Genomic DNA, 57,088 nt, shown 5'->3' with positions numbered 1-57,088 from the left:
CGGTGTTGCCGATCTGGGGCGCGGTCTGCACCACGATCTGGCGGTGGTAGGACGGATCGGTGAGGGTCTCCTGGTAGCCCGTCATGGCGGTGGTGAAGACGGCCTCGCCGAGGGCCTGCCCGGTGGCGCCGTACGCCTCGCCCCGGAAGATCCGTCCGTCCTCGAGGACCAGGAACGCGGGCTGGTTCATGACTGCTGGACCTTCCCGTCGCGCGCGGTGATCCGGCCGCGCAGCACCGTCGCCCGCACCGTCGCGGGCAGGCGCATGCCGTCGTAGGGCGTGTTCGCCGCGATGCTCTCCAGGGCCGCGCCACGCACGGTCCACTGGTCGTCCGGGTCGATGAGGGTCAGGTTCGCCGGCTCGCCGACCGCGATCGGGCGGCCCTGGTCGGACAGCCCGGCGATCTGGGCGGGCCGCTGCGACAGCACCCGGGCGACGCCGTGCCAGTCGAGCAGGCCGGGCTCGACCATCGTGTGCACCAGCACCGACAGCGCCGTCTGCAGCCCGAGCATCCCGGGGCGGGCCGCGGCCCATTCGGTGTCCTTGTACTGCGCGGCATGCGGGGCGTGGTCGGTGGCCACGACATCGATGACGCCCTCGGCCAACGCCTCGCGCATCGCCTTGGTGTCGGCGGCGGTACGCAGCGGCGGGTTGACCTTGTGGACGGGGTCGTAGCCGGTGAGCGCCGCATCGGTGAGCAGAAGATGATGCGGGGTGACCTCCGCGGAGACCCGCACCCCCGCCGTCTTGGCCGCGCGCAGCACGTCGATGGTGTACGCCGAGGACACGTGGCAGACGTGCAGCGCCGCGTTCGCGTCGCGGGCCAGCGCACAGTCGCGGGCGACGATCGTCTCCTCGGCGGCGGCCGGCCAGCCGGAAAGACCCAGCCGGGAGGCCACCACCCCTTCGTGCGCCTGTGCCCCGGCCGTCAGCCGATGATCCTCGGCATGCTGGGCGATCACCACCCCCAGCGCCGAGGCGTACTCCAGCGCCCTGCGCATGATCAGCGGGTCGTTCACGCACCGGCCGTCGTCGGAGAACATCCTGACCTGCGCCCGCGAGCGCGCCATGCTGCCGAGCTCGGCGAGCTTGGTGCCTTCCAGCCCGACGGTGACCGCGCCGACGGGGTGCACGTCGACCAACCCGACCTCGGCGCCCCGCCGGTGCACGTGTTCGACGACGACCTCGGTGTCGGCCACCGGGTTGGTGTTGGGCATCGCGAACACGGCGGTGAACCCACCGAGGGCGGCGGCCCGCGAGCCCGACTCGATGGTCTCGGACTCCTCGCCACCGGGTTCGCGCAGGTGCACGTGCAGGTCGACGAAGCCGGGCAGCAACACCAGCCCGTCGGCGTCGAGAACCTCGGCGCCGCCGGACGCGTCGAGGCCGACGCCGATCTCGGCGATGACGCCGTTCTCGACCCGCACGTCGACGGCGTCCTCGCCGTACGGACGGGCGTTGCGGATCAGCAGGTCGGGCACGTTCGCTCCGTTCCGGTTCGCGGCGGGGTGGGTTCGCGTCATTCGGGTGCCCCCGCAAGCAGGTGGTAGAGGACGGCCATCCGCACGTGCACCCCGTTGCGGACCTGGGCCAGGATCGCCGAGCGCACGGAGTCCGCCACCGAGGGCGCGATCTCCATGCCGCGCACCATCGGGCCGGGATGCATCACGACGGCGTGTTCGGGGAGTTTGGCCGCCCGTTCGTCGGACAGCCCGTAGCCGATCGCGTACTCGCGCGCGGAGGGGAAGAACGCGCCGTGCATCCGCTCGGCCTGCACGCGCAGCGTCATCACCGCGTCGAGCGTGGGCAGCTCGGCGTCGATCTCGTGCGAGATCCGGCAGGGCCACTGTTCGACCCCGATCGGCAGCAGCGTCGGCGGCGCGACGAGGACGACCTCCGCGCCCAGGATGGCCAGCAGGAACACGTTCGAGCGGGCGACCCGGCTGTGCAGCACGTCGCCGACGATGCCGATCCGCCGCCCGGCGACGGAGCCGAGCCGGTCGCGCAGCGTGGCCGCGTCGAGCAGCGCCTGCGTGGGGTGCTCGTGGGTGCCGTCCCCCGCGTTGACGATGGCGGTGTGGCCTGCGGCGTCGCTGTGGCCGCCCGTCGCCTCCCGATCCATCCAGCTCGCCAGGCGGTGGGCCGCACCCGAGGCCGGATGACGAACGATCACACAGTCCGCACCCATCGCCGAGAGCGTCAGGGAGGTGTCCCGCAACGACTCCCCCTTGCCCACCGAGGAGCCGCGCGCGCTGACGTTGACGGTGTCGGCGCTCATCCATTTGCCCGCGACCTCGAAGGACACCCGGGTCCGGGTGGAGTCCTCGTAGAACATCGTGATGACGGTGCGTCCACGCAGCGTGGGCAGCTTGCGGACCTCCCGGCCGAGCAGTGCCTGCTTGAGCCGGTCGGCGGTGTCCAGCAGCGCTGTCGCGGCCGCGGCGTCGAGGTCGGTGACGCTCAGCAGATGCCTCACGCGTCCACGTCCCGCCGCAGGGCGACGCCGTCGACGCCGTCGATCTCGTCGAGGAACACCAGGATCTGCTCACTGCGCGCGGTCGGCACATTCTTGCCGACGTAGTCGGCGCGGATCGGAAGCTCGCGGTGGCCGCGGTCGACCAGGACGGCGAGCTGAACCGCGCGCGGCCTGCCGTGGTCGGCGAGCGCGTCGAGGGCCGCGCGGACGGTACGCCCGGACATCAGCACGTCGTCGACGAGCACGACGAGCCGGTCGTCGAGCCCACCCTCGGGGAGGTCGGTGTCCTCGAGGGCGCGGGTGGGTTTGCGGCGCAGGTCGTCGCGGTAGAGCGTGGGGTCCAGCCAGCCGACCGCCGGCGCGGCGCCGCCGAACTCGGCGATCGCGGCGGCCAGTCTGCGGGCCAGCACGGTGCCGCGGGTCGGGATGCCGATGAGGACGACCTCCTCGCCACCCGCGGTCTTCTCGATGATCTGATGCGCGATACGCGCAATGGTGCGGGTGACATCGGCGGCGCCCAGCAGCTCGCGGTCACTACCGCCGCTGCTCGCGCCACCTCCGTCCCCGCGGCGGTCGGTCGCCACGAGGCTCGCTCCTTTCCCGCCTCACCGGACGGGGTTAAAGGATGGTGTCGCGGTCACGCTAGCAGCGTCGGCCCGGGAGCACCCGGTCGAATCCGCCCGGAATCGCCAGCATCACAGGCGGCGGATCGCCGGTCCGGTGGCCGACTCGCGAACACCGCTGAACCGGGACGTCGATCAGCCGTTCAGGTGGAGAAGCCGCGCTCGCCGCACCGAGGCCATGGGTGAACTTGACCCACTGACGCAGACAGGCGCATGATTACTCTCCGTATTGATCAGCTGGCTCACGGATGGTCACGGCGGCGGGGGGACCAGCCGGAGCAGGCAGTCGGTAGGCCCAGGGTGTCGGCTCCACCACAGAGCAGAGCACACACGGATGTCGGGGCCCCGCGGCCGTACGTCCAGATCGAATGAGGGGATCGCCAGATGGGCGACTACGCCAAGGCGCTCGGAAGCAAGCTCCGGGCCATCCGGCAGCAGCAGGGGCTGTCATTACACGGCGTCGAGCAGAAGTCGGGAGGACGGTGGAAAGCCGTCGTCGTCGGCTCGTACGAGCGCGGGGACCGGGCGGTGACCGTCCAGAAGCTGGCCGAGCTCGCCGACTTCTACGGGGTACCCGTCGCCGAGCTGCTGCCCGAGGGCCGCGTGCCGTCGGGCTCGGAGCCCGCGACGAAGATCGTCATAAACCTCGAGCGGCTGCAACAGCTGCCCGCCGACAACGTGGGGCCACTGGCCCGCTACGCCGCCGCGATCCAGAGCCAGCGCGGCGACTACAACGGCAAGGTGCTCTCGATCCGGGCCGAGGACCTGCGCTCGCTGGCGATCATCTACGACACCAGCCCCGGCGAGCTGACCGATCGGCTGATCGACTGGGGTGTGCTGCCGCCCGAGGCCCGGCCCACCCACCGGGCGGACTGACGGTTCGGGCCGGCACCGCGCCCGGACGCCGCCGGGCCTACCCGTCCGGCGTGCCGCGCCGGCCCGGATCCGCCTCCGGGCGGCCGGGCGGCACCGGACCGGCCGCGTGCCCTCGCGCGTTCGACCCGGCCGGGTCCGGGCTCAGCGCGCTGCGCGCAGATGCTCGCCGATGTCGGCGATGCGCCCCAGCACGCCGTTGAGGAACCGCGGCGAGTCGTCCGTGGACAGCATCCGGGCCAGCTCCACCGCCTCGCTGATGGCGACCGCGTCGTCGATCTCGTCGACCCAGAGCAGCTCGAACACCCCGATCCGCAGCAGCGTGCGGTCGACGGCCGGCATCCGGGCCACCGTCCAGCCCTCGGCATGTTCGGCGAGCAGCTGGTCGATCCGTTCCTGGTTCGCGACGACACCCTCGACGAGCATCACGGCGTAGTCCGAGACCGGCGGGGCGTCGGCCGTCTCCCGACGGTGGGCCAGGACGTCGAGCGGCGCGTCCCCGCGCGCCTCGGACTCGAACAGGATGTCCAGCGCGCGTTTGCGGGCCTTCGTGCGCGCCCTCACGTCAACCGCTGACGCGGCCGAGGTAGCGACCGTCGCGGGTGTCCACCTTGACCTTCTCGCCGGTCGAGACGAACAGCGGCACCTGGATCTCCGCGCCCGTCTCGAGGGTGGCGGGCTTCGTGCCGCCGGTGGACCGGTCGCCCTGCAGGCCGGGGTCGGTGTTGGCGATGACGAGCTCGACGGACGTCGGCAGCTCGATGTACAGCGGCACCCCCTCGTGCATCGCGATCATCACGGCCTGGTTCTCCAGGAGGTAGTTCGCGGCGTCGCCGACCGTCGCCTCGGGCACCGGGATCTGGTCGTAGGTGTCACCGTCCATGAACACGAACTCGCTGCCATCGCGGTACAGGTAGGTCATGTCGCGCCGGTCGACGGTCGCGGTGTCGACCTTGGTGCCTGCGTTGAACGTCTTGTCGACCGTCTTGCCCGTGATCACGTTCTTGAGGGTCGTGCGCACGAATGCGCCACCCTTGCCCGGCTTGACGTGCTGGAACGCCTGGACGGTCCAGAGCTGGCCGTCCAGGTTGAGCACCAAGCCGTTCTTGAGGTCGTTCGTGGTGGCCACGTTTGCGGGTCTCTCCCTGAGTCGATGCGGGCGCAGGGGGCGAGCGGTCCTCGTGTCCGGGGGCTCGGCACCGCCCGCGCCCCGGGGTGTGCTCGGTACGGACGCCTCCGGAGCGGTGGCGCCACCATGCCGTCGACCAGGATACCGCCGCGCGGTGAGCGACCCGCACGCCCCGGCCCGGAAGCGGACGGGTCACACCTCGAGGAGCTCCCGGGGGCTACCGGTGAGCGGGTCGGGACCGTCGGAACGGACCACGAGGGTGTCCTCGATGCGCACGCCGCCGCGCCCCGGGAGGTAGACGCCCGGTTCGACCGTCAGGACCATCCCGGTGGCCAGTTCGTCGGTCCCGGTCGCCGAGAGTGCGGGCGCCTCGTGGATCTGCAACCCGACCCCGTGCCCGAGGCCGTGCGGGAAACGCTCCCCGTGTCCGGCCGCGACGATCACGTCCCGTGCCGCCGCGTCCACCTCGCGGACGTGCGCCCCGGCGGCGAGCGCCGCCCGCCCGGCCGCCTGCGCCGCCGCGACCAGCTCGTACAGCTCACGCTGCCAGTCGGCAGCGGGGCCGAGCACGAACATGCGGGTCATGTCCGAGTGGTAGCCATCGACGAGCGCGCCGAAGTCGATCGTGATGAGGTCGCCCCGGTCCAACGCGACGCCGGTCGGACGATGATGCGGGTACGCGGAGTTCGCCCCCGCGGCGACGATCGTCTCGAAGGCCGGGCCCGCGGCACCGTGCCCGCGCATCCGGTCGTCGAGGTCGAGCGCGACCTCACGCTCGGTCCGCCCGGCCCGCAGCCCGTGCGCGGCGAGCAGATCGGCCAGCGCGGCGTCGGCGACGGCGCACGCGGCGCGCACCGTCGTGATCTCGTCGGTGTCCTTCACCCGTCGCAGCCGCTGCACGAGGCCGGGAGCCCGCTCCAGTCGCACCCCGGGGACGGCCTCGCCCAGCGCGACGTGGGCGTCGACGGTCACGTGGTCGGACTCGAAGCCGAGCCGCCGGACGCCGCGCCCGGCCGCGTCCGCCGCCAGGGCGAAGCTCGTGGCTCGTTCGATGAGCGGCTCGAGGTCAGGGACCTGGACACCGGCCTGGGTCCGGTACCGGCCGTCGGTGCCGAACCGGGTCGCCCCGTCGCCGTCCACATGCACCAGCAGCGCGGCGTTCGACCCGGTGAACCCGGTCAGGTAGCGGACATTGACCAGGTCGGTGACGAGCAGCGCGTCCAGGTCGGCCGCGCGCAGCAGGTCGCGCAGCGCCTCGCGGCGGGTCGGGAACGGCATGCGTTGCTCCTTGGTCACCCTGCGGCGGTACCGTGGCCGGAATCGACGTCGCTCACGCGTGGTCGGCGATCCAGCGCAGCGCCAGCGCGTAGCCCGTGACACCGAGGCCGACGATCACCCCGGTCGCCACCGCGCTGACGTAGGAGTGGTGGCGGAACTCCTCGCGCCGGTGCACGTTGCTGATGTGGACCTCGATCAGCGGCGCCGTGAGCTGGGCGCAGGCGTCGCGCAGCGCCACCGAGGTGTGGGTCCAGCCGGCCGCGTTGAGCACCACGGGCGTCCCGGCGTCCGCGGCCGCGTGCAGCCAGCCGAGCAGCTCACCCTCGTGGTCGGTCTGCCGGACGTCGGCCACCAGTCCGACCTCGGCAGCGGCCCGCTGGCACAGGTCGACCAGGTCGGGGTAGCTCGTCGAGCCGTAGATCGCGGGCTCCCGGGTGCCCAACCGGCCCAGGTTCGGCCCGTTCAGCACCAGGACCGGGCGGGCGGGCTCACCGGCGGTCATGCCGGCGCGCCGCTGATCGCCGCGTAGGCGCGCTCGAGCAACGCGGTGTCGGGCCCCTCCAGCCTCCCGGGCTTGGCGAGTCCGTCGAGGACGACGAACCGCAGCAGCCCGGACCTGGCCTTCTTGTCCCCGGCCATGGTCGCGACGAGCTCGGGCAGCACTCCCGACGGGTAGGACACCGGCAGCCCGATCGCCGTGAGCACCGTGCGGTGCCGGTCGGCGGTGGCATCGTCGAGGCGTCCCGCGGCGCGCGCGAGCTCGGCGGCGAACACCAGGCCGACGCTCACCGCGGCGCCGTGCCGCCACCGGTAGCCCTCCCGGTGCTCGATGGCGTGCCCGAGGGTATGGCCGTAGTTGAGGACCTCCCGCAGATGCGACTCCCGCAGGTCGGCGCCGACCACATCGGCCTTGACCTGGATCGAGCGGCGGACCAGCTCGGGCAGCACCTCACCGGCCGGATCGAGCGCGGCGGCGGGATCACGCTCGACGAGATCGAGGATCGGCGGGTCGGCGATGAACCCGGCCTTGACGATCTCGGCCATCCCCGAAGCGATCTCCGCGGGCGGCAACGTGTCGAGGACGGCCAGGTCGACGAGCACCGCGGTGGGCTCGTGGAAGGCCCCGACCAGGTTCTTCCCGGCCGCGGTGTTGATCCCGGTCTTCCCGCCGACCGCGGCGTCGACCATCGCCAGCAGAGTGGTCGGGATGTGCACGACCCTCACCCCGCGCATCCAGGTAGCGGCGACGAAACCCCCCAGGTCGGTCACCGCGCCACCGCCCAGGGTGATCACGACGTCGTGCCGGGTCAGCCCGACCCGCCCACAGGCCTCCCAGCACCGGCCCGCGACCGCGAGGGACTTGCCCTCCTCGGCGTCGGGAACGTCGATCAGGTGGGCCTCGATGCCCGTGCCCGCGAGCTCCGCCCGAAGGGTCTCGGCGAGGGCGGTCAGCCCGGGCTGATGGATGACGACGGACTTCGTGGCCGCGAGGTCGCCGATCACCCCGACCACCTCGCTGCGCGCGTGGCGACCGACGAGCACCTGGTAAGGCCGCTCGGCGGCCACCTCGATCCGCACGGGTCCGTCCATGGCGCATGACCCTAACCGCGCCCGCGACCGTCCCGGTCGGGTACCCCGGCCACTCGGGCGTGCCGGGCGTCAGCCGGGTCCGACCGCCCGCGAACCCGCCTCGGGGACCTGGTCGCGGGAGACCGGATCGGGCAGCAGGACCTCGTCCCGGGGCGTGGGTTCGTCCAACGGGTCACCCGGCTTTGACTCGGCCGGACTCGACGGGGCCTGCAGCGCCCGCTCGCCGAGCGCCGGGTCCGCCAGGGCCGCGAGGACCGCGGTCGCGACCTGGTTGGCGCTGCGCCGCGCCGTGCCGACCTCGACGGTCGCCACCTCGCGGTACAGCGGCACCCGTGCCTCCAGCAGAGCCCGGAACGTCGCACGCGGGTTGACCCCGGCCAGCAGCGGCCGGGCGGTGGACATACCGGTGCGGCGCAACCCGTCGGCGAGCTCGACCCGCAGGTACACCACGCGGTGGTCACGCAGCGCGGTGCGGGTCTGCTCCGCCAGCACCGCGCCGCCACCGAGCGCCAGCACTCCCCGGGCCTGGCCGAGCGCCTCCGCGATGATCTCGCGTTCGATCACGCGGAACGCCTTCTCGCCGTCCTGCGCGAAGATGTCGGCGATCGACTTTCCGGCGCGCTCCTCGATCAGCTCGTCGGTGTCGGTGAACGCGACACCGAGCCGGCGGGCGACGACCCTGCCGACGGTGCTCTTACCCGACCCGGGCGGGCCGACGAAGACCATCACCGGACGCAGCGAGCCGGTCGCGGTGTTCATCGCCGTGGCTCGCTCATCTCGCGACACCGCCGCCGGCCGCCACGTAGGCCCGCAGGTTGCGGACCGTCTCGGGCAGCGAGTCGCCGCCGAACTTCTCCAGCGCAGCGTCGGCCAGCACCAGGGCCACCATCGCCTCCGCCACGACGCCGGCCGCCGGCACGGCGCACACGTCGGAGCGCTGGTGGATCGCCCGGGCGGCCTCGCCGGTGGCGACGTCGACCGTCCGCAGCGCGCGCGGCACCGTGGAGATCGGCTTCATCGCCACCCGCACCCGCACCGGCTCGCCGTTGGTCATCCCACCCTCGATACCACCCGCGCGGTTGGACAGCCGCCGGACCGGATCACCGGGGACCATCTCGTCGTGCGCGGCGCTGCCGCGGCGGCGGGCCGTGCGGAAGCCGTCGCCGATCTCGACACCCTTCATCGCCTGGATGCCCATCAGCGCGCCGGCCAGCCGGGCGTCGAGGCGCCGATCGGCCTGCACGTAGGAGCCGATCCCGACCGGGAGCCCGTAGGCGATCACCTCGACGACCCCGCCGAGGGTGTCGCCGTCGCGCTGCGCCGCGTCGACCTGCGCGATCATCGCCTCGGCCGCGGCGGCGTCGAACGCGCGCACCGGGTTGGCGTCGATCCGCTCCAGGTCACCCGGCCCGGGCAGCACGCCCTCGGGCGCCTCGGCCGCGCCCAACGCAACGACGTGGGAGAGGATATCGACCCCGAAACCCTGTGTGAGGAAGGCCTTGGCCACGGTGCCGAGCACCACCCGGGCCGCGGTCTCGCGCGCGCTGGCCCGCTCCAGGACCGGACGGGCGTCGTCGAAGCCGTACTTCGTCATGCCCGAGAGGTCGGCGTGGCCGGGCCGTGGCCGAGTCAGCGGCGCGTTGCGGGCGCGGCCGGCGATGAGCTCGGGATCGACGGGATCGGCTGCCATCACCGTCTCCCACTTGGGCCACTCGGTGTTGCCGATGCGGACCGCCACCGGGCCGCCCTGCGTCACCCCGTGCCGGACCCCGCCGATCACCTCGAGCTCGTCGGCCTCGAACGTCATCCGGGCGCCCCGGCCGTACCCCAGCCTGCGCCGCGCCAGCTCGGCGGCCAGCTCCTTGGTGGTGATCTCGACGCCGGCGACCATGCCCTCGAGCACGGCGACCAGCGCGGGACCGTGCGATTCCCCGGCGGTGATCCAACGCAACACGCCGGCCATCCTCTCACCCCAGTCCCGGGGCGAGCCCCGAGCCCGCCATCACGAGCCAACCCGCGGCGAGCATCGCCGGACCGTGCGGCACCGCCGCCCCGCGGCCGATCCGCCCGCAGCCCAGACCCACCGCCGCGACCAGCCCGGTGAGCACCGTAGCGCCCAGCGCGCCGAGCAGCAGCGCGGGCCACGACACCGCCGCCAGCACGGCCCCCAGCGTGGCCGCGAGCTTGACGTCACCCGCCCCGAGGGCTTCCGGGACCGTCAGGTGGACGACGGCGTAGGCGGCCAGCAGGACGGCCGCGCCGGCCACCGCCCGCAGCAGCGCCGCGGTGCCCAGTGGGATGAGCAGCAGCACCGCCGCCGGCAGAGCGGGCCCGGTGAGCGCATCGGGCAGACGATGGACCAGGACGTCCACCGCGGTCCCCGCCACAGCCAGCCAGCCCAGCCCGAGCAGCACCGGCAGCCACCGACCCGCCAGCGCACCCACTCCCCAGGACAGGCCGGTGAGACCCCACAGCAGTCCCACCGCCGTCTCGCACCACAGCGGCGGGACCCGTGCCCCGCGGCGCATCCGGGCCAGCAGCAACCGGGCGGCGGCCCCCGCCGGCACACCACAGGCGACACAGGCGGCGACGATGGCGGTCGTCGTCAGCGGATCCACGGTTCCGATGCTCGCGAGGATGTCGTCGCGGCGACAGTCCGCACCGGCCACCTGTGGATGACCGGGCCCCGATGTGGATGCCCGGGCCCGCTCGCGGCGCAGCGCCCCGAATCCGTCGGAGCCCACTGCTCAGGGCGCGCGGCGGTCCGGCCTGCCGAAGAATCCGGGTGGTGGAACCGGTGAGGGGCGGGCCGTCCGGTCGGTCACGACCGGCGCCCCGGCGGCGAACCGATGCACCGCGCGGCCGTGTTCGACCCGCGCGGGGAACGGGTCACCGGCGGCCGCCCTGATCAGCGCGGCCAACGGCAGCGGCTCGCGGCCCGCCACGAGCACGAGGTTGCCGAACCGGCGTCCGTCCAGCACGGCAGGCGCGGCGATCACGGCCAGCTCCGGCAGCACCGCTCGGGCGGTCGCGACCTGCGCCCTGGCGAACTCCAGCCGCGCGCCGTCGGCCAGGTTCGCGGCGTACAGCCCACCGGGGGCGAGCACGCGGGCCGCGGCCCGGACGAACGCCACACAGGTCAGGTGCGCCGGGATCCGCGCACCCGCGTACACGTCCACGACCAGCACATCCACCGAGGCGTCCGGTAACCGCTCGAGCTCGGCGCGAGCGTCCCCGATCGACACCTGGAGACCCACCCCGTCCGCGGGCAGCCGGGCGGCGACGAGCTCGGCCAGCGCGCCGTCGAGCTCGACGATCCGCTGGCCGGACCCGGGCCGCGTCGCCGCGACGTACCGCGGCAGCGTCCACGCCCCACCCCCCAGGTGCAGCACGCGCAGGGGGGCGGTGGGCGGGCCCGCGGCGTCGATGACGTGGCCGAGGCGGCGGACGTACTCGAACTCGAGGTGCGTCGGGTCGGTCAGATCGACATGCGACTGGGCGGTGCCGTCGACCAACAGCGTCCAGGACAGGGGACGGGCGGGATCCTCGACCAGCTCGGCGATGCCGTGGTCGACCTCGGCACGGATGAATCGAGCGATCAGAACGCTCCGTTGGCGATCGCCTGCCGCACGTTCTCCTGATGCTCGGCCAGCGAGGTGCTGAAGCAGGACGCTCCGGACTGCTCGCAGCGCACGAAGAACGTCCACGGGCCCGGTGCCGGGTCGAGTGCGGCGGCCACCGCTGTGGTGCCTGCGGCGGCGATGGGCGTCGGCGGCAGCCCGGCGACCGCGTAGGTGTTGTAGGGGCCCACCTGCGCCCGCGCGGCCGCGGTGGTCCGCAGCGCCTGCACGTCGAGCGGGTAGTTCACCGTGGAGTCGAGCTCGAGCCGCTGGCCGGTGTCGAGGCGGTTGTAGACCACCCTGGCCACCTTGGACATGTCCGGTGTGATCGCTTCCTTCTCCACCAGCGACGCGATCACGAGGACCCGATAGGGATCGAGCCCCATGGCGCGGGCCCCGCCGACGATGCCGGTGGCGTCCAACCGGGCCACCGACACCACGAGCACGCTGCGCAGCACATCGACCGCGGGGGTGCCCGGCGCGACGGTGTAGACGCCCGGCATGAACAGGCCCTCCAGGCGGCGGCCCGGGTCGGCCCGGCGGACGTCGGCCAGTGCCCAGGTCGGCACCCCCAGCTCGGCGGGGTCGGTCTGGGCCATCGCCTGCCGCAGCTCCTCGACGCTCACACAGTCCCGCCTGCCGTCGAAGACCGCGCAGCTGGCCTGCGAGATCTGGGTGAGGACGCCGGGGGTGACGGCGCCACCCGGGGCGCGGGTGTCGTCGAGCTGGACGCCGCCACGGATGTCGAGCTGCCCCACCCGCGACGCGGGGTCGAGCAGCGTACTGACCGCGGCCGCACCCGACATCTTCCGGCGCATCTGGTAGTAGCCGGGCTGCACGGAACGGATCCGGTCGTTCTTCGCCGCGGCATTCGTGAACGCCTTGACGTTGGCCACCACCCCGCGCTCGGCGAGCATCTGCCCGATCCGGGTGGTGGTGTCGCCGTCGGCCACCCGGACGACGACATCACCCTCACCGGAACCGTGGTAGTCCTCGTTGAACCAGCCGAGCATCAGGGCGCCACCACCGGCCCCGATGCCGAGCAGGACGAGCAGGGCCAGGACCACCAGGCCGGCCCGGCGCCGACGGCGACGGGCCCGCGCGCGCATCTCCGCTCGCCGGACGGCGAGCTGTGCCAGACGGGTCGGAACGGTATCCACCCGCTCACTCACGGATCGGCCACGGGGCGGGACTGCACGCGGTTCACGATCTGTGAGCGTATCGGCAAGGCGCCCACCGGACTCGGCGGAGGGCTCGGCGCACTCCGCTGCCGTGGTTCACCGGCGTCGGGCGTCGAGCCAGCCCTGCAGGATGCCCACCGCCGCAACCTGGTCGACGACCGCCCGTTGCTTGCGCGCCGTGACCCCGCGATCGCGCAGCTGCCGGGTGGCGATGACCGAGGTGAGCCGCTCGTCGGCCAGCGCGATCGGTACGTCGAGCACGCCGGCCAGCGCGGCCGCGAACGCCTGCGCCGCCTCCGCGGCGGGTCCCTCACGACCGGCCAGGGTGCGCGGCAGCCCCACGATGACCTGAACGACCTCATGCTCGGCGACCAGATCGGCGATCGCCCTCAGGTCGGCCCCGCCGCCCGCCTCGATCGGCACCGGGTCGCGCGCGATGGTCGCGAGCGGGGTCGCCAGCACACCGTCGGGGTCACTCAGCGCAACGCCGATCCGCACCATCCCGACGTCGATCCCGAGCCGCCGCCCCCGACCGGGCCCGCTCACCGCGGCCCGTCCCGCCGGGTGCCCGCCACGCGCCTCATGCGGCGGCCACGGCGCCGCGGAGCGCGTCGATCGCCGCCGCAACACCGGATGGGTCGCTGCCCCCGCCCTGGGCCAGGTCCGGTTTGCCGCCACCGCGCCCCCCGACCGCCGGGGCGAACGCCGGGACCAGCCTGCCCGCGGCCAGCCCCCGGTCCCGCGCGGCCGCCGTGGTGGCCACCACGAACGAGACCTTGTCGCCGTCGGCGGAGAACAGCGCGACCACCCCCGGACGGGCCCCCAGCCGCCCGCGGATGTCGCTGGCCAACGCGCGCAAGTCGTTGCTGCTCAGGCCCTCCGGCGCGGCGACCGCCACCAGCGCGATCCCGTTCACGTCCTCCGCCCGGTCGGCGAGCGAAGCCGCCGAGGCGAGTACGGCCTCGGCCCGCACCTTCTCCAGCTCCCGTTCGGCGACCCGGAGCCGCTCGACGATCCCCCCGATACGCTCGGGCAGCTCCTCGGGCCGCGCCTTGAACTGCTCGGCGAGCTGGGAGACCAGCACGTGCTCGCGAGCCAGGAAGCGGAACGCGTCCAGTCCGACGAGGGCCTCGACGCGGCGCACACCGGACCCGATCGAGGCCTCCGACAGGAGCTTGACCAGCCCCAGCTGCCCGGAGCGGCGAACGTGCGTTCCACCGCAGAGCTCGCGGGAGTAGTCACCGATCTCGACGACCCGCACCGCGTCGCCGTACTTCTCGCCGAACAGCGCGAGGGCGCCGAGCCTGCGCGCCTCGTCCTGGCTGGTGACGAACGCACGCACCTCGTAGTCATTGGTGAGAACGGCGTTCACCTCGTCCTCGACCTCGGACAGCACCGATGCGGGCACCGCTCCGCCGGGAGAGGTGAAGTCGAACCGCAGCCTGCCGGGCGCGTTGAGCGAACCGGCCTGGGCGGCGGCGTCCCCGAGGTGCCTGCGCATCCCGGCGTGCACGAGGTGGGTGGCCGAATGCGAGCGGGAGATCGCGGCGCGCCGGGACGGGTCGACCTCCGCCTGGACCACCGAACCGACCGTGGCCTCGCCCTCGCGCACCGTGCCGCGGTGCACGATCAGCCCGGTGACCGGCGACTGCACGTCGGAGACGGCGATGGCGAACCCGTCGCCCCGGATGACACCGGTATCGGCCTGCTGGCCGCCGCCCTCGGCGTAGAACGGGGTGCGGTCGAGGACGACCTCCACCGCGCTGCCCGCGTCAGCCGCGGGCACCCCCGCCCCGTCGGCGATCAGCCCGACGATGCGCGCCTCGGCGGCGAGGTCGCGGTAGCCGAGGAACTCGGTGCCCCCACCGGCATCCAGCACCGCGCGGTAGGCCTGCGCGTCGGCGTGACCGGTCTTGCGGGCGGCGGCGTCGGCCTTGGCCCGCGCCCGCTGCTCGGCCATCAACGCGCAGAAGCCCTGCTCGTCGACGGTCAGGCCGGCCTCGGCGGCCATCTCGAGGGTGAGGTCGATCGGGAAGCCGTAGGTGTCATGCAGCTGGAACGCCTTGTCCCCGGCCAGTTGGGTGGCCCCACCCGTCTTCGTCTCGGCCACCGCCAGATCGAAGATCCGCGACCCCGCGGTGAGCGTGGCCAGGAAGGCCTCCTCCTCGGCGCGGACCACCGCGGAGATCCGTTCGAAATCGGTGACGAGCTGCGGGTAGGACGGGGCCATCGCGTCCCGGACGACCTCGGCGTAGGAGTTCAGGACGGGCTCCTGGACGCCGAGCAGTCGCGAGGCGCGCACGATCCGGCGCAGCAGGCGGCGCAGAACGTAGCCGCGCCCCTCGTTGGACGGCGTCACACCGTCACCAATGATCATGACCCCGGACCGCGCGTGGTCGGCGATGACCCGGAACCGCACGTCGTCGCCGTGGTCGGCGCCGTAGCGGCGGCCGGAGAACTCCTCGGCGCGGGCGATCACCGGGCGCACGAGGTCGGTCTCGTAGACGTTCTCGACGCCCTGGAGCAGGTACGCGACCCGCTCGACCCCCATCCCGGTGTCAATGTTCTTGTTCGGCAGCTCCCCGATCGGCGGGTGCCCGTCCTTGGGCGAGCGCTCGCCGCGCACGTCCTGCATGAAGACGAGGTTCCAGATCTCCAGGTAGCGGTCCTCGTCGACGACCGGACCGCCCTCGGCGCCGTGCTCGGGGCCCCGGTCGAAGTAGATCTCCGAGCAGGGTCCGCCGGGCCCGGGAACGCCCATGTCCCAGTAGTTGTCCTTGCCACTGCGGCGCTGGATCCGCTCGGCCGGAATACCCGCGATGGAGCGCCACAGCTCGGCGGCCTCGTTGTCGTCCAGGTAGACGGTGACCCAGATCCGGTCCGGGTCGAACCCGTAGCCTCCCTCGGACTGCGGGCCCGTGACCAGCTTCCAGGCGTGCTCGATCGCGCCGGCCTTGAAGTAGTCGCCGAAGGAGAAGTTGCCGGCCATCTGGAAGAACGTGTTGTGCCGGGTGGTCTTGCCGACCTCGTCGATGTCGCCGGTGCGAACGCACTTCTGGATCGAGGTGGCCCGGGGGTAGGGCGGCGGTGCCTCGCCGAGGAAGTACGGCTTGAACTGCACCATCCCGGCGTTGACGAACAGCAGGGTCGGGTCGTCGAGGATCAACGAGGCGCTGGGCACGCGGGTGTGCCCGGCGTCGGTGAAGTACTGGGTGAACCGGCGGGCGATCTCATGGGTCTGCACGGGCGAACGACTCTCTGCGGGATATGGACGTCGGATGCGGCGGCGGCAGGGCGGCCACCGGCCCGGAGACCGTTCTACCGCCCCGCCCGACGCGCTCGCACGGTGGGCCGGTCCGGTTCCTCGGCCAGCGCGTCGGACAGCGTCGGGACGACGGTGCCGGTCTGCCGCTCGACGAGGTCGGCGAGCTCCCGTTCCCGGGCCATCATCCCCGCACGTACCTCGGCACCGAAGGCGCCCAGCCCCGCTCCGAGCTCGCGCAGTCCATCGGCGATGTTGGCCCCGACCCCGGCGGGGGTGAGGTTCTGCGCTGCCTGGGTAGCACGGCGGGCGGCGTAGGCCCCGGCGGCGACCCCGAGCCCGAGCCAGAACAGCCGCTTCATCTGTTCCTCCGCCGCCTGCCCCGGCCACCCGCGCGCAGCGCATGCGCACCGGCGTCCTTGCCCGCCCTGCGGGCCTTGATGGCCTTGTTGAGACCGTACGAGAAGGCGGCGGCGCGCACCAGCGGGCCGCCGAGGGTCGCGGTGAACAACGACGTCAGCACCGAGACGTTGCTCGAGACCGTGCGAGCGTTGGACGTGATGCCATCGACCCGTTCCAGCTGGGTGTTGACCTGTTGCAGGGTCGTCTGCGCATCGGTCAGCAGCGGAGCGCTGCCCTCGTGCGCCTTGCGGATCGCAAGGGTCGCCTCGTCGAGGGTACGGCCGAGCTTGAGCAACGAAACCGCCAGAAACACCACGAGGACCACGAAGGCTCCTGCGGCGATCAGCGCGGCGATCTGACCAGCCGACACGTGCCCTCCCTGTGCCCGACCGACGAGGTGAGTTGATCGTCGAACAGGGTACCCCCGGCCCCCGAGGTGGGCTCAGCAGACCCAGGAATCGATGGGTTCGAGATGTTCGGGGCCGTCGTCGGCGGCCGGCGGCGCCACCTTCTGGCAGCGCAGGTACTCACGCAGCCGGCCGAGCGCACGGTGCTGGGTCACCCGCACCGCTCCCGGGGTCGACCGCACCGCCTGCGCCGTCTCCTCCGCGTTGAGGCCCACGGCCAGCCGCAGCACGATCACCTCCCGCTGCCGGGGAGTCAGGACGTGCAGCAGTTCCCCGACCCGTTCGCCGAGCTCCCGCGACAGCACCCGACTCTCCGGCCCGCGGTCGCTGACGACGACGTCGGGAACCTGGGCGACGGGTTCGGACTGGTTGCGCCCGATCGCCCGGTACGCGTCGGTCACCTTGTGGGCGGCGATGCCGTACACGAAGGCACGGAACGACAGGCCTTTGACCTGGTAGGTCGGCAGCGCGCTGACGACCGCCAGACAGACTTCCTGGGCGACGTCGTCGGCGGAGCCGATCGGCGTCTCCTGGCGACCGAGCCGGGCTCGGCAGTACCGCAGCGCCAGCGGGTGGACCTCGGTCAGCAGCGCGGCGCGGGCGGCGGGGTCACCGCCGACCGCGGCACCGATGAGCGACTCGAGCCGGGCCGCCACCCGAGCGCCCGCGGTGGCCTCCTCGGCCTCGGCGCCACCGCCTGGGCGTGCGGATGGATCGGCCCCGGTCGGCAGATCGGGCCCCTCCTCGGCACCGAGGCCCGCGGGCCCAGCCGATGGGCCCGCGCCGTCACCCTGGTGGTCGGCGCTCCCCGCGTTCGTGATCATCGTCGGCCCCCCTCCCCACGACCCGGCCGGCACGGCCGTGCCGTGACCCCCCGTCCCGGCGTCGTCCACCGAAGCCGGTGGTCCGTGTTCGACAGACGCACCGTGGCCGCGCTGACGCATTCGGGTCCACGGGCGTCCCCATGGCGCCTGATGTCCGCTGTGCCCCGCGTACGTCAGGCGTATGCCGTTCATGTGACTTTAATCAGTTTGGGTGAAGCCCACACGGGAGTCAAGGCAGGATGATCCCAATCTCATCACTCTTCGCTCAACAAACCCCCTCAGATTCACGCGTTCGAGTGACATCGTGACACGACTCGCACACGAAGCGTAGTTGTCTCGGCATGCTCTGCTTCGCCCCGCGGCGGCGGTGTCGAGCACCTCGAGCCGCTCTCGACGGCCTCCGAAACGGCCTCCGAAACGGGTCCTCGCCAGCACCCGGTTCGTGCCGACGCGGCGTGGCGAACTCGGCGCGGAACGAACCGAGAGCCGTTCCCACCGCGGGCGGCCGACTTCGGCCACCATGAACGGCATGTACCGGGTGGACTCCGAGGTCGGCACGCTGCGCCAGGTCATCCTGCACCGGCCCGGTCTCGAGCTGAAGCGGCTGACCCCGGGCAACAAGGACCGGCTGCTGTTCGACGACGTGCTGTGGGTCCAGCGGGCCCAGGCCGAGCACGACACCTTCGTCGCGGTGCTGCGCGAGCACGGCGTCACCGTGCACCTGTTCGGTGATCTGCTGCGCCGCACCCTGGAGATCACCGAGGCGAGGAAGTTCATCCTCGACCGGATCTTCGACGAGCGGCTGTTCGGGCCGCTCGCGATCGACGCGCTGCGCAACTGCTTCGACGCGATGGACGCCCACACGCTCACCGACCACCTCATCGGTGGCATCACCAAGCGGGAGGTGCTCGACCGGATCGCCGAACCGCGGTCGATCGCCTTCCACGTCCTGGACCCGGACGATTTCGTGCTCGAGCCGCTGCCCAACCACCTCTACCCCCGCGACCCCTCGGCGTGGATCCACGGCGGGGTCGCGATCGGCAGCATGCGCAAGATCGCGCGGACACGCGAGACGATCCACTACGAGGCGATCTACCGGTGGCATCCGCGGTGGGAGGGCCAGCCGTTCACCGTGTGGTCCGACGGCCTGGCGGATGGCCCGGCGACCACCGAGGGCGGCGACATCCTGGTCCTGGGCAACGGCGCGGTGTTGGTCGGGCTGAGCGAACGCACGACCCCGCAAGGGGTCGAGCGGCTGGCCCGGCGGTTGTTCGCGGGCGGCGAGATCGACCGGATCGTGGCGGTCCGGGTTCCCCAGACGCGGGCCCTGATGCATCTCGACACCGTGCTGACCATGGTCGCCCCGGGGACGTTCGTGAAGTTCGCCGGGCTCGGCATGCTGCCGGCCTACACCGTGCGGCCGGGCGAGAGCGACAAGGAGATGGTGGTGACCGACCATCCCCCCGAGGGCATGCACGCCGCGATCGCCGACGCGCTCGGGCTGGACTCGATCCGGGTGCTCACCGCCGAGCAGGATGTGCACTCCGCCGAGCGCGAGCAGTGGGACGACGGTTGCAATGTGCTCGCCGTCGCGCCCGGTGTCGTGGTCGCCTACGAACGGAACGTCACGACGAACACCCACCTGTGCCGGCACGGGATCGAGGTGCTCGTGATCCCCGGCGGTGAGCTCGGACGCGGCCGCGGCGGGCCGCGATGCATGAGCTGCCCGGTACAGCGGGACCCGGTGTGACGCCTGTTGATCATCATGACCGATTGCCGGAAGGAGAACCACGTGGCCCCGACGGATGTGCAGGTACGCCGGATCTACCAGCAGCGCACGGCCCACGACGGCTACCGCGTGCTGGTGGACCGCCTCTGGCCGCGCGGGGTCGCGAAATCCGCCGCCGAGCTCGACGAGTGGTGCACGGTCGTCGCCCCGTCGACGCAGCTGCGCACGTGGTACGGCCACGACCCCGACCGCTTCGCCGAGTTCGGCCGGCGCTACCGCGCCGAGCTCCGGACGGCCGAGCCGTCCCGCGCGGTCGAGCAGCTACGGGCCCGCGCCCGGCAGGGAACACTGACTCTGCTGACCGCGACGAAGGACCCCGCCATCAGCGCGGCCGCGGTGCTCGCTGACGTGCTGCGCGAACGCTGACCCGCCGCAGGCCGCGCCGCTCACCCCGGCCGACCGCGGACGACCCGGCGCAGCTTCGGCAGCCGATCGGCCAGTGCCCGCTCGGCGCCGTGCCCGGTCGGCCGGTAGTAGTCGCGCCCCACCAGCGCGTCCGGCGGATACTGCTGGGGCAGGACGCCGCCGGGACCCTCGTGCGGGTACCGGTAGCCGACGGCGTTGCCGAGCTGCTGCGCCCCCGTGTAGTGCCCGTCCCGCAGGTGCGCGGGAACGGACCCCACGGCGCCGCCGCGGACATCGGCCATCGCGGCGTCGATGGCCGTGATCACCGCGTTGGACTTCGGCGCCGTGGCCAGGTGCAGCGTGGCCTGGGCCAGCGCGAGCCGCGCCTCGGGCATCCCGACGAGCTGCACCACCTGCGCGGCCGCCGTCGCCGCCTGCAGCGCGGTGGGATCGGCCAGACCGATGTCCTCGCTGGCGTGCACCATGAGCCTGCGGGCGATGAACCGCGGGTCCTCCCCCGCGACGAGCATGCGAGCCAGGTAGTGCAGCGCGGCGTCGGGGTCGGAGCCGCGGATGGACTTGATGAACGCGCTGATCACGTCGTAGTGCTGGTCGCCCGCGCGGTCGTAACGCACCGCCACCTCGGTGACGGCCCGTTCCACCGCGGGCACGTCGATCACGGTGGCGCCGTCGGCCAGCACCCCGTCGGCGGCGGCCTCCAACGCCGTGAGCACGCGCCGCGCGTCACCCCCGGCGAGCCGGACCAGGGCATCCTCGCCCTCCTCGCTCACCGTCACCGCGCCGCCCAGCCCTCGTGGGTCGGCGACCGCGCGGCGCAGCACCTCGCGCACCTCATCGACGTCGAGTGAACGCAGTTGCAGCACCAGCGAACGCGACAGCAGCGGCGCGGTCACCGAGAACGAGGGGTTCTCCGTCGTCGCCGCGACGAGCAGCACCACCCGGTCCTCGACCGCGCCGAGCAACGCGTCCTGCTGGGTCCGGGAGAAACGGTGCACCTCGTCGATGAACAGCACGGTCTGCTGGTCGAGCCGGTCGCGGCGGCGGCGGGCGTCGTCGATGACCGCGCGCAGTTCCTTGACCCCGGACGACAACGCCGAGAGGGCGACGAAGTGTCCGCTGCCGGCGCCTGCGAGCAGCCGGGCGATCGTGGTCTTCCCGGTCCCGGGCGGGCCGTAGAGCAGCACGGACGCCGCGGCCCCGCCCTCGGCGAGGCGGCGTAGTGGGGCCCCCGGCCGCAGCAGGTGGCGCTGGCCGACGACCTCGCCCAGCGAGCGTGGACGCATCCGGACGGCCAGCGGCGCCGTGGCCCGCGGCCGCGCGTCGGCGCCTCCGTCGGCCACCGCGGCTACCGGCTCGTCCAGCTCGAACAGCCCGTCCGCCTCTGTGGTCATCACCGTCCAGACTGCCATCCCGGTACGACGGGTCCGGCATCCGCCCGGGTCCCCGCCGGGCAGGGCCCGGCCCCCGGCGTTCCCCCGACCGGCCGCCCGACACCGTGCGGCGGTGGGCCGTCGCGGCGACGTAAGGTCGCAGGGTGCGGGAAATCCTCGAGTTGTTGGAGTCCGACGCCCGGCTGCCTCACGAGACGATCGCGACGATGACCGGGCTGCCGGTCGCCGAGGTCGAGGCCAGGATCGCCGAGTACGAGAAGACCGGCATCATCCGTCGCTACAAGGCGGTCGTGAACTGGGATGCGGTGCAGGGACAGCACGCCGAGTCGGTGACCGCGTTCATCGACGTCTCGGTGGCGCCCGCCCGCGGCGTCGGCTTCGACGACGTGGCGTTGCGGATCTCCCGGTTCGACGAGGTCCGCAGCGTCTATCTCGTCTCGGGCAGCCATGACCTGCGCTGCACCGTGGTGGGCAGCGACATCCGGGCGGTGAGCGACTTCGTCAGCCAGAAGCTCTCCACCATCGACCGGGTGCGGTCCACCGCGACGCATTTCGTGCTCAAGACGCACAAACGTGATGGCGACGTGTTCGCCGAGCCCGAGCCCGACCATCGGTTGCCGGTGACCCCGTGAAGCCGCTCAACGAGGTCATCGCGGCCTGCCCGCCCTCGGGCATCCGGCGGTTCTTCGACATCGCCGCCGAGCTGGACGACGTGATCTCCCTCGGCGTGGGCGAGCCCGACTTCGTCACGCCGTGGCGCATCCGTGAGGCCGGTATCTACGCCCTCGAACACGGTTACACCACCTACACGTCCAACTCGGGGCTGCCGCGGCTCCGCGAGCTCATCTGCGCGGATCTGGCGCACCGCTACGACGCGCACTATGCGTGGGACTCCGAGTGCCTCATCACCACCGGTGTGTCCGAAGGCCTCGACCTCACGCTGCGGGTGCTGCTCAACCCGGGCGACGAGGTGATCGTCCCGGAGCCCTGCTACGTGGCGTACGAGCCGTGCGTGGCGTTCGCGGGCGGCGCCGCGGTGCGGGTGCCGACCCGGTGGGAGGACGGTTTCGCCGTCGACACCGATCGCGTGGCCGCCGCGATCACCCCGGCCACCAAGGCGATCCTCATCGGCTCCCCGGCCAACCCGACGGGGGCGGTGCAGCCGCGAGCGGCGCTTCAGGCGTTGGTCCGCCTCGCCGAGCAGCACGACCTGTACCTGATCTCCGACGAGATCTACGACCGGCTCACCTACACCGGTACGCATACCTGCCTGGGCGCCCTGCCCGGGGCCCGGGAGCGGACGGTCGTGTTGGGCGGTTTCTCCAAGGCGCATGCGATGACCGGCTGGCGCGTCGGGTGGATCTGCGCGCCGCGGCCCATCGCCGAGCTGTGTGTGCGGGTGCACCAGTACACGATGCTGTGCGCGCCGCATGTCTCCCAGCTCGCCGCGGTCGAGGCGATGACGTCCGCCGAGGACGACGTCGTCGACATGGTCGCCGACTACGACCGGCGCCGCCGGGTGTTCGTCAAGGGCCTGCGCGAGATCGGGCTGGACTGCCCCGAGCCCGGCGGGGCGTTCTACGCCTTCCCGAGCATCCGGGGCTCGGGCCTGGACTCGGAGACCTTCGCGGAGCGGCTGCTCAGGCAGGAAGGGGTCGCGGTCGTGCCGGGCAGCGTGTTCGGTCCGTCCGGCGAGGGCCATATCCGCTGTTCCTACGCCACGGCACTACCGCTGCTCGAGGAGGCGCTCGGCCGGATCGACCGGTTTCTGCGCAGCCTGTGACGGGCTGCGTGGCATCCGGCCGCGTCACCGCGGCCTCGATCGGCCCCCACGGTGGGCCGGGACGCGGCGGGGCTCGGCGAGGACCGCGTGCAGGATGGCGGGGCCGAGATCTCGTCCGCGGCGCACCAACCACGGAACCCCGCGGACGGCCAGCCACGCCACCCGGTGCGCCGCGGTGACCCGGCGCCCGCCCTCGCTCCCTCCCGGGCCGAGTTGATCAGCACGGTCTCCTCGCCCAGCGCGTCCCGCAGCAGCGGGCCGACGCCGCGCCAGCCGCCCGGCACCGGATCGCCGAGGCCGACGGCGGTCGAGTCGCCGAGTATCGCGGGCACCCGGACGGATCGTCGCGGACAGGTGCGGCCCGGTGCGTCGGCCGGGGCGAGCAGCGGCTCGGCGGTCATGCGGAGAGGATCATGTCCGCGGATGTGCGGCCGGTGACGTCCCGGGGAGCGGCGGCGACACTCTCACCCCGGCTCCGATGACCCGCCCCTCGGGCCCCGGCTCTCAGGCCACGGTGCGCAGCGCGGGATAGACGGGCAGCGCGTCGGTCGCGGCGGCGAACCGCCCGCGCAGCGCGGCGACCACGGCCTCGGCCAGCTCCACGGTCGCGACGAGGCCCCCCGCGGCGGCCTGTTCGCCGGCCTGCCTCCAGTAGTGCGCGAGCGCGGTGCTGATCCGCGGCGAGCCGCCGGCATCGGGACCGATATGGCAGTCCCCGACCCGGATCCGCGGCAACAGCCACCAGGTGCACAGCCACACCCACAGCAGCTGAGCCTCCAGCAGCCTGCGGTCCAGCCGGGCCGGCTCGTCGAGGTCGGGCCACACGGCGACGATCTCGTCGCGCCACGCCTCCAGCATCGCCTCGCCCACGCCCTCCGGCAGGGCGAAGCTGGCCTCGCAACCGGGAAAGGGCACGCGGAAGTACACGGCGTCGAGGGCGACGTCGCGGAAGCAGCCGCCCTCGAAGTCGACGAACCGCACCCCCCGGCTGGTCACGAGATTGTTGTCCGGGCAGGTGTCCGACGGGCTGAACGCGCGGTAGCGGGTCCCGCCCAGCAGTCGCGCCGTGGCATGTGCCTGTTTGACGGCAGCGGCCGAGGCCGTCACGCCCAGCACCGACTCCAAGAGCTCGGGCAGTCCCGCGATCGCCGCGCGGGCGTCCTCGGCGACGGGGTCACGCCAGGCCCGCTCGCCGAGCCTGCGCAGCAGCGCGCCGAAGTCGTTCTCGCGCCCCGCGGTCGCGGCCTGCATCCGCCCCAGGCCCCGCGCCCAGCTGAGCAGGCAGCGCTGCGCGCTCGCGGCGTCCGAGGAGAACAGCTTGTCGGCGAGAGTGGAGCTGCGCCCGAGGTCCTCGAGCACCAGCAACCGGGCCTGCGGATCGTAGGCGATGATCTCGGGGCTGGGCCGGATCTCCGCGGGCAGCGCCGTGAACAGCTGACAGCTGGCCACCTCGTAGTGGAACGGGTCGGGCTGGTCGCGGTCGGGCCGGGCGATGTAGTGCTTCACGACCACCGTGCGCGGCATCGAGAACGGGTTGCGCACCACCCGCGCCCTGGCCACCACCGACCGGTCGCTTCCGCCGAGGTCCTCGGGTTCGGCCAGTACCACCGAGGAGCCGGATCGCCGGGTGAGCAGGCGTTCCGCAGCAGTCAGCGCGGCGAGTACGGGCCTGGGAAAGTCGGCCAGGTCACGAACCATCGTCCTTGACCCTACCCGGTGACGAACCACTTGCCGCTCCCCCGCCACGCTCGCGCGCGCGGAGACACCATCAGCACCACCACCGCAGCCACGACGATGCCGAGGATGTTGACGACGAGCTGGAGCGCCGCCTGCCAGGCGTCATCGAACCGCTGTTCGACCAGCGCGACCGAGGTGAACGCCGCGGCAGGCACCGTCGTCACCGAGATGAACACGCCGACCAGGATGGCGGACCTCGCCGAGGTGAGGGCGAGCATCCCGGCGGCGCCGGCGAGCAGGGCGATGATGAAGGAGAACGGGCCGACGCTGTAGATGAACCTGACCTGGTCCATCTGGTCGAGCGCCGCGGCGGGCAGCAGCCCGGTCGCGTCGAATGCGACGGTGGCCAGGGCCGTGATGATCATCGCCGTCGGGAAGCCGACCGCGAGCGCGACGCCCCCGCGGCGGATCAGGTCACCGCGGCGCAGCACCAGTCCCACCGCGACGGCGGCGAGCGCGCCGAACTCGGGACCGAGCACCATCGCCCCGACGACGGTGACGGGGGAGTCGGTGATCGCACCGATGGCCGCGAGCACGCACGCGATGGCCAGGAACACCTGGAAGGTCACGGTCAGCCGGGCCTCCTCCCCCGTGCGGGTGATCAACTCCTCCCAGATCACGGCGTCCGCCGGATCCCCGGGAACGGCCTGCTCCGCGGCGTCCGCGGCATCCGACAGCGTGGTGTCGATCGTCTCGAGCGTGATGCCCCCGCACCGCGGGACATCGAGGTGGCGCAGCGCCGCGAGCAGCTGGTCGGCCGCTTCCCGGGTGACATCGGCCTCGATGAGGTCACCCGGGGGCTGGACCGCGGTCCCGGGCTGGACCGTGATGTGCGTGACGCCCGGCTCGGTGAGCAGCACGTCCCGCACGGCGCCGGTTCGCTCCGGCGGACAGATCACCCGCAGATGCAGCATCCCGACGGGTTACCCCAGCGTCGGGACCGCCGGCGAGTCCGCGGGCTGCGCCGGCCGGGCGTCGACCCCCGCTTCCCGGCGCTGCTCGGCGGTGATCGGCGCGGGCGCGCTCGTCAGCGGGTCGAATCCGCCGCCGGTCTTCGGGAACGCGATGACGTCCCGCAGCGAGTCGGCCCCGGTCAGCAGCATGCAGATCCGGTCCCAGCCGAAGGCGATGCCGCCGTGCGGTGGCGGGCCGTACTGGAACGCCTCGAGCAGGAAGCCGAACTTCTCCCGCTGCTCCGTCTCGTCCATGCCCAGCAGCTCGAACACCCGCTGCTGCACGTCGCGGCGGTGGATACGGATCGAGCCCCCGCCGATCTCGTGGCCGTTGGCGACGATGTCGTAGGCGTGCGCGAGGGCCTGGTCCGGTGCCTGTTCGAACCGGTCGATCCACTCCTCGTTCGGCGCCGTGAACGGATGGTGCACGGCGGTCCAGCCGAGGTCGTCGCCCTTCTCGTCGCGCACCCGCTCGAACATGGGGGCGTCGATGACCCAGACGAACGCCCAGGCGTCCTCATCGATCAGGCCGACCCGGCGGGCGATCTCGACCCGGGCCGCGCCGAGCAGCGCGCGGGCGTCCGCCGGGTGCCCGGCGGCGAAGAAGATCGCGTCACCGGGGCTGGCGCCGACCGCCTTGGCCAGGCCGTCCCGCTCGGCCTCGGTGAGGTTCTTGGCGACCGGGCCGCCGAGCTCACCACCGGCGCTGATCGTCACGTACGCCAGCCCACGCGCGCCCCGCTGCCGCGCCCACTCCTGCCAGGCGTCGAACTGGCGCCGCGGCTGGTCGGCTCCCCCGGGCATGACCACGGCCCCGACGTAGGGGGCCTGGAACACCCGGAACCCGGTGTCCGCGAAGTAGTCGGTGAGCTCGGTGAGCTCGAGGCCGAACCGCAGGTCCGGCTTGTCGGTGCCATAACGCGCCATCGCCTCGGCGTAGGTCATCCGCGGGATCGGCAGCGGGATCTCGAATCCGGCGAGCTGCGACCACAGCGCCGCGATCACGGCCTCGCCGAGCTCGATGACGTCGTCCTGGTCCACGAAGCTCATCTCGATGTCGAGCTGCGTGAACTCCGGCTGACGATCGGCGCGGAAGTCCTCGTCGCGATAGCAGCGCGCGATCTGGTAGTACCGTTCGGCCCCGGCGACCATGAGCAGCTGTTTGAACAGCTGCGGGCTCTGCGGCAGGGCGTACCAGGAACCGGGACGCAGCCGGGCGGGCACCAGGAAGTCGCGGGCGCCCTCCGGGGTCGACCGGGTCAGCGTCGGCGTCTCGACCTCGACGAAGTCGCGCTCGTGCAGCACGGCGCGGGCGATCCGGTTGGCCTCGCTGCGCAGCCGCAGCGCGGCGGCCGCGGCGGGCCTGCGCAGGTCGAGGTAGCGGTACCGGAGCCGGACCTCCTCGCCGGCCTCGGTGTGCTCGTCGATCGGGAACGGCAACGGGGCCGACTCCGACAGAACGGTCAGCTCGGTGGCCAGCACCTCGATCTCGCCGGTGGCCAGCTCGGCGTTCTCGTTGCCGGCGGGACGACGCGCCACCTGCCCGGTGACCTGGACGACGAACTCGGACCGCAGGCGGTGCGCGCGCTGCGCCATCTCGCCCTCGCGGAAGACCACCTGGGCCGCGCCTGACCCGTCACGCAGATCGATGAAGATCACGCCTCCATGATCACGGCGGCGGGCCACCCACCCGGCGAGGGTCACGGACTGTCCGGTGTGCTCGGCACGCAGGGTGCCGGCGGGGTGGGTGCGCATCACAGACGGAAGGCTATCCGGGCGGCCCCGGCGCCCGGATAGCAGCCTTCGGTGCGCGACAGTGGGTGGATGGATGTCGAGCGGCAGACGGTCGCGGTGGTGATGGGGGTGTCCGGAGTCGGCAAGACGACAGTGGCCGCCGAACTGGCCCGGCGCACCGGTTGGGTGTCGCTGGAGGGCGACGACCTGCACACCGAGGCCAGCCGGCGAAGGATGGCAGCCGGTCGGCCGCTGACCGACGACGACCGCTGGCCGTGGTTGCGGCGGATCGCGGACTGGATCGGCGAACAGGAGTCCGCTGGACGCAGCGGTGTCGTCACCTGCTCCGCGCTTCGACGCAGCTACCGCGATCTGCTGCGCGCCGGCCATCCGTGCGTCTGGTTCGTCCATCTGGTCGCCGGACGCCCGGTGCTGGCGGACCGCCTGCGGCGGCGGCGCGGCCACTACATGCCCGCCGCGCTCCTCACCAGCCAGCTCGACACTCTCGAGGAGCTCCAGCCGGACGAGCCGGGGATCGCCGTGCCGGCGGACCGCGACACCGCGGTCGTGGTCGACCAGGTGCTGGGGGCGCTGCGGTCGCGCCCGGCCCTGCCAGGATGGCCCGGGTGAGTCTCGCTGAGCCTCCGGAGCCGCCCCGCGGCGGGACCGAGGGCCGCCACCGGCACCGCAGGCGCCGGGCCCGGGGGATGCCCGCGCCCCCCGGGCCCGTCGGCCTGCCCAGCCACGGGCACGGGCACGGGCACGGGCACGGACCCGCGGCCCCGGCCGGACGCCGGGTCCGCACGCTGATCGCGGCGCTGCTCATCCCGTGCGCTCTCGCGACCCTGGTCGGGCTGGTGCTGCTGCGTCCGACGACGGCACCGCCCACCGCGAAGGCCGGTGTCGAACAGCCGATCAACGCTCAGGTCGTCGCGGCTCAGCGGGCCGACTGCGTCCCCGGCTCCGGCGACGGCGGCTGCACCGGGCTGGTCGTGCGCATGGCGGGTGGCCCGCTGCCCGGACGGGACCTCGTGCAGCTCGTCCCGGTCGAGCCGACCACGCCGCGGTTCGCCGTCGGCGATGAGATCGTGCTGGCCTGGTCGGGCGCCGATCCGCTCGATCCAGGCTCCTACCGGGTCGCCGACTTCCAGCGCGGCGGTGCGCTGATCTGGCTGGCGGCGCTGTTCGCGGGGGCCGTGCTGCTGCTGGGCCGCTGGCGCGGGCTCGCGGCGCTGACCGGGCTGGGGCTGAGCTTCGTCGTCCTGCTGTGGTTCGTGATGCCCGCGATCCTGGCCGGCCGGGACCCGCTCGCCGTCGCCGTCGTCGGCTCCTGCCTGATCATGTTTCTGGTGCTGTACCTGGCGCACGGCCTGTCGGCCCGCACGTCGACGGCGGTGCTCGGAACGCTGCTGTCGCTCGGGCTGATCGGGCTGCTCGGCACCGTGTTCTCCGCCGTCGCCCGGCTCACCGGGCTCGACGACCAGAGCGCCAACCTCATCGCCACCCTCGACGCCCCGGTCGACGCACGCGGGCTGCTGCTGGCGGGCATCGTCATCGGCGCGCTGGGGGTGCTCGACGACGTCACGATCACCCAGACCAGCGCGGTGTGGGAGCTGCGCGCCGCCAACCCCGGCCTGGGCACCCGGGAGTTGTTCGCCGCCGGGATGCGGATCGGCCGCGACCACGTCTCCTCCGCGGTGAACACGCTGGTCCTGGCCTACGCGGGCGCCGCGCTGCCGTTACTGCTGCTGTTCAGCGTCTCCGGGCGATCCATCGGCCAGGTGCTGACCACCCAGGATGTGGCCACCGAGATCGTCCGGACACTGGTCGGCAGCATCGGCCTCGTCGCGTCGGTGCCGATCACCACGGCGCTGGCGGCGGCCGTCGCGGTGCAGGAGCAGCCCGGCGCGCGCACCGCACCGGAGCCCGGCGGCGCCCCCGCGAGGTGATCGGCGTTTCGGACCCGAGGGCCGCGGATCTCGCGGCTGGGGGCGCCGAAACACCGATCACCGGCCGGGTGGCGGCGCAGGCCGGGTCCGGGGTCGGCGCGCGACCAGATGCGCCTCGCCCGCGCCCTGCGCGTCGACCAGCACCTCGAGCTCGGCGAAGGCCGTGGCCAACTCGCCCGGCGCGGCGCGGAACGGCCCGGTACCGTCGCCGACCTGCGACAGCACCGTGACCATCAGCAGCCCGCCCGGGGCGAGCAGCGCGGCCATCGCCGGGTACAGCCGAGGATCGCGGAACCGCTGGCACACCACGAGGTCGTACGGACCCCGGCAGTCGTCCGGAACGCCGGCGTCCAGGTCGGCCTCGATCCAGGTCACGCTGACCCCGTGGCGCTGCGCCAGCCGCTCGCCCGCGGCGAGCCCGGTCCCGGACACGTCGACGGCCTCCACCGCGAACCCCTGCTGCGCCAGCCACACGGCGACCGCGCCCCGGCCGCACGCCAACTCCAGGGCCCGGCCGCCGGACGGCAGCAGGTCGAGCCGCCCACCCGGCGCGGCGGGGGGCCCGGGCGGACCGGCGTCGAGCCCGGCGTGCCTGGCGTCCCACCGCTCGCGGTCGCGCTCACTCACCGCCGGCCCACCCGTTCGGCCCCGCGCACCTGCGCTGCGGCGCGCGGGTCGGCAGGCGACGCCGGGGGCGGCTCATTGCCGGGCGAGGGCGGTGACGATCACGTCGACCGCCTCGTCGAGGGGCACCGCCCGCTGCTCCCCCGAGCCGAGGTCCTTGAGCGCGACGGTGCCGGCCACGAGATCACGATCGCCGAGGACCAGCGCGTAGCGGGCGCCGGACCGGTCGGCGGCCTTCATCGCACCCTTGAGCCCGCGCCCACCGTAGGCGAGGTCGACGCGCACCCCGGCGCCGCGCAGCCGCGCGGCGAGCACGACGAGGGCGCGCCGCGCGTCGTCCCCCAGCGGCACCCCGAACACCTCGACGCGCGGGGCGTCGTCGACGGGGAGTCCCTCGGCCCGGCAGGCCAGCAGCGTCCGGTCGACGCCGATGCCGAACCCGATGCCCGACAGCGGCTGCCCGCCGAGGACGGCCATCAGCCCGTCGTAGCGCCCGCCGCCGCCGATCCCGGACTGGGCGCCGAGGCCGTCGTGCACGAACTCGAAGGTCGTCTTCGTGTAGTAGTCGAGTCCGCGCACCATCCGCGGGTTCTCCACGTAGCCGACCCCGAGGTCGTCGAGATGCTGCTTGACGGCGGCGTGGTGGGCGGCCGAGGCGTCCGAGAGGTGGTCGATCAGCAGCGGCGCCTCGGCCAGCAGAGCCCGCACCTCGGGCCGCTTGTCGTCGAGCACCCGCAGCGGGTTGAGCTCGGCTCGGCGCCGGGTCGGCTCGTCGAGCGGGAGCCGGGCGAGGAAGGCCTGCAGCCGCTCGCGGTAGGCCGGACGGCACTCGGCGTCGCCCAGCGAGGTCAGTTCCAGGCGGTACCCGGTCAGGCCCAGCGACCGGAACCCCTCGTCGGCGACGGCGATGACCTCGGCGTCCAGCGCCGGGTCGGCCACCCCGATGGCCTCGACCCCGACCTGCTGCAGCTGCCGGTAGCGGCCGGCCTGCGGGCGTTCGTAGCGGAAGAACGGCCCCGCGTAGCGCAGCTTGACCGGTAGCCCGCCGCGGTCGAGGCCGTGCTCGATCACCGCCCGGACCACCCCCGCGGTGCCCTCCGGACGCAGCGTGACCGAGCGTTCGCCCCGGTCGGCGAAGGTGTACATCTCCTTGCTCACGACGTCGGTGGACTCGCCGACGCCGCGCGCGTAGAGCCCGGTGTCCTCGAACACGGGCAGCTCGATGTGCCCGTAGCCGGCGCGGTCGGCCGCGGTGAGCAGCGCGTCGCGGACCCGGACGAAACCGTCGCAGGGCAGATACTCCGGGATCCCCTTCGGAGCGGTGAAGGCCCGGGCCCCGTCGACCACGGCACTCACAGACCACGCCCCGGCGCCGGGGCCGCCAGCCCCTGCAGGAACGGGTTCGACGCGCGTTCTCGCCCGATGGTCGTGCTCGGGCCGTGGCCGGGCAGCACGAACGCCGAGTCGTCCCGGGTGAGCAGCCGGTCCCGGATGCTGGCCAGCAGCTGCTCGTGCGAGCCGCCGGGCAGGTCGGTGCGGCCCACCGAGCCGGCGAACAGCGTGTCGCCCGCCAGAATCACCTCGACTCCGTCCTCCGTCGGGGTCGAGAAGATCACCGAGCCCGGGGTGTGTCCGGGGGTGTGGTCGACGCGCAGGTCCAGGCCCGCGATCGAGAGCGTCGACCCGTCGTCGAGGTGACGCACCTCGCGCGGCTCGCGCAGCTCGAGGCGCCCCCCGAAGAACGCCGCCGACTCCGCCGAGATCCCCTTCAGCGGGTCGGCCAGCATCTCCCGGTCGTCGGGGTGGATCCAGGCCGGGATGTCATGGCCGTCGCAGACGGGCGCCACGGAGAAGGTGTGGTCGAAATGCCCGTGGGTGAGCAGCACCGCGACGGGGGTCAGCCGATGTTCGGCCAGCAGCTCCTGCAGCGGCTCGACGGCGTCCTGACCGGGGTCGACGACGATGCACGCCTCCCCGGCGTCGCGGGCGACGACGTAGCAGTTGGTCTGGAAGGCACCGGCCGGAAATCCTGCAACGAGCACGATCCCAGCGTAGCCACCGGGCTCGGGCCGGACCGCCGTTGACTCCCCTGCGCGCGCACGGGTGCACACTGATGCGTCGCCGGGACCCGCACCGACCAGGAGGTCCGCCGATCAGCACCGCCGCGGTCCCCGTCGGCGGCGGCATCGTCCTGCGCGGACCGGATGTCGTGATCACGCAGCCCACCGCGGGCACGTTCGTCGCGTTCAGCGCGATCTGCACCCACGAGGGCTGCCGGATCCACGCCGTGGCCGGCGGGACGATCAACTGCTTCTGTCACGGCAGCCGGTTCCGGATCAGCGACGGTGCCGTCGTCGGCGGCCCCGCACGCGATCCGCTCCCCCAGGTCCCGATCAGGGTGGCGGACGGCTCGATCGACCTGGGCTAACCGCCCCCGGGTTCCGCTCAGCACGGCTCGCTACGCTCCGCTGCACGCACGCGAGCAGGGAGGATGTCAGCAGTGGCGACGAACCAGATGCGACGCGAGGCAGCCAAGCGCAAGCTGGCGCGACAGCAGGAGCGGCGCGCCCTGCAGGCCAAACGACGCAAGCAGATCACGGTGATCACCTCGGCGGCGGTGGTCGTGGTCGTGGTCGTGGCCGTCGTGCTGCTGAGCACGCTGGGCGGATCGGGCAGCTCCGGCACCACCACCGAACCCGCCGCCGCAGCCGTCACCCCGGAGCACATCCCCACCGACGTCGCGCCGCTGCCCACCAGGCCCACGGCCCTGCCCGCGACGGTGACCTGCACCTATCCGGCGGGCGGAGCCGCCGCGAAGCAGGTTCAGGCACCGGCCACGACCGATATCAGCGCCCAGGGGACGGTGCCGGTGACGCTGCAGACCAATGTCGGCGCCATCGCGCTGACGCTGGACCGCGCACTTGCGCCGTGCACGGTGAACAGCTTCGTGAGCCTGGCCAGGCAGGGATATTTCGATGCCACCGGCTGTCACCGGCTCACCACGTCCGCTGGGCTGCAGGTGTTGCAGTGTGGCGACCCGACCGGAAGCGGGGCGGGTGGCCCCGGCTACACGTTCCCCGACGAGACCTTCCCCGAGCTGACGTACGGCCGCGGCCTGCTGGCGATGGCCAACGCCGGTCGCGACACCAACGGCAGTCAGTTCTTCATGATCTATGGCGACGCACAGCTGCCGCCGAACTACACGGTCTTCGGGTCGATCTCCGCCGAGGGACTGCAGGTGATCGATCGGATCGCCCGCGCCGGCCACGACGGTTCGCTGGATCCGAGCCCCGGCGGAGGCACGCCGGTGCAGCCGGTGACCATCGAGAAGGCGATCGTGTGATCGGTGGGCGGCGCCGCGGCCGGCGGGCGGGCCTCAGGCGGCCCGGCGCTCGGCGAGGGCCGCTCTGACGTCGGGCACGCCGCCTGCGCGCAGGACGACGGGGCGCAGCCCGGCGTCGGCCAGCAGCGTGGCGGCGATGGCCGCCCGCCTGCCGCTGCCGCAGGCGACCAGCACCGGGCGGTCGCGGTCGAGCTCGTCCGGAACGCCGTGGCCGGCCAGGTCGGCCAGGAACCGCACGACGGCCCCGTCGAGCGAACCCATGGCGACCTCGTGCGGCATCCGCACGTCGAGCACCTGCGCGTCCGGCTCGGCGGCCAGCTCGACGAACCGGGCGAGGTCGACCAGCTCGAACCGGGCGGTGGCCACCTCGGGTGAGGGGTCGCGCACCACGCCCCGCACGTCGTCCACCCCGATCCGGGCGAGTTGCGTGAGCGGTTCGGTGACATCCTGACCGGCGTCGGCGACCAGCACGATCGTCGCCTCGCGCGGCACCAGCCAGCCCACCCAGCTACCGAAGTCGTCGGCGAGTTCGACGCCCAGCGAGCCAGGCACGAACCCGTTCGCCTGCCGCTCGCGCGGGCGGACGTCGACCACGACGGTGCCCTCGGGCAGCTCGGCAAGGTCGGTCTCGGGCATGTCGGGCACCGCCGGGTCGGGCATCGGCGGAACCCCGAGGGTGTTCGCCGGGCTCTGGTAGCGGTAGAAGGCGGGGATCGGCATCGGCTGGCCGAGCAGGCGGTCGGCGAACGCCTCCGCGTCGGGCAGCTTCAGCAGCGGGTTGGTGTCGATCTCGTCGCCGATCGACGAGGTGTAGCGACCGGCTCCGGTCACGGTGCAGAACGAGCCCTCACCGTGCGTCGGGTACAGCCCGACCTGCCGCGGCAGCTCCGCCAGCCGGTGGACCGAACCGTGCTGGAGCACCGCCAGGCTGTGCGCGCGCTCCGGCCCGAGCAGGTCCGGGCGCCCCGCGGCCCCGACGAGCAGGCTGCCGCCGGAGAACACCGCCACCGGCACACCGTCGATCAGCACGACGTAGCTGGTGTGTTCGGGCGTGTGGCCCGGGGTGTGCAGCGGGCGCACGACCAGACCGTTCCCGCCGTCGATGTCCTCCCGGTGGAACGCCGGGGTGCTCGGGTACGCGGGGGCCGCGGCGGCAGGCAGGACGAGCTCGGCACCGGTGCGCCGGGCGGCCTGCTCCGCACCCGAGTGGTAGTCGTTGTGCAGATGCGTTTCCAGCACGAACCGCAGTTCGACGTCCCGCTCGGCGGCGGCCGCGAGGAACCGGTCGATGTCGCGCTGGGGGTCGACCAGCACCCCGCGGCCGTCGTGCACCAGCAGGTACGTCTGGTCGCCCAGGCCCGGGGTCCGGAAGGGAACGATCTCCATCCTGCGTCCTCCAGTCGAGTTCGCCGGGGTCATCCCGGCTCCTACCCCGTCAAGTCCGGATAAAGGTCCGTACATTTCATCGACGACGGTGACCCTCCTCACCGCCCCGGGCGCACCGGCACCGTCGCCTCGCAGGACCCGGCGGACGAGGCGAAACTCTCGTCGAGACCCCCGACCGGACGACACCGCGCCGTTCAATTGTCCGTACTATTGGCCCGGTGAATGTCCCGAGCCCGGCGCCGCAGCTCCTGCCGTTCCTCCGCTGGCTGCGCGGCTACAACCGTTCGCTGCTGGCCGCCGACGCCCGGGCCGGTGCGACCGTCGGCGTGCTGCTCATCCCGCAGTCCATGGCCTATGCCGCGCTCGCCGGGATGCCGCCCATCACCGGGCTCTACGCGGCGCTGGCCTCGCTGGTCGTCTACGCGCTGCTGGGCACGAGCAACTACTCGTCGGTTGCTCCGGTGGCGATCGACTCCCTGCTGGTGGCGGCCGCCGTGGCACCGCTTGCCGGCGGGGACCAGACCCGGTACGTCGCACTCGCCGGCCTGCTCGCGGTGCTCACCGGCGCCTTGCAGCTGGGTGCGGGCGCGCTGCGGCTCGGGGCGCTGGTCAGCTTCATCTCGGTCCCGGTGATCAGCGGCTTCACCACCGCGGCCGCGCTGACCATCGGCGCCAGCCAGCTCAAGGACCTGCTCGGCGTCAGCGGTGGTGGCGGTTCGACCAGCCTGCTGGACACGCTCACCGGCCTGGTTCCCCGGCTCGGCGAGACCCAGCCGCTCACGGTGGTCCTGGGCGTCGGCGCGATCGGCGCGTTGCTGCTGGTGCGACGTGTCCTGCCGAAGGCCCCCGGACCGCTGATCGTGGTGACGGCAACGGCGCTCGTCGCCCTGCTGCCCGGGCTGGCGGGGCACGTGGCGGTTCTCGGCGAGGTGCCCGCCGGCCTGCCGGTGCCCGCGCTGCCGTCCCTGGCGCTCTCGGACGTCCAGGCGCTGCTGCCCTCGGCCGCGGCGCTGGCACTCGTCTCCTATCTGGAGTCGGTCAGCACGGCGACGGCGTTCGCCCGGCGCACGCGCACCCGCGTCAACCCCAACGGGGAGCTGATTGGAGTCGGCGCGGCCAACGTCGCGGCGGGGTTCGTCCGCGGCTTCAGCGTCGCCGCGGGCTTCTCGAGGGGGGCGGTCAACTTCGGGGCCGGGGCGCGTACCCCGATGTCAGGAGTGCTGGCGGCGGCGCTCATCGCGGTGGCCCTGGTGACGCTCACCCCGCTGCTGGCCCTGATGCCGAAGGTCGCGCTCGCGGCGATCATCATCGTGGCGGTCGCGTCCCTCGTCGACCTGCGCACCGCGATCGCGATCGCCAGAGTCCGGCGCAGCGACCTGGTCGCGCTGGCCGCGACGTTCCTGGCCACGCTGCTGCTCGGCGCCGCCCAGGGCCTTGCGGTCGGGGTCGTCGTGAGTCTCGTGGTGTTCCTTCGCCAGTCCGTTCGACCCCACTTCCCGGAGCTCGGGCGAGTTCGGGGAACCGCTCGGTTCCGCAACCTCGACCGCCACGACAACGCGCTGACCGACCCGGCTGTGGCCCTGTTCCGGCTCGACGCGCCGCTGTACTTCGCGAACAGCCGAGCGGTGGCCGACGCCATCACCGAGGCGACCGCGGAGCGGACCGCGCTGCGCGCGGTCGTCCTGGACGCCAGTTCCATGCCCTGGGTCGATTTCACCGGTAGCGAGGCGATCGCGGACCTGGACGAGGAGCTGCGGGAGGCCGGCGTGCGGCTGCATCTGGCCGCGCTCCGCGGGCCGGTGACCGACGTCCTGGCACGCGGGGGGCTGATCGATCGGCTGCGCACGGAGGGCCGGGTGCATGCCGATGTCGCGGATGCGGTGGCCGCGCTGGGCTTGGACCCGGACTCGCCACTGCGGCCGGGCCGCGACCCCTGGGCAGCGAGGCCGGGCCGCGACCCCCGGGCACCGAGCCCGGGCCGCGCGGTCCGGCCGGGGTGAGCGGGCCGGACCGAGTCGGCGCCGCATGCTCGGGCCCGGCGCTCAGCCCGCGCTGGTCACCCGGTACACGTCGTAGACGCCCTCGACGTTGCGCACCGCCCGCAGCAGATGCCCGAGATGTTTCGGATCGCCCATCTCGAAGGTGAACCGCGACACGGCCACCCGGTCGCGCGAGGTCGTCACCGACGCGGACAGGATGTTGACCTTCTCGTCGGCCAGGACCTTCGTCACGTCCGACAGCAGCCGGTGCCGATCCAGCGCCTCGACCTGGATGGCGACCAGGAACACCGATCCGGGCTGGACCGACCAGGCCACCTCGACCAGCCGCTCGGAGCGCGACTGCAGATCGGCCGCGTTCGTGCAGTCGGTGCGGTGCACGCTGATCCCCCCGCCCCGGGTGACGAAGCCGAGGATGTCGTCGCCGGGCACCGGGGTGCAGCAGCGCGCGAGCTTCATGTAGAGATCGCCGAGAGCCCCGTTGGCGTCCCCGTCGCTGCGGACGATCACGCCCACGTCGCCGGCCGCGCGGCGCAGCCGCACGGTGGACGGCGTGGACCGCTCGGCCAGCTCCTCCTCGGCGTCGTCCATGCCGCCGAGCAACGCGACGAGCCGTTGCACGACGTGCCGGGCGCTCGCATGCCCCTCACCGACCGCGGCGTAGAGCCCGGAGAGATCCGGGAAGTGCAGCTCGCGAGCCAGCGCCGCCATCGCGTCGGCGGACACCAGCCGCTGCAGCGGCATCCCGGTCCGCCGCGCCTCGCGGGTGATGGCGTCCTTGCCCGCCTCGATGGCCTCCTCGCGGCGCTCCTTGGCGAACCAGTGCTTGATCTTGGTCTTGGCCCGCGGCGAGGCGACGAACGACAGCCAGTCCCGGCTCGGGCCCGCACCCTCGGCCTTGGACGTGAAGATCTCGACGACGTCGCCGGACTCGAGCTTGCGCTCCAGCGCGACCAGCCGCCCGTTCACCCGCGAGCCGATGCAGCGGTGGCCGACCTCGGTGTGCACCGCGTAGGCGAGGTCGACCGGGGTCGAGCCCAGCGGCAGCGTGATCACGTCGCCCTTGGGGGTGAAGACGAAGATCTCCTTGGCGGCCAGGTCGAAGCGCAGCGACTCCAGGAAGTCACCGGGGTCGGCGGCCTCCCGCTGCCAGTCGAGCAGCTGACGCATCCAGGCCATCTCGTCGACCTCGACCGCCTGGCCGGTGTGCGCCCCGCGGGTCTCCTTGTACCGCCAGTGCGCCGCGATGCCGTACTCGGCGGTGCGGTGCATCTCGTGGGTGCGGATCTGCACCTCCAGCGGCTTGCCGTCGGGTCCGATGACGGTGGTGTGCAGCGACTGGTACACCCCGAACCGGGGCTGGGCGATGTAGTCCTTGAACCGCCCGGGCATCGGCTGCCACAGCGCGTGCACCATGCCCATCGCCGCGTAGCAGTCGCGCACCTCGTCGACGAGCACGCGGACACCGACGAGGTCGTGGATGTCGTCGAAGTCGCGGCCTTTGACGATCATCTTGCGGTAGATCGAGTAGTAGTGCTTGGGCCGTCCCTCGACGGTCGCGGCGATCCGCGCCGAGTCGAGCTGTCCGGTCACCTCGTCGATGACCTGTTTGAGGTAGGTGTCGCGCGAGGGTGCCCGCGTCGCGACCAGCCGCACGATCTCGTCGTACTTCTTCGGGTGCAGGATCGCGAAGGAGAGGTCCTCCAGCTCCCACTTGACCGTGGCCATCCCGAGCCGATGCGCCAGCGGGGCCAGTACCTCGAGTGTCTCGCGGGCCTTCTTGGCCTGCTTCTCCGGCGGCAGGAAGCGCATCGTGCGCATGTTGTGCAGCCGGTCGGACAGCTTGATGACCAGCACCCGGGGATCGCGGGCCATCGCGACCACCATCTTGCGGATGGTCTCGGCCTCGGCGGCCGTACCGAGCTCGACCTTGTCGAGCTTGGTCACCCCGTCGACCAGATGCGCCACCTCATCGCCGAAGTCGGTGCGCAGCCGCTCCAGCGAGTAGTCGGTGTCCTCGACCGTGTCGTGCAGCAGCGCCGCGACCAGCGTCGTGGTGTCCATTCCCAGCTCGGCCAGGATCGTCGCGACGGCCAGCGGATGGGTGATGTACGGGTCACCGGACTTCCGCTTCTGGTGGGCGTGTTTCTCCTCGGCGACGTCGTAGGCGCGCTGCAGCAGCAGCAGGTCGGCCTTCGGGTGCAGGGTGCGATGGACCGCGGCCAGCGGCTCGAGCACCGGCTTGACGACGGCGACGCGCTGCGGAGTCATCCGGCGGGCGATACGCGCCCGCACCCGCCGGGTGGCCGACGGTTTCGAGGTCGTTGCAGCCGGTCCTTCGGGCCCTGGAACCGGCGGCGCGACCGGCCGCAGATCGGTCATTCGCGCTCCACCTCAGGAAGGATAACCCGCACCGCGGCAGCAGAGACCCTCAGTACCTCAGCAGGGAGTGCACCGGGATACCGGCGAGCCGGGCACGGCCGCCGAGGGCGGTCAGCTCGACCAGCGTCCCGAACCCGGTGACCTGCGCGCCGACGTCGGTGAGCAGCGCCACGGCGGCCGCCGCGGTGCCACCGGTGGCCAGCACGTCGTCGACGAGGAAGACGCGGGCACCGGCCTGGACGGTGTCGGCCGGGATCTCCAGCGTGGCGCTGCCGTACTCGAGCTGGTAGGTGCGCGACGCGGCGACCCGCGGCAGCTTGCCCGCTTTGCGCACCGGGACGATCCCGGTGCCCGCGACCAGCGCGACCGCGGCGCCGATGAGGAACCCGCGTGCCTCCACCCCGACCACGACGTCGGCCTCCCCGGCCAGCGCCGCCAGCTCGGTGGACACGGCGGTGAAGGCATCCGCGTCGGCCAGGACCGGGGTGATGTCGCGGAACAGCACGCCCGGTTCCGGATAGTCGGGGACATCGCGGACCAGCCCGGCCAGCCGCTCGAGCGCCGGGTCGACGTCGGGGGCGAGGCTCATCGGTGCCGCTTCCCGGTCGGCCGCGCCGCCTTGCCCCGCGGTCGCGTGGACCGGGATCCCCCGGACCGGGGGGCACCGGCCTTGCCCGGGCGATCCGGGACCCCGGCCGCGGCGGCCAACGCCCGCTCCCGGCGCAGCTCGGCGGCCAGCCCGTCGTCACCGGTGTCCTCGGCGTCGGCGCCGTCGGCGTCCGGGCCGATGCCGGCCTGCGCCGCCGCGGCGCGCTCCCGCCGGAGCCGGACCTTCTCGGCGTGCTCGCGGAACCGCGGGTCGCGCATCTTCAGGTCGACCAGGATGGGGGTCGCCAGCAGCACGGACGACGCGGTGCCGACCAGGATGCCCACCATCTGGACCAGTGCCAGGTCCGCGAGTGTGCCGACCCCGAGCAGCCCGACCCCGACGACCATCAGTCCGGCCACCGGGAGCACCGCGATCAGCGAGGTGTTGATCGAACGCATCAGGGTCTGGTTGATCGCGAGGTTCGCGGCCTCCGGGTAGGTGCGCCGGGTGAGCCCGAGCAGGCTTCGGGTGTTCTCCTTGACCTTGTCGAACACCACGACCGTGTCGTAGAGGGAGAAGCCCAGGATCGTCAGCAGTCCGATCACCGTGGACGGGGTGACCTCGAACCCGACGAGGGAGTAGATGCCCGCGGTGACGACCACGTCGTGCAGCAGCGCGACCAGCGCCGCGATGGCCATCGGGCGTTCGAAGTACACGGCGAGGAAGATCGTGACGAGGACCAGGAACACCGCGAGGGCGATCGCGGCCTGTCGGGTGATCTGCCCGCCCCAGGTGCCGCTGACCGCGGTCACGCTGATCGCGTGCTCCGCGGGTGCGCCGTTCGGGTCGAGCGGATGGAAGGCATCGAACAGCGCCTGCCGCAGCGCGATGGTCTGCGCCTCGTCGAGCGGCTCGGCGCGGATGATGATCGACTCGGCGGCGCCGGTGCCGGCCGCCTGCACGGAGGCCGGGTCCTCGCCGACAACCCGCCGGAAGGTCTCCTCGGCCTGCGTGACGGTGACCGTCCCGGCGCTGCCGGTGGCGGGGAACTGGATCTGGGTCCCGCCGGTGAAGTCGATGCCGAGGTTGAACCCGCGCAGCACGATCGAGAGCACGCACAGCAGCAGCAGGACCGCGAACGAGGCGTACCAGGTCTTGCGTCTCCCGACGATGTCGAAGGCCCCGGTGCCGGTGTAGAGCCGGGTGAACACCCCCATCTCAGGCTCCCTTCGCGGCCGTGGCGGCCCGCCGTCGTTGCGCACCGATCGCGGCGACCGCCCCCAGCCCGGACAGCCGCGGGCTGGAGAAGATCCGCGAATGCGAGGCCATCACGACCAGCGGATGCGTCACCAGGAACACGACGACGAGGTCGAGCACCGTCGACATGCCCAGGGTGAACGCGAATCCCTTCACCTGTCCGACCGCAAGGATGTAGAGCACCGCGGCAGCGAGGAAGCTGACCGCATCCGCGGTGAGGATCGTGCGCCGCGCCCGCACCCACCCGCGGGGCACCGCCGAGCGGAACGTGCGGCCCTCGCGCATCTCGTCCTTGAGGCGCTCGAAGAAGATCACGAACGAGTCGGCCGTGATGCCGATCGCCACGATGAACCCGGCGACGCCCGCGAGGTCGAGGGTGAACCCGATCCACCGTCCGAGCAGCACCAGCACCGCGTAGACGACCAGCCCGGACAGCGCCAGCGACAGGATCGTGAGCAGGCCGAGGACCCGGTAGTAGAACAGGCAGTAGAGGAACACCAGGGCGAGCCCGACCGCGCCGGCGAGCAGGCCGGCCTCGAGCGAGGCGAGGCCGAGGGTGGCCGAGACCGTCTCGGCCTCCGAGGCCTCGAAGGACAGCGGAAGCGAGCCGTAGCGCAGCACCCCGGCGAGGTCCTGAGCCTGCTTCTGGGTGAACTGGCCGGAGATCTCGGTCGGCCCGTAGATCGCGCTGGTGATCGTCGGCGCGGAGACGACCTCGCCGTCGAGCACGAACGCGGCGTTCTTGCCGATGTTCTGGCTGGTGTAGTCGCCCCAGATCCTGGCGCCCTCGCTCTTGAACGTCAGGCTGACGACGTAGCCGGCGCCCTGCGGGTTGGGGCCGGACTGGGCGTTGTCGATCTGGGTGCCCTCCAGGAAGGTCGGGCCGAGGACGTACTTCTCGGTGCCGTCCTGATTGCATGCCACCAGCGGCTTCGCCGGGTTGTCGTAGCCGCGCAGCGGATCCTTCGTCGAGCAGTCCAGCGCGGCGAGCGCCTGCTGCTGAACGGTGGGGTCGGTGCTCTGGCGGGTCTCGCGGGCCGTGGCGATCGCCGCGGCCAGTTCGGGGTCGGCCGGTTCCGGGTTGACGGCGGTGTCCGGCGCCGGCGGGGGCGCGGGCGGCGGCGTGGGCTGCTGGAGCGGTACCGAATGCGCCACCGGGGCGATGGCGCCGACGCCGTTCCCGGAGCCCTGCGGCTGCGGGGCGGGCGGCGCGGGCGCGGGACCCGGGTTCTCCCCGGGAGCGCCCTGCTCGGCGCCGGGTGCGGCGGTTCCCGGCTGCTGTGGCGGGGTGGCCGGGATCGGCCCGCCGATGACCTCCCGGAACCGCAGCTGGGCGGTCTGGCCCAACGAGCGGGCCTCGTCACCCTGGGCGCCGGGCACGGTGATCGTCAGGTTGTTCCCGTCGAGCACGACCTCGGCGCCGCTGACCCCGAGGCCGTTGACGCGCTGCTCGATGATCTGCTGGGCCTGCAGCAGCTGGTCGCGCGGTGGAATGCCGCCGGACTCGGTGCGCGCGCTCAGGGTGACCCGGGTACCGCCTTCCAGGTCGATGCCGAGCTTCGGGGCGGGTTTGCCGTCGCCGGTGAAGAACACCAGCGCATACAGCACGACGACGATGCCGACGAACGTCGCCAGGTACCGCCAAGGGCGGATCTGCCCCGGGGTGGATGCCACTGCTTGCCTCTCTTGCGGTGGGTCAGCTGCGCGAACCCGGCGCGCCGTTCGTGCGGGAGTCGTCGTCGCCGAGCGCCGTCGTCGACGCGGTGGAGGTCTCCTCGACGGTGGAGCCGGCCGGGTCGATGGTCTCCTCCGGCGCCGGGTTCACCTTCTCCCGGACCGCGGCCCGCACCCAGGTGGTGACGATGCCGTCGGCGATCTCCAGATCGACGGTCTCCTCGTAGGAGGCGTCGACCACGGTGGCGCGCAGGCCCGAGGTCGTCATGACGACGTCACCGGGTTCGAGAGCCGCCTGCAGCCGCTGCATCTCCTGCATCTGACGCCGTTGCTTGCGCCCGGACAGGAAGATCGGGATGAACAGCAGCAGGATGAGCAGGGGGAACAGCAGAGTTTCCATGATCTCCGTATCTCCGCACGTCGAAGGGCCCCGAGTGTGCCAGCACCGACGTCGCGCCGGTGCCCCGCCCCTCGACCACGCCGCGTCAGAACAACGCCTGCGGAGCCGTTCCGGTGACGTCCGGTGGCGGAGTCTCACCGAGATGGCCCCACGCGGCCGCTGTCGCCACCCGGCCTCGGGGTGTTCGGGCCAGCATGCCCGCGCGCACCAGGTAGGGCTCGCAGACCTCCTCGACGGTACCTGGTTCCTCGCCAACCGCGACGGCCAGCGTCGACACCCCCACCGGCCCCCCGCCGAACGAACGGACCAGTGCCGCCAGCACGGCACGGTCCAGCCGGTCGAGGCCGAGCTCGTCCACGTCGTAGACGGCGAGCGCGGCGCGGGCGACCTCACGGGTGACGACGCCGTCGGCCCGGACCTCGGCGAAGTCGCGAACCCGGCGCAGCAGCCGGTTGGCGATGCGGGGCGTCCCACGGGACCGGCCCGCGATCTCGGAGCCGCCGTCGGCGCGCAGGTCGACGTCGAGGATCGTCGCGGCCCGGCGCAGCACGAGCTCCAGCTCGGCGGGCGAGTAGAACTCCATGTGCGCGGTGAACCCGAACCGGTCGCGCAGCGGCCCGGTCAGCGCCCCGGCTCGTGTCGTGGCCCCGACCAGGGTGAACGGCGCGATGTCCAGCGGGATCGAGGTGGCGCCCGGTCCCTTGCCGACGACGACGTCGACCCGGAAGTCCTCCATCGCCAGGTAGAGCATCTCCTCGGCGGGCCGGGCGATGCGGTGGATCTCGTCGATGAACAGCACGTCGCCGGGCATCAGGTTGGACAGCATGGCCGCGAGGTCGCCGGCCCGTTCCAGCGCCGGTCCCGAGGTCAGCCGAATCGCCGCGCCCAGCTCGGCGGCGATGATCATCGCCAGCGTCGTCTTGCCCAGCCCCGGCGGCCCGGACAGCAGGATGTGGTCGGGTGGGGTCCCGCGGCGGCGGGCTCCTTCGAGCACGAGCTGGAGCTGCTCGCGTACCCGTGGCTGCCCGATGAACTCCGCCAGGCGCCGCGGCCGCAGCGAGGCCTCGACGTCGAGGTCGTCGTCGATCGGCTCGGCGTCGATGTTCCGGACGTCCCGGTGTTCCTCGCTCACGGCGCGCCCGTCATCGTCGGCCCAGCTGGGACAGCGCGGCGCGGAGCAACGCCGACGGATCGGCGTCCGGGCTCAGCGCGAGGGCGCCCTCGACGGCCTGCTCGGCCGGCCGGGCGCTGAACCCGAGCCCGAGCAGCGCCTCGACCACCTGGTCGCGCCGCGCGTCACCGGCCGCCGCGGCCCCGGCCACCGCGGCGACCGCGGCCGGGGCGGCGACCGCGACCTTGTCGCGCAGCTCCACGACCAGGCGCTCCGCACTCTTGCGCCCGACCCCGGGGATCCGGGTGAGGGTGGCCAGATCGCCTTCGGCGAGGGCGCGGCGCAGCGTGTCCGGGTCGAGCACGGCCAGCGTCGCCATGGCCAGCCGCGGCCCGACCCCGCTGACGGTCTGCAGCAGCTCGAACAGTTCCCGCTCCGCGGCGGCGGCGAACCCGAACAGCGTCAGTGAGTCCTCCCGGACCAGCAGGGTCGTCGCCAGCCGCGCCTGCTCACCCCGCCGCAGCCCGGCGAGCGTGGCGGGCGTCGCGTGCACGGCCAGCCCGACCCCGCCGACCTCGACGACGGCATGGTCGAGACAGATGTCGAGGACCTCACCCCGGACGCTGGAGATCATCGGCCCGGCCCCTTCGCCGCGGCCGCCAGCCGCGCCCGGTGCCGCCTGGCCAACTCGGCCGACCGGGCCTGGGCCGCCGCCATCCGCTCGTGCATCGGCCCGCGCCAGCAGTGGCAGACCGCGAGCGCGAGCGCGTCGGCGGCGTCGGCCGGCCGCGGCGGCTCGGTCAGCCCGAGCAGCCGGGTGACCATGGTCGTGACCTGGCGCTTGTCGGCCCGGCCCGCCCCGGTGACGGCGGCCTTCACCTCGCTCGGGGTGTGGAACGCGACCGGCAGCCCGGCCCGCGCGGCGGTCAGCGCCACCACCCCGCTGGCCTGCGCCGTACCCATCACCGTGCGGACGTTCTGCTGGCTGAACACCCGCTCCACGGCGACGACGTCGGGCCGGTGCTGCGCGATCCAGCGCTCGACGGCGTCGCCGATGGCCAGCAGCCGGTCGGTCAGCACCTGTTCGGAGGGCGTCCGGACGACGTCCACCGCCACGAAGCGGACTCCCCGGCCGCCGGTGCCATCGACGACCCCAAGACCACATCGGGTCAACCCCGGGTCGACGCCGAGCACCCGCACCTGCACTCCTCGAACTCGCGAACAGCCGTTCGAGACAGCAGGCTACCGGCCGCGGCCGTGGCGGGCGCGGGGGGCGCGCCGAGCGGCTATCCGGCGGCGCTGCGCTGGGTGAGGCTGAACCAGTTGCCGGAGTCGTCGCGGAACACGGCCTCGATGCCGTAGGGACGCTGGGCCGGTTCCTGGGTGAACACCACGCCGCGGGCGGACAGCTCCTCGTAGGTCTTCTGGCAGTCGTCGGTGGCCATCACGCCGGTGCCCATCGCGCCCTTGGCGACCAGGGCGCGGATCTGCTCGGCCGTCTCCGGGTCGTGGCCCATGCGGCAGTCGGCGAGGATGATCTCGACGTCCGGCTGGTCGGGCGGGCCGACGGTGAGCCAGCGGAAGCCCTGGCCGCCGCCCTCGGACTCCCCGCCCAAGGCCACGTCGGCGCGTACCTCGAAGCCCAGCTTCTCGGTGTAGAACCGTTTGGCCCGCTCCTGGTCGAGCACGTAGCAGCAGGCGTGCGACATCCTCTTGATCATCTTGTCCTCCCCGTCGGATGATCGATGCCGCCCAGGCTAGGACCGTCCGCCGCGCCCGGCTTCTCCCCGATTGCGCTCCCCGCCGGGACACCGCCGACGCCCGGACGGCTCCACGCCATGAGGAAGCAGCCCGGGATGGGCGGCGGCCCGCCGCGCGCGAGGGTCCGGCGCCGATACTCCGTCGGCGCGCAGCCGACCAGGTCGGAGAACGTCGAGCTGAACGACCCGAGGCTGGCGAAGCCGACGAGGTGGCAGATCTCGGTGACGGTCAGGTTGGCCGCGCGCAGCAGGTCCTTGGCCCGCTCGATGCGCCGCCGGGTGAGATAGGTCCCCGGCGTCTCCCCGTAGGCGGCGCGGAACGCGCGCGCGAAGTGGCAGCGGGAGAACCCGGCCGCGGCCGCCATCGCGTCCAGGTCCAGCGGCTCGGCGAAGCGCCGGTCGATGAGATCCCGCGCGCGGCGCAGGTGGAACACGTTCGGGACGGCGGGGGCGGTCACGGGGCCCATCCTCGCCCAGCCCCCCGACGATTCGTGTCCCCCCGGCTCAGTGCGCCGCGTCGTCCCAGCTGCGTCCGTAACCCACCGAGACCTCCAGCGGCACCGACAGCGGGTGCGCGGCACCCATCTCGCGGCGGACCAGGGCATCGACGGTGTCCCGCTCCGTCTCGGCGACCTCGAGGACGAGCTCGTCGTGCACCTGCAGCAGCATGCGGCTGCGCAGCCCCTCCGCCGCGAGCGCCTCGTGCACCCGCAGCATCGCCACCTTGATGATGTCGGCCGCGCTGCCCTGGATCGGGGCGTTGAGCGCCATCCGTTCGGCCATCTCGCGGCGCTGCCGGTTGTCGCTGTTCAGATCGGGCAGGTAGCGGCGACGCCCGAGCATCGTCTCGGTGTAGCCGTCCTTGCGGGCTCGTTCGACGACGCTGCGCAGGTAGTCGCGGACCCCGCCGAACGTCGTGAAGTACTCGTCCATCAGGCCACGGGCCTCCTCGGTGGAGATCCGCAGCTGCGCCGCGAGCCCGAACGCCGACAGCCCGTAGGCCAGGCCGTAGTTCATCGCCTTGATCTTGGCGCGGCGCTCGGGGCCGACCTCGGCGGCCGGGACGCCGAACACCCGGGCGGCGGTCTCGGCGTGGAAGTCGTGCTGCGAGCGGAACGCCTCGATCAGCGCCGCGTCCTCCGAGAGATGGGCCATGATCCGCATCTCGATCTGGCTGTAGTCGGCGGTCATCAACTGCGCGTAGCCCGCGCCGACGACGAAGGTCCGGCGGATCCGCCGGCCCGCGGCGGTACGGATCGGCACGTTCTGCAGGTTCGGCTCGGTGGAGCTGAGCCGCCCGGTGGCCGCGATCGTCTGGCTGTAGGTCGTGTGGATACGCCCGTCCTCGGCGATCGACTTCAACAGGCCGTCGACGGTGACCTTCAGCCGCGTCGCGTCGCGATGCTGCAGCAGATGCGACAGGAACGGGTGCTCGGTCTGCTCGAACAGGCTCGCCAGCGCGTCGGCGTCGGTGGTGTAGCCGGTCTTGGTGCGCTTGGTCTTGGGCATGCCCAGCTCGTCGAACAGCACGACCTGCAGCTGCTTCGGGGAGCCGAGATTGATCTCCTTGCCGATCACCCGGTAGCAGTCCTGGGCGGCCTGCCTGACCTGCGCGGCGAAGTCGGCCTCCAGCGCGGCCAGCGCGTCCTGGTCGACGGCGATGCCGGCGGCCTCCAGCGCAGCCAGCACGTACGCCAGTGGTAGCTCGAGATCGGTGAGCAGCTCCGTGCCGCCGAGGCCGGCCAGCTCGGTGTCCAGCGCGTCGGCCAGCTCGGCCACCGCGGAGGCCGCGACCATCCGCTCGTGGGCTCGCCGCCGATCGGCCTCCTGCTCCCCCTCGAGCAGGGAGAGCTGGCCGTCGTCGGCCTCGCCCTCCGCGCGCAGCTCCCGCCGCAGGTAGCGCAGCGCCAGGTCGGCGAGGTCGAAGCTGCGCTGCCCGGGCCGGGCCAGGTAGGCGGCGAGCGCCGTGTCGCTGGTCAGCCCGCCCAGCGTCCAGCCACGCCCGCGCAGGGCGTGCAGCGCCGCCTTCACATCGTGCGCGGCCTTGGGGACCGACGCATCGGCGAGCCACTCGCCGAGGGCCGCCTCGTCGTCGGGGGTCAGCGTCTGCACGTCGAGGTAGCCGGTCTGCGACACGCCCGCGGCGGCACCGGCGGCCCGCGCCTCGACCGTCGGTTCGCCCGCCGCCAGGGCGATCCCGGCGAGGTCGCCCGCCGTCGCCCCGCCGACGATCCCGTGAAACGCCAGCCCGATCCGGCGCCCGTCGCGGCAGTGCGCGGCGAGCCACGCCCGGACGGTCCCGGCCGGGATCACCCCGCCCTGCACGTCGAAGCCCTCGTCCGCCTCCGGCTCGGCGCTGCTCAGCGTGGCGAACAGCCGATCGCGCAGCACCCGGAACTCCAGCTCGTCGAACAGCCGGTGCACCGCGTCCCGGTCCCAGGCCCGGACCTCCAGCTCGGCGGGGACGGCGTCGAGACCGACCTCGCGGACCAGCTCGGTGAGCTGCCGGTTGAGCAGGACGTGGGCGAGGTTGGCCCGCAGCGCATCGCCCGCCTTGCCCTTGACCTCGTCGACCCGGTCGGTCAGCGCGCCCAGCGATCCGAACTCACGCACCCATTTGGCCGCGGTCTTCTCCCCGACGCCGGGAATGCTCGGCAGGTTGTCGCTGGGATCGCCGCGCAGCGCCGCGAAGTCGGGGTACTGGGTCGGGGTGAGCCCGTAGCGCTGCATCACCTCGGCCGGGTCGATCCGGCCGAGATCGGACACGCCGCGGCGCGGGTAGAGCACGGTGATGTTGTCGGTGACGAGCTGGAACGCGTCGCGATCGCCGGTGGTGATGAGCACCTGGAAACCGTCGGCCTCGGCCTGGGTGGCCAGCGTGGCGATCACGTCGTCGGCCTCATAGCCCTCGACGGCGAACACCGGGATGTTCAGCGCACCGAGCACCTCCTTGATCAGGTCGACCTGGCCCCGGAAGTCGTCCGGGGTGCTCGTGCGGTTCGCCTTGTAGTCGGCGAACCGCTGCGCGCGGAACGTCTTGCGGGAGACGTCGAACGCCACGGCGAGATGCGTCGGCTGCTCGTCCCGCAGCAGGTTGATCAACATCGAGGTGAAGCCGTAGACCGCGTTCGTGGTCTGCCCCGTTCGGGTGCGGAAGTTCTCCGCGGGCAGCGCGAAGTACGCGCGGTAGGCGAGCGAATGCCCGTCGAGCAACAACAACCGCTTGCCTCCCGGAGCGGGTGGGGCGGCGTCGGGAGCGGCGTTCTTCGCTGGGGCAGGGGTTGCGGGGCTCATCAGGAGCCGAGTCTAGGACCGGGCCCCGACGATCCGGCCGGTGAGGCGATCAGCGCGCCGGGCGTTCCATCCGCGCGAGCGTGACGCCGAGGTGGTCGACGAGCTGATCGACGACCCGGTATCCGGCCGCGGCATAGAACCGCAGGTTGTCCTCGCTGCCTGCGGCCGCGACGAGCCAGAAGGTCCGCACCGGGGGCGGGGCGGCCGCGTGCACCGCGCTCAGCAGGGCGCGGCCGATGCCGCGATGCTGCACATCGGGTGCGACGGCGAACCGGGCGACCTCCATCCGGTCACCGTCGATCCGGCCGCGGACCGACCCCACCAGGCGCGAGCCGAGCCACGCACCGCGGGCGACCAGGTCCGGCCCGTCGGCGCGGGCCAGCTCGGCCCGCACCGTGGCGAGCGTTTCGACCAGCGGCGGGATGTGCGCGCAGTAGCGCTGCGCCTCCGTGACGTAGGCGGCCCGCTGCACCGTCCAGAGCTCGCCGGCATGGTCCGGATGCAACGGCCCGATGCGCGCCTCCGACGGCCCCGAGACCACCATCGAGCCCATGACCGGGCTCAGCCGACCTGAGCCATGACCTCATCGGACACGTCGAAGTTCGAGTACACGTTCTGCACGTCGTCGCTGTCCTCGAGGGCCTCGATCAGCCGGAAGACCTTCTTGGCCCCCTCCACGTCGAGCGGGACCTGCATCGACGGCACGAACGTCGGATCGGCCGAGTCGTAGTCGATCCCCGCCTCCTGCAGCGCGGTGCGCACCGGAACCAGGTCGCCGGGCTCGGAGATGATCTCGAAGCTCTCGCCGAGGTCGTTGACCTCCTCGGCACCCGCATCCAGCACGGCGAGCAACAGATCGTCCTCGCTGAGATCACCCTTGGGCACGATCACCACACCCTTGCGGGTGAACAGGTAGGACACCGAGCCGGGGTCCGCCATCTGGCCGCCGTTGCGGTTCATCGCGGTCCGGACCTCGGTGGCGGCGCGGTTGCGGTTGTCGGTGAGGCACTCGATGAGCAGCGCGACGCCATTCGGGGCGTACCCCTCGTAGGTGATCGTCTGGTAATCGGCCCCGCCGGCGTCGGCCCCCGACCCGCGCTTGACCGCACGGTCGATGTTGTCGTTGGGCACCGAGCTCTTCTTGGCCTTCTGAATGGCGTCGTAGAGCGTCGGGTTGCCGTCCGGGTCACCGCCACCGGTGCGCGCGGCGACCTCGATGTTCTTGATCAGCTTGGCGAACATCTTGCCCCGCCGGGCGTCGATGACAGCCTTCTTGTGCTTGGTCGTCGCCCACTTGGAGTGGCCGCTCATCGACGTACTCCCCTTCCGCTGTGCGCCTACGCCACCGACGCCGTCGGCAGCGGCCGATTCTACCGAGGCCACCGACGCCGCCCCGCGGGGCCGACCCGCACCCGGTCAGCCCCTGGACCGGTCCCTGAGTGTGTCGCGCAGCCGGTCGACGAGCCCGACACCGGGACCGACGAGCTTGTGGAACATCTCAGCGTTCGGCGCGGACGGATGCGGGCGGGTGGGTGCCATCTTCTTCGCGGTCGCCACCTTCTCCCGCAGCTCGACGAGCTCCTCGCGAGGCAACCGCTGGCGCAGCATGGGGAACTGGTCGTGCTCCTCGTCGGCCGCGTGATGGCGCAGCTTCGCGGTGAACTCGCGCACGAGGGCGTCGAACCGGGGGTCGGCCGCATCCACGTCCTCGAACTGCTTCATGACCTGCTCGAGCTCCTTGTGCTCACGGGTGTCCGACTCGACGGTCTGGTCGCCCGCAGGCACGTGTGCGCGCATCGCCGGGTAGACGTACATCTCCTCGGCCACCGCATGCCGGACGACCTCGGCGATCACGGTGTCGGCGAGGTCGCGGCGTTCGGCGGGATCGGCACTGCCCCCGATCCGGTCGAGCAGCTCGAGCGCCTCCCGGTGGTCGGTGGCCAGTTCGTCGACGACGTCGAGCTGGGCGTGCTGGTCGGTCATGGGTGCCTCCTGGGGTGGGTTCGCCTCCTCCCGACTACCCACCGACGCCCCGCTCAACCCCGATCGCCGGCCGCCTCGCGCACCATGTCGCAGAACACGGCGTGCACCCGGCGGTCGCCGGTCAGCTCCGGGTGGAACGCGGTCGCCAGGACGCGACCGTGGCGCACCGCGACCACACGGCCCGCCGCGGCGCCCGCGCCGGCCACCGCGGGAACGGTCGCGAGGATCTCGACGTCGGAGCCGGTCTTCTCCACCCACGGTGCGCGGATGAACACCGCGCGGACCGGGTCGCCCGCGATGCCCTCGACGACGAGGTCGGTCTCGAACGAGTCGACCTGCCGCCCGAAGGCGTTGCGCCGCACGACGATGTCGAGGCCGCCGAGCTGCTGTTGGTCGGGGCGTCCGTCGAGGACCTCGGCGGCGAGCAGGATCATCCCGGCGCACGAACCGTAGGCGGGCATCCCGGCCGCGATCCGGGCACGCAGCGGTTCGAGCAGCTCGAACGTCTCCAGCAACCGGCTCATCGTGGTCGACTCCCCCCCGGGGAGCACGATCGCGTCGACGGCCTCGAGCTCGGCGGGGCGGCGCACCGGCGCGGCCCGCAGGCCGCACGCGGTCAGCGCGGCCAGGTGCTCGCGGACGTCACCCTGCAGGGCGAGGACACCGACGGCAAGGTCGGAACCGGTCTCGGAAACCACGAACGACCAGCGTAGTCACCGCTGCGCCACGACCGGCGGGGAGGTGGCCGAAGGCGCCCCGGGGCCGATGGTGACGCTCACCACCGGAGTCACGTCCGTGGTGCACCGCCCATCGCGACGCCTCCCTCGGGACGATCACCCGCCGCCGCGGGGTCGCCGGTGGCCGCGGCGCGCACCGCCGCGGCGACGGCCGGGGCCACCGCGGGATCGAAGACGCTGGGCACGATGAACGAAGGGTTCGGCTCGGTGACCACCTCGGCGATGGCGGTGGCGGCGGCGCGCAACATCGCGTCGGTGATCTCGCACGCCTGGGCGTCGAGCAGACCGCGGAACACCCCGGGGAACGCGAGCACGTTGTTGATCTGGTTCGGGTAGTCCGAACGGCCGGTGGCCACCACGGTGGCGTGCTGGTGCGCGACCACCGGGTCGATCTCCGGCTCCGGGTTGGCCAGGGCGAAGATGATCGCGTTCTCCGCCATCGTGGCCGCCTCACCGGCGCCGAACACGTTGGGCGCAGACACCCCGATGAACACATCGGCGCCCACCAGGGCGTCGGCGAGCACGCCCCGGAGGTTGCGCGTGTTGGTCCGGGTGGCGATCGAGCGCAGGTTCTCGTCCAGCCCCGGCCGGTCACGGTGCACGATCCCGTCGATGTCGACGGCGATCAGGTCGGCGACGGGCTCCGCCGCCAGCAACCGGATGATCGCCGACCCCGCCGCACCGGTGCCGCAGACCACGATCCGGCAGTCGGCGATCTTCTTGCGCACCACCCGCAGCGCGTTGCGCAGCGCGCCGAGCACCACGACCGCGGTGCCGTGCTGGTCGTCGTGGAAGACCGGGATGTCGAGCAGGTCGCGCAGTCGCCGTTCGATCTCGAAGCACCGCGGCGCCGCGATGTCCTCCAGGTTGATCCCACCGTAGGCCGGCGCGATCAGCTGCACCGTGCGGATGATCTCCTCGGTGTCCTGGGTGTCCAGGCAGACCGGCCAGGCGTCGACCCCGGCGAACCGCTTGAACAGCGCCGCCTTGCCCTCCATCACCGGCAGCGCCGCCGCGGCACCGAGGTTGCCCAACCCCAGCACCGCCGACCCGTCGGTGACGACGGCGACCGTGTTGCGCTTGATCGTCAGTCGCCGGGCGTCGGCCGGGTTGGCCGCGATGGCCCGGCAGACCCGGGCGACCCCCGGGGTGTAGGCGCGGGACAGGTCGTCGCGGTTGCGCAGGCTGACCTTGGACTGCACCTCCAGCTTGCCGCCGAGGTGCATCAGGAACGTGCGGTCGGAGACCTTTCGCACGTGGACGCCGTCGAGGTCCTCGAGAGCGGCGGTGATCACGTTGACGTGGGTCTCGTTGACCGCGTTGCAACTGATGTCGACGACGACGTGCGCGGCCGCCGCCTCGACCACGTCGAAGGCCGTGACGACGCCGCCGACCCGCCCGACCGCCATCGCGAGGTCACCTGCGGCGCTGGCGGAGGCGGGCGCCTCGACCCGCGCGGTGATGGCATATCCGGGTCCTGGGATCGGCACATCCGCAACGTACTCGGCGGGGCTTGCCGCGGCACCCGGTCGGCCGGGGGGTTGAGATGCACCGCGGAGTGGAGTGAAATCGGACACACCAGCGCAGAGGTGCGACTCCGGTTCCGGGGGTGGTCGGCATGGCCGTCAGAGCAGACAGCGGGCAGCGCACGGGAGCCGGGTCGTCCCGGGCACCGGCGGTCGCCGATCCCGCTCGGGTGCGCAACGTGGTCCTGGTCGGGCCCAGCGGATCGGGGAAGACGACGCTGGTCGAGGCGCTGCTCGCGCACACCGGTGCGATACCCAGGCAGGGCACCGTCCTCGACGGCACCACCGTGTGCGACCACGATCCCGCCGCGGTCCGCCAGCAGCGGTCGGTCGCGTTGTCGGTGGCACCGATGCGACGCGAGGACACCAAGATCAACTTGATCGACACCCCCGGCTACGGGGACTTCGTCGGAGAGCTGCGGGCGGGGCTGCGCGCCGCCGACGCGGCCCTGTTCGTGATCGCCGCCGCGGAGGGGCACGAGGGCACGATCGACCCCGCCACCGTCGAGCAGTGGGAGGAGTGCGCCGCGGTCGGGATGCCGCGCGCCGTGGTGATCGCCCGTTGCGACCACGCGCGTGCCGACCTGGAGGCCACCACGGCCGCCTGTCAGGACGCGTTCGGCGCCGGTGTCGTTCCGCTCTACCTCCCGGTTCGCGCCGATGACGGCGCGCTCGGCGGTCTGTACGGGCTGCTGTCGCAGACTCCGGCGGGCGCCGCGCCCGAGGGGGCGAACGACGCCCGCGCCACGCTCATCGAGGGGATCATCGAGCAGTCCGAAGACGAGACGCTCATGGACCGCTACCTCGACGGCGAGGAGATCGACGTCGCCACGCTCGTCACCGACCTGGAGAAGGCCGTGGCGCGCGGCTCGTTCCATCCGGTCATTCCCGTGTGCGCGCAGACCGGGGTCGGCCTCGATGCGCTGCTCGAACTGGTCGTCGGCGGCTTCCCGTCGCCGCTGGAGCATCCGCTGCCACCCGTGATGGGCGTCGACGGTGCCGACCATCCGGTCCTCACCGCCGACCCCTCCGGTCCGCTGGTCGCCGAGGTCGTCCGGACCTCCGCCGACGCCTATGTCGGCCGGGTCTCGCTGGTGCGGGTGTTCTCCGGCACGCTGCGCCCGGAGAGCACGGTGCACGTGAGCGGTCACCTTCCCGCGCAGCGCGTCGCGAACGGCACGGCCGGCGCGGACGGCCACGACGCCGACGAGCGGCTCGCCCGCGTCTACTCCCCGCTCGGGGCCACCCTGCGGGAGGTCGACGGCTGCATCGCGGGTGACATCTGCGCGCTCACCAAGCTCGGGACGGCCGAGACCGGTGACACCGTCTCCGGCACCGACCACCCGCTGTTGCTCGAGCCCTGGGACCTGCCCGACCCGCTGCTTCCCGTCGCGGTCGTGGCTCACTCCCGTGGCGATGAGGACGCGCTGGTCAAGACGCTGTCGCGGCTGGTGGCCGCCGATCCGACGCTGCGCCTGGAACGCAACTCCGAGACCCACCAGACCGTGTTGTGGTGCATGGGCGAGGCCCATGCCGACGTCGTGCTGTCGCGGCTGCGGGCCGGTGGCGCCGAGGTCGACACCGAGCCGGTCCGGGTCCCGATGCGGGTCACCCTGGCCCGTTCCGGGCGGGCGACCGGACGCCACGTCAAACAGTCCGGTGGACACGGCCAGTACGCGGTGTGCCACATCGAGTTCGAACCCCTGCCCCGGGGCGCCGGGTTCGAGTTCGAGTCCAAGGTGGTCGGCGGCGCGGTTCCCACACAGTTCATCCCGAGCGTCGAGAAGGGCATCCGCGCCCAGCTCGAACGCGGCCTGACCGCGGGCGGGGAGGCCGCCCACCCGGTCGTCGACGTGCGCGCGACGCTGGTGGACGGCAAGGCGCACAGCGTCGACTCCTCCGACGCGGCCTTCCAGACCGCGGGCGCGCTGGCGCTGCGGGAGGCCGCCGAGTCGTTCGGTACCGTGCTGCTGGAACCCCTCGACGAGGTCACCGTCCGCATCCCCGACGAGCATCTCGGCGCCGTCCTGGGCGACCTGTCGTCGCGGCGCGGCCGGGTGCTGGGCACGGACGTCGCGGGCCCGGGACGCACGCTGGTGCGCGCCGAGGTCCCGGCCACCGAACTGATCCGCTATGCGGTGGACCTGCGGGCGATGACGTCGGGCACCGCATCGTTCAGCCGCAGCTTTGTGCGGTACGAGGCGGCTCCGACGACATACGGCTCGTAGCCTGGTCGGGTGCGACGACGCTGGCCCACCCCTCTCGCGCTGTGGACGGTCATCTTCGTCGTCGCGTACGGCACCAACGTTCCGACCCCGCTCCTGCTGATCTACCGGCAGCTCCTCGGGCTCTCCCCCACCGAGCTGACCAGCGCATTCGCGGTGTACGCGGCCGGACTGGTGCCGGCGTTGCTGCTGGCCGGACCGGCCTCGGACCGGTTCGGCCGCAAGCCGGTCGTCGTGCCGTTCGTGGTGCTGTCGGCGGTGACCTCGCTGCTGTTCCTGGGCGCGGCACACTCGACGTTCGTGCTGTTCGCAGGCCGGTTCCTGCAGGGCGCGGTGTCCGGCGTCGTGTTCAGCATCGGTACGGCCTGGCTCGGCGAGCTGGTCGGTGCCGGTCCCGCGGCGGCGGCCCGTTCGGCCCGGCTGACCACCGCAGCGCTCGGCGGCGGCTGGGCCCTCGGTCCGCTCGTGACCGGGCTGCTCGCCCAGTGGGCGCCGTGGCCGACCGTGCTGCCGTTCGCGGTACACATCGCGCTGATGCTCCTCGGGATCGTGCTGCTCGCGGGCATCCCGGAAACCCTGTCGCCCAACCGCCGACGGATCGGCGGACCGCTGCTCCACTTCGGCGTACCCGCGTCGGCGCGATGGCCGTTCGCCCTGGTGGTGCTGCCGATCGCGGTCGCGGTGTTCACGTTCCCCTCGACGGCGGTGACCGTGTTGCCCCTGCAGCTCATTCCCGCGATGCCGGACATCGCCGTGGCGGTCACCGGAATCGTGTCGGGGATCACGCTGGGCACCGGAGTGATCGCGCAACCGCTCGTGCGGATGCTCGGGGTGACGATGGCAGGCCCGGTGGGTGTCGCGATCGGCGCGGGCGGGCTCGGGTTGAGTCTGCTCGCCGACGCGCTCGGCAGCTGGCCGTTGCTCCTTCCGGTCTCGGTCCTGCTCGGCGTCGCCTACGGGCTGTGTCTGGCGGCCGGGCTCACGCTGACCGCGCAGATCGCCTCGCCGACCGCGCGGGGCGCCCTCACCGGCACCTTCTATGCATGCGCCTACCTCGGCTTCGGCGCCCCGGTGCTGCTGTCGCTGGGCCGGGGCACGAACGGGTTCGCCGGCGCGCTGGCCGGGCTCGCCGTGATCGCCGCGGTGGTGGCGGCGCTGCTGCTCACCCCGGCCGCGCGCCGGCTGGTCCCGCCGGGTCCGGCGCCAACCGGGCCGCAGGGCCGCCCGCGCCGAGGGCGTGCCCCCGAACGGCGCGAGCGTCATGCCGCACGCTCGCGCCGCTGGTGAGCCGGTCAGCGTCCCGGACGATGGCTACCGGCCGCCTCCGCCGAGGATGCGCAACCGGATCTGGGACGACATCCACCGCAGCTGCGCCTGGACCCAGGTGACCACGGCCTCGACCGTCACGGGCTGCGGCGTGGCGCTGTCGGGC

55 protein-coding genes (1 of these 55 running past the window's edge) are annotated in these 57,088 nt (G+C 72.8%); 12 read left to right on the top strand and 43 right to left on the bottom strand.

Annotation, left to right across the window (positions count from 1 at the left end; translation table 11 throughout):
• The 4 genes in view from carA to pyrR are tightly spaced (at most 38 nt apart) and all read right to left on the bottom strand, a layout consistent with a single transcriptional unit that may run on beyond the window.
• A protein-coding gene (gene carA / locus ACFQE5_RS08275) for a glutamine-hydrolyzing carbamoyl-phosphate synthase small subunit (RefSeq protein WP_379584243.1) crosses the window boundary here: on the bottom strand, positions 1-190 show its 5' end (the start). The gene continues 962 nt to the left of window position 1, outside the view; 190 of the gene's 1,152 nt are visible here — the first part of the coding sequence; it begins with the start codon at positions 188-190; the stop codon falls past the left edge of the window.
• A complete protein-coding gene (locus tag ACFQE5_RS08270; protein WP_379584242.1) occupies positions 187-1,482 on the bottom strand; it encodes a dihydroorotase in 1,296 nt (431 codons plus the stop codon). The genes carA and ACFQE5_RS08270 overlap by 4 nt, the downstream gene beginning before the upstream one ends.
• A 38-nt stretch (positions 1,483-1,520) precedes the next feature.
• Positions 1,521-2,477: an aspartate carbamoyltransferase catalytic subunit gene (locus ACFQE5_RS08265; RefSeq protein ID WP_379584241.1), complete on the bottom strand. Its 957-nt coding sequence runs from the start codon at positions 2,475-2,477 to the stop codon at positions 1,521-1,523.
• Complete coding sequence (pyrR, locus tag ACFQE5_RS08260) at positions 2,474-3,061, bottom strand: bifunctional pyr operon transcriptional regulator/uracil phosphoribosyltransferase PyrR (RefSeq protein ID WP_379584240.1); 588 nt, start codon at positions 3,059-3,061, stop codon at positions 2,474-2,476. Before pyrR ends, ACFQE5_RS08265 begins: the two co-directional genes overlap by 4 nt.
• A 423-nt stretch (positions 3,062-3,484) precedes the next feature.
• On the opposite strand from pyrR, the gene bldD reads away from it, so the two are divergent.
• Positions 3,485-3,976, top strand: coding sequence for a transcriptional regulator BldD (bldD, locus tag ACFQE5_RS08255; RefSeq protein WP_379584239.1), 492 nt, complete (start codon positions 3,485-3,487; stop codon positions 3,974-3,976).
• 141 nt (positions 3,977-4,117) lie between these two features.
• On the opposite strand, the gene nusB is transcribed toward bldD, so the two are convergent.
• From nusB to shbA, 15 genes are all read right to left on the bottom strand, one after another.
• Positions 4,118-4,537, bottom strand: a complete 420-nt coding sequence (nusB, locus tag ACFQE5_RS08250; protein ID WP_379584238.1) for a transcription antitermination factor NusB — start codon at positions 4,535-4,537, stop codon at positions 4,118-4,120.
• 1 nt (position 4,538) lies between these two features.
• On the bottom strand, positions 4,539-5,102 hold the full coding sequence (gene efp, locus ACFQE5_RS08245; protein ID WP_379584237.1) for an elongation factor P: 564 nt from the start codon (positions 5,100-5,102) through the stop codon (positions 4,539-4,541).
• A gap of 192 nt (positions 5,103-5,294) precedes the next feature.
• Positions 5,295-6,380, bottom strand: coding sequence for a M24 family metallopeptidase (locus tag ACFQE5_RS08240; RefSeq protein WP_379584236.1), 1,086 nt, complete (start codon positions 6,378-6,380; stop codon positions 5,295-5,297).
• 52 nt (positions 6,381-6,432) lie between these two features.
• On the bottom strand, positions 6,433-6,882 hold the full coding sequence (gene aroQ / locus ACFQE5_RS08235) for a type II 3-dehydroquinate dehydratase (RefSeq protein ID WP_379584235.1): 450 nt from the start codon (positions 6,880-6,882) through the stop codon (positions 6,433-6,435).
• Positions 6,879-7,970, bottom strand: a complete 1,092-nt coding sequence (aroB, locus tag ACFQE5_RS08230) for a 3-dehydroquinate synthase (protein ID WP_379584234.1) — start codon at positions 7,968-7,970, stop codon at positions 6,879-6,881. Before aroB ends, aroQ begins: the two co-directional genes overlap by 4 nt.
• 69 nt (positions 7,971-8,039) lie before the next feature.
• Positions 8,040-8,729 (bottom strand): shikimate kinase, encoded by a 690-nt coding sequence (locus tag ACFQE5_RS08225; RefSeq protein WP_379584233.1) that lies wholly within the window; start codon positions 8,727-8,729, stop codon positions 8,040-8,042.
• 13 nt (positions 8,730-8,742) lie between these two features.
• Complete coding sequence (aroC, locus tag ACFQE5_RS08220; RefSeq protein ID WP_379584232.1) at positions 8,743-9,924, bottom strand: chorismate synthase; 1,182 nt, start codon at positions 9,922-9,924, stop codon at positions 8,743-8,745.
• 13 nt (positions 9,925-9,937) lie between these two features.
• A complete protein-coding gene (locus ACFQE5_RS08215) occupies positions 9,938-10,714 on the bottom strand; it encodes a prepilin peptidase (protein ID WP_379584231.1) in 777 nt (258 codons plus the stop codon).
• Between the two features lie 3 nt (positions 10,715-10,717).
• A complete protein-coding gene (locus tag ACFQE5_RS08210) occupies positions 10,718-11,485 on the bottom strand; it encodes a spermidine synthase (protein ID WP_379584230.1) in 768 nt (255 codons plus the stop codon).
• 83 nt (positions 11,486-11,568) lie between these two features.
• Entirely contained in the window at positions 11,569-12,750 is a 1,182-nt protein-coding gene (gene mltG, locus ACFQE5_RS08205) for an endolytic transglycosylase MltG (RefSeq protein ID WP_379584229.1), read from the bottom strand.
• A 117-nt stretch (positions 12,751-12,867) separates the two neighbouring features.
• Positions 12,868-13,317 carry a Holliday junction resolvase RuvX gene (gene ruvX, locus ACFQE5_RS08200; protein WP_379584228.1) on the bottom strand — a complete coding sequence of 150 codons (450 nt, stop codon included), beginning with the start codon at positions 13,315-13,317 and terminating at the stop codon, positions 12,868-12,870.
• A gap of 34 nt (positions 13,318-13,351) precedes the next feature.
• Complete coding sequence (gene alaS / locus ACFQE5_RS08195) at positions 13,352-16,015, bottom strand: alanine--tRNA ligase (protein WP_379584227.1); 2,664 nt, start codon at positions 16,013-16,015, stop codon at positions 13,352-13,354.
• Positions 16,016-16,089: 74 nt separating this feature from the next.
• The gene (locus ACFQE5_RS08190) at positions 16,090-16,395 is read right to left on the bottom strand and encodes a hypothetical protein (protein WP_379584226.1); all 306 of its coding nucleotides are present in this window, start codon (positions 16,393-16,395) and stop codon (positions 16,090-16,092) included.
• Positions 16,392-16,805, bottom strand: coding sequence for a DUF948 domain-containing protein (locus ACFQE5_RS08185; protein ID WP_379584225.1), 414 nt, complete (start codon positions 16,803-16,805; stop codon positions 16,392-16,394). The genes ACFQE5_RS08190 and ACFQE5_RS08185 overlap by 4 nt, the downstream gene beginning before the upstream one ends.
• A gap of 72 nt (positions 16,806-16,877) precedes the next feature.
• Positions 16,878-17,498 carry an RNA polymerase sigma factor ShbA gene (gene shbA, locus ACFQE5_RS08180; protein ID WP_379584306.1) on the bottom strand — a complete coding sequence of 207 codons (621 nt, stop codon included), beginning with the start codon at positions 17,496-17,498 and terminating at the stop codon, positions 16,878-16,880.
• A gap of 697 nt (positions 17,499-18,195) precedes the next feature.
• On the opposite strand from shbA, the gene ACFQE5_RS08175 reads away from it, so the two are divergent.
• Both ACFQE5_RS08175 and ACFQE5_RS08170 read left to right on the top strand, forming a co-directional pair.
• The gene (locus tag ACFQE5_RS08175) at positions 18,196-19,416 is read left to right on the top strand and encodes an arginine deiminase (RefSeq protein WP_379584224.1); all 1,221 of its coding nucleotides are present in this window, start codon (positions 18,196-18,198) and stop codon (positions 19,414-19,416) included.
• A 42-nt stretch (positions 19,417-19,458) separates the two neighbouring features.
• Complete coding sequence (locus tag ACFQE5_RS08170; RefSeq protein WP_379584223.1) at positions 19,459-19,821, top strand: DUF488 domain-containing protein; 363 nt, start codon at positions 19,459-19,461, stop codon at positions 19,819-19,821.
• Positions 19,822-19,841: 20 nt separating this feature from the next.
• Here the strand turns inward: ACFQE5_RS08170 and ACFQE5_RS08165 are convergent, their stop codons facing one another.
• Entirely contained in the window at positions 19,842-21,212 is a 1,371-nt protein-coding gene (locus ACFQE5_RS08165; RefSeq protein ID WP_379584222.1) for a replication-associated recombination protein A, read from the bottom strand.
• Between the two features lie 143 nt (positions 21,213-21,355).
• On the opposite strand from ACFQE5_RS08165, the gene ACFQE5_RS08160 reads away from it, so the two are divergent.
• Entirely contained in the window at positions 21,356-21,844 is a 489-nt protein-coding gene (locus ACFQE5_RS08160; protein ID WP_379584221.1) for an Lrp/AsnC family transcriptional regulator, read from the top strand.
• The gene (locus tag ACFQE5_RS08155; RefSeq protein ID WP_379584220.1) at positions 21,841-22,995 is read left to right on the top strand and encodes an aminotransferase class I/II-fold pyridoxal phosphate-dependent enzyme; all 1,155 of its coding nucleotides are present in this window, start codon (positions 21,841-21,843) and stop codon (positions 22,993-22,995) included. The genes ACFQE5_RS08160 and ACFQE5_RS08155 overlap by 4 nt, the downstream gene beginning before the upstream one ends.
• Positions 22,996-23,499: 504 nt before the next feature.
• On the opposite strand, the gene ACFQE5_RS08150 is transcribed toward ACFQE5_RS08155, so the two are convergent.
• Genes ACFQE5_RS08150 through aspS form a run of 3 tightly spaced genes read right to left on the bottom strand, consistent with a single transcriptional unit; the run spans position 23,500 to position 27,443 of the window.
• On the bottom strand, positions 23,500-24,693 hold the full coding sequence (locus ACFQE5_RS08150; protein WP_379584219.1) for a hypothetical protein: 1,194 nt from the start codon (positions 24,691-24,693) through the stop codon (positions 23,500-23,502).
• A gap of 11 nt (positions 24,694-24,704) precedes the next feature.
• A complete protein-coding gene (locus ACFQE5_RS08145) occupies positions 24,705-25,646 on the bottom strand; it encodes a DUF389 domain-containing protein (protein WP_379584218.1) in 942 nt (313 codons plus the stop codon).
• 9 nt (positions 25,647-25,655) lie between these two features.
• Positions 25,656-27,443 carry an aspartate--tRNA ligase gene (gene aspS / locus ACFQE5_RS08140; RefSeq protein ID WP_379584217.1) on the bottom strand — a complete coding sequence of 596 codons (1,788 nt, stop codon included), beginning with the start codon at positions 27,441-27,443 and terminating at the stop codon, positions 25,656-25,658.
• 66 nt (positions 27,444-27,509) lie between these two features.
• Between aspS and ACFQE5_RS08135 the strand changes: the two genes are divergently transcribed.
• On the top strand, positions 27,510-28,049 hold the full coding sequence (locus ACFQE5_RS08135) for a gluconokinase (RefSeq protein ID WP_379584216.1): 540 nt from the start codon (positions 27,510-27,512) through the stop codon (positions 28,047-28,049).
• Positions 28,037-29,368: a YibE/F family protein gene (locus ACFQE5_RS08130; protein WP_379584215.1), complete on the top strand. Its 1,332-nt coding sequence runs from the start codon at positions 28,037-28,039 to the stop codon at positions 29,366-29,368. The genes ACFQE5_RS08135 and ACFQE5_RS08130 overlap by 13 nt, the downstream gene beginning before the upstream one ends.
• A 57-nt stretch (positions 29,369-29,425) precedes the next feature.
• Here ACFQE5_RS08130 and ACFQE5_RS08125 read toward each other — a convergent pair whose 3' ends face one another.
• The 3 genes from ACFQE5_RS08125 to ACFQE5_RS08115 form a co-directional block, all read right to left on the bottom strand.
• Positions 29,426-29,995 carry a class I SAM-dependent methyltransferase gene (locus tag ACFQE5_RS08125; RefSeq protein WP_379584214.1) on the bottom strand — a complete coding sequence of 190 codons (570 nt, stop codon included), beginning with the start codon at positions 29,993-29,995 and terminating at the stop codon, positions 29,426-29,428.
• A 72-nt stretch (positions 29,996-30,067) separates the two neighbouring features.
• A complete protein-coding gene (hisS, locus tag ACFQE5_RS08120) occupies positions 30,068-31,339 on the bottom strand; it encodes a histidine--tRNA ligase (protein ID WP_379584305.1) in 1,272 nt (423 codons plus the stop codon).
• 5 nt (positions 31,340-31,344) lie between these two features.
• Positions 31,345-32,034, bottom strand: a complete 690-nt coding sequence (locus tag ACFQE5_RS08115; RefSeq protein ID WP_379584213.1) for an MBL fold metallo-hydrolase — start codon at positions 32,032-32,034, stop codon at positions 31,345-31,347.
• A 71-nt stretch (positions 32,035-32,105) separates the two neighbouring features.
• Between ACFQE5_RS08115 and ACFQE5_RS08110 the strand changes: the two genes are divergently transcribed.
• Together ACFQE5_RS08110 and ACFQE5_RS08105 are read left to right on the top strand one after the other, a co-directional pair.
• Complete coding sequence (locus ACFQE5_RS08110; protein WP_379584212.1) at positions 32,106-32,420, top strand: Rieske (2Fe-2S) protein; 315 nt, start codon at positions 32,106-32,108, stop codon at positions 32,418-32,420.
• Positions 32,421-32,492: 72 nt separating this feature from the next.
• Complete coding sequence (locus tag ACFQE5_RS08105) at positions 32,493-33,335, top strand: peptidylprolyl isomerase (protein WP_379584211.1); 843 nt, start codon at positions 32,493-32,495, stop codon at positions 33,333-33,335.
• A gap of 33 nt (positions 33,336-33,368) precedes the next feature.
• Here the strand turns inward: ACFQE5_RS08105 and ACFQE5_RS08100 are convergent, their stop codons facing one another.
• On the bottom strand, positions 33,369-34,721 hold the full coding sequence (locus ACFQE5_RS08100; protein ID WP_379584210.1) for an MBL fold metallo-hydrolase: 1,353 nt from the start codon (positions 34,719-34,721) through the stop codon (positions 33,369-33,371).
• Between the two features lie 218 nt (positions 34,722-34,939).
• Between ACFQE5_RS08100 and ACFQE5_RS08095 the strand changes: the two genes are divergently transcribed.
• Positions 34,940-36,721 (top strand): SulP family inorganic anion transporter, encoded by a 1,782-nt coding sequence (locus ACFQE5_RS08095; RefSeq protein WP_379584209.1) that lies wholly within the window; start codon positions 34,940-34,942, stop codon positions 36,719-36,721.
• Positions 36,722-36,763: 42 nt separating this feature from the next.
• On the opposite strand, the gene ACFQE5_RS08090 is transcribed toward ACFQE5_RS08095, so the two are convergent.
• The 16 genes from ACFQE5_RS08090 to ACFQE5_RS08015 form a co-directional block, all read right to left on the bottom strand.
• Positions 36,764-39,100: a RelA/SpoT family protein gene (locus tag ACFQE5_RS08090; protein WP_379584208.1), complete on the bottom strand. Its 2,337-nt coding sequence runs from the start codon at positions 39,098-39,100 to the stop codon at positions 36,764-36,766.
• A 49-nt stretch (positions 39,101-39,149) separates the two neighbouring features.
• Entirely contained in the window at positions 39,150-39,689 is a 540-nt protein-coding gene (locus tag ACFQE5_RS08085; protein ID WP_379584207.1) for an adenine phosphoribosyltransferase, read from the bottom strand.
• On the bottom strand, positions 39,686-40,906 hold the full coding sequence (gene secF / locus ACFQE5_RS08080) for a protein translocase subunit SecF (RefSeq protein ID WP_379584206.1): 1,221 nt from the start codon (positions 40,904-40,906) through the stop codon (positions 39,686-39,688). The genes ACFQE5_RS08085 and secF overlap by 4 nt, the downstream gene beginning before the upstream one ends.
• A 1-nt stretch (position 40,907) precedes the next feature.
• Complete coding sequence (gene secD, locus ACFQE5_RS08075) at positions 40,908-42,620, bottom strand: protein translocase subunit SecD (protein ID WP_379584205.1); 1,713 nt, start codon at positions 42,618-42,620, stop codon at positions 40,908-40,910.
• Positions 42,621-42,642: 22 nt separating this feature from the next.
• Positions 42,643-43,020 carry a preprotein translocase subunit YajC gene (yajC, locus tag ACFQE5_RS08070; protein WP_379584204.1) on the bottom strand — a complete coding sequence of 126 codons (378 nt, stop codon included), beginning with the start codon at positions 43,018-43,020 and terminating at the stop codon, positions 42,643-42,645.
• Between the two features lie 85 nt (positions 43,021-43,105).
• Positions 43,106-44,122 (bottom strand): Holliday junction branch migration DNA helicase RuvB, encoded by a 1,017-nt coding sequence (gene ruvB, locus ACFQE5_RS08065; RefSeq protein WP_379584304.1) that lies wholly within the window; start codon positions 44,120-44,122, stop codon positions 43,106-43,108.
• Between the two features lie 40 nt (positions 44,123-44,162).
• Entirely contained in the window at positions 44,163-44,765 is a 603-nt protein-coding gene (gene ruvA / locus ACFQE5_RS08060; protein WP_379584203.1) for a Holliday junction branch migration protein RuvA, read from the bottom strand.
• A complete protein-coding gene (ruvC, locus tag ACFQE5_RS08055) occupies positions 44,762-45,331 on the bottom strand; it encodes a crossover junction endodeoxyribonuclease RuvC (protein ID WP_379584202.1) in 570 nt (189 codons plus the stop codon). The genes ruvA and ruvC overlap by 4 nt, the downstream gene beginning before the upstream one ends.
• 86 nt (positions 45,332-45,417) lie before the next feature.
• Positions 45,418-45,852 (bottom strand): VOC family protein, encoded by a 435-nt coding sequence (locus ACFQE5_RS08050; RefSeq protein ID WP_379584201.1) that lies wholly within the window; start codon positions 45,850-45,852, stop codon positions 45,418-45,420.
• Complete coding sequence (locus ACFQE5_RS08045; protein ID WP_379584200.1) at positions 45,849-46,349, bottom strand: helix-turn-helix transcriptional regulator; 501 nt, start codon at positions 46,347-46,349, stop codon at positions 45,849-45,851. The genes ACFQE5_RS08050 and ACFQE5_RS08045 overlap by 4 nt, the downstream gene beginning before the upstream one ends.
• A 46-nt stretch (positions 46,350-46,395) precedes the next feature.
• Positions 46,396-49,185, bottom strand: a complete 2,790-nt coding sequence (gene polA, locus ACFQE5_RS08040; protein ID WP_379584199.1) for a DNA polymerase I — start codon at positions 49,183-49,185, stop codon at positions 46,396-46,398.
• Positions 49,186-49,234: 49 nt separating this feature from the next.
• Positions 49,235-49,738 (bottom strand): GNAT family N-acetyltransferase, encoded by a 504-nt coding sequence (locus tag ACFQE5_RS08035; RefSeq protein ID WP_379584198.1) that lies wholly within the window; start codon positions 49,736-49,738, stop codon positions 49,235-49,237.
• 8 nt (positions 49,739-49,746) lie between these two features.
• Positions 49,747-50,496 (bottom strand): YebC/PmpR family DNA-binding transcriptional regulator, encoded by a 750-nt coding sequence (locus tag ACFQE5_RS08030; RefSeq protein WP_379584197.1) that lies wholly within the window; start codon positions 50,494-50,496, stop codon positions 49,747-49,749.
• A 105-nt stretch (positions 50,497-50,601) separates the two neighbouring features.
• Positions 50,602-51,168 (bottom strand): hemerythrin domain-containing protein, encoded by a 567-nt coding sequence (locus ACFQE5_RS08025; protein WP_379584196.1) that lies wholly within the window; start codon positions 51,166-51,168, stop codon positions 50,602-50,604.
• 53 nt (positions 51,169-51,221) lie between these two features.
• Complete coding sequence (gene pdxT, locus ACFQE5_RS08020) at positions 51,222-51,866, bottom strand: pyridoxal 5'-phosphate synthase glutaminase subunit PdxT (protein WP_379584195.1); 645 nt, start codon at positions 51,864-51,866, stop codon at positions 51,222-51,224.
• 89 nt (positions 51,867-51,955) lie between these two features.
• The gene (locus tag ACFQE5_RS08015; protein ID WP_379584194.1) at positions 51,956-53,395 is read right to left on the bottom strand and encodes an NAD-dependent malic enzyme; all 1,440 of its coding nucleotides are present in this window, start codon (positions 53,393-53,395) and stop codon (positions 51,956-51,958) included.
• Positions 53,396-53,523: 128 nt separating this feature from the next.
• On the opposite strand from ACFQE5_RS08015, the gene ACFQE5_RS08010 reads away from it, so the two are divergent.
• Together ACFQE5_RS08010 and ACFQE5_RS08005 are read left to right on the top strand one after the other, a co-directional pair.
• Complete coding sequence (locus ACFQE5_RS08010) at positions 53,524-55,659, top strand: elongation factor G-like protein EF-G2 (RefSeq protein WP_379584193.1); 2,136 nt, start codon at positions 53,524-53,526, stop codon at positions 55,657-55,659.
• A gap of 9 nt (positions 55,660-55,668) precedes the next feature.
• Positions 55,669-56,943 carry an MFS transporter gene (locus ACFQE5_RS08005; RefSeq protein ID WP_379584192.1) on the top strand — a complete coding sequence of 425 codons (1,275 nt, stop codon included), beginning with the start codon at positions 55,669-55,671 and terminating at the stop codon, positions 56,941-56,943.
• Positions 56,944-57,088: the final 145 nt, after the last annotated feature.

The organism is Pseudonocardia hispaniensis (genome assembly GCF_042658695.1).
Lineage (GTDB): Bacteria > Actinomycetota > Actinomycetes > Mycobacteriales > Pseudonocardiaceae > Pseudonocardia > Pseudonocardia hispaniensis.
This window is presented reverse-complemented; position numbering and strand designations above follow the sequence as displayed.

What these genes read in the sequence shown, in the direction of transcription:
- ACFQE5_RS08145 (WP_379584218.1), bottom strand. Translation starts at nt 25,646, where the DNA reads ATGCTGCATCTGCGGGTGATCTGTCCGCCGGAGCGAACCGGCGCCGTG.
- ACFQE5_RS08050 (WP_379584201.1), bottom strand. Translation starts at nt 45,852, where the DNA reads ATGATCAAGAGGATGTCGCACGCCTGCTGCTACGTGCTCGACCAGGAG.
- ACFQE5_RS08085 (WP_379584207.1), bottom strand. Translation starts at nt 39,689, where the DNA reads ATGAGCCTCGCCCCCGACGTCGACCCGGCGCTCGAGCGGCTGGCCGGG.
- ACFQE5_RS08100 (WP_379584210.1), bottom strand. Translation starts at nt 34,721, where the DNA reads ATGGAGATCGTTCCCTTCCGGACCCCGGGCCTGGGCGACCAGACGTAC.
- aroQ (WP_379584235.1), bottom strand. Translation starts at nt 6,882, where the DNA reads ATGACCGCCGGTGAGCCCGCCCGCCCGGTCCTGGTGCTGAACGGGCCG.
- ACFQE5_RS08130 (WP_379584215.1), top strand. Translation starts at nt 28,037, where the DNA reads ATGGCCCGGGTGAGTCTCGCTGAGCCTCCGGAGCCGCCCCGCGGCGGG.
- secF (WP_379584206.1), bottom strand. Translation starts at nt 40,906, where the DNA reads ATGGGGGTGTTCACCCGGCTCTACACCGGCACCGGGGCCTTCGACATC.
- yajC (WP_379584204.1), bottom strand. Translation starts at nt 43,020, where the DNA reads ATGGAAACTCTGCTGTTCCCCCTGCTCATCCTGCTGCTGTTCATCCCG.
- ACFQE5_RS08025 (WP_379584196.1), bottom strand. Translation starts at nt 51,168, where the DNA reads ATGACCGACCAGCACGCCCAGCTCGACGTCGTCGACGAACTGGCCACC.
- polA (WP_379584199.1), bottom strand. Translation starts at nt 49,185, where the DNA reads ATGAGCCCCGCAACCCCTGCCCCAGCGAAGAACGCCGCTCCCGACGCC.
- ACFQE5_RS08030 (WP_379584197.1), bottom strand. Translation starts at nt 50,496, where the DNA reads ATGAGCGGCCACTCCAAGTGGGCGACGACCAAGCACAAGAAGGCTGTC.
- ACFQE5_RS08135 (WP_379584216.1), top strand. Translation starts at nt 27,510, where the DNA reads ATGGATGTCGAGCGGCAGACGGTCGCGGTGGTGATGGGGGTGTCCGGA.
- bldD (WP_379584239.1), top strand. Translation starts at nt 3,485, where the DNA reads ATGGGCGACTACGCCAAGGCGCTCGGAAGCAAGCTCCGGGCCATCCGG.
- ruvA (WP_379584203.1), bottom strand. Translation starts at nt 44,765, where the DNA reads ATGATCTCCAGCGTCCGGGGTGAGGTCCTCGACATCTGTCTCGACCAT.
- ACFQE5_RS08150 (WP_379584219.1), bottom strand. Translation starts at nt 24,693, where the DNA reads ATGGTTCGTGACCTGGCCGACTTTCCCAGGCCCGTACTCGCCGCGCTG.
- ACFQE5_RS08225 (WP_379584233.1), bottom strand. Translation starts at nt 8,729, where the DNA reads ATGAACACCGCGACCGGCTCGCTGCGTCCGGTGATGGTCTTCGTCGGC.
- ACFQE5_RS08035 (WP_379584198.1), bottom strand. Translation starts at nt 49,738, where the DNA reads ATGGGCTCGATGGTGGTCTCGGGGCCGTCGGAGGCGCGCATCGGGCCG.
- ACFQE5_RS08010 (WP_379584193.1), top strand. Translation starts at nt 53,524, where the DNA reads ATGGCCGTCAGAGCAGACAGCGGGCAGCGCACGGGAGCCGGGTCGTCC.
- aroB (WP_379584234.1), bottom strand. Translation starts at nt 7,970, where the DNA reads ATGGACGGACCCGTGCGGATCGAGGTGGCCGCCGAGCGGCCTTACCAG.
- ACFQE5_RS08165 (WP_379584222.1), bottom strand. Translation starts at nt 21,212, where the DNA reads ATGACCACAGAGGCGGACGGGCTGTTCGAGCTGGACGAGCCGGTAGCC.
- ACFQE5_RS08240 (WP_379584236.1), bottom strand. Translation starts at nt 6,380, where the DNA reads ATGCCGTTCCCGACCCGCCGCGAGGCGCTGCGCGACCTGCTGCGCGCG.
- ACFQE5_RS08110 (WP_379584212.1), top strand. Translation starts at nt 32,106, where the DNA reads ATGCGTCGCCGGGACCCGCACCGACCAGGAGGTCCGCCGATCAGCACC.
- ACFQE5_RS08190 (WP_379584226.1), bottom strand. Translation starts at nt 16,395, where the DNA reads ATGAAGCGGCTGTTCTGGCTCGGGCTCGGGGTCGCCGCCGGGGCCTAC.
- ACFQE5_RS08175 (WP_379584224.1), top strand. Translation starts at nt 18,196, where the DNA reads ATGTACCGGGTGGACTCCGAGGTCGGCACGCTGCGCCAGGTCATCCTG.
- ACFQE5_RS08090 (WP_379584208.1), bottom strand. Translation starts at nt 39,100, where the DNA reads ATGACCGATCTGCGGCCGGTCGCGCCGCCGGTTCCAGGGCCCGAAGGA.